This window comes from Streptomyces sp. NPDC097640 (assembly GCF_040302705.1).
Classification (GTDB): domain Bacteria; phylum Actinomycetota; class Actinomycetes; order Streptomycetales; family Streptomycetaceae; genus Streptomyces.
Window position 1 is genome coordinate 1 of the sequence record NZ_JBEOSB010000014.1, and the last position, 56,039, is coordinate 56,039.

The 56,039-nt window shown below is 71.7% G+C and carries 55 protein-coding genes and 1 other RNA gene (1 of these 56 running past the window's edge); 24 read left to right on the plus strand and 32 right to left on the minus strand.

Features of this window, described 5'->3' with window-relative positions; translation table 11 throughout:
* Positions 1–493 precede the first annotated feature (493 nt).
* Entirely contained in the window at positions 494–1,522 is a 1,029-nt protein-coding gene (locus ABTY62_RS22440) for a small ribosomal subunit Rsm22 family protein (protein ID WP_352131202.1), read from the plus strand.
* 13 nt (positions 1,523–1,535) lie between these two features.
* Here the strand turns inward: ABTY62_RS22440 and ABTY62_RS22445 are convergent, their stop codons facing one another.
* The gene (locus ABTY62_RS22445) at positions 1,536–2,651 is read right to left on the minus strand and encodes a serine hydrolase domain-containing protein (protein WP_502997500.1); all 1,116 of its coding nucleotides are present in this window, start codon (positions 2,649–2,651) and stop codon (positions 1,536–1,538) included.
* The gene (locus ABTY62_RS22450; RefSeq protein WP_352131204.1) at positions 2,618–3,928 is read right to left on the minus strand and encodes a multidrug effflux MFS transporter; all 1,311 of its coding nucleotides are present in this window, start codon (positions 3,926–3,928) and stop codon (positions 2,618–2,620) included. The genes ABTY62_RS22445 and ABTY62_RS22450 overlap by 34 nt, the downstream gene beginning before the upstream one ends.
* A gap of 99 nt (positions 3,929–4,027) precedes the next feature.
* On the opposite strand from ABTY62_RS22450, the gene ABTY62_RS22455 reads away from it, so the two are divergent.
* The 8 genes from ABTY62_RS22455 (at position 4,028) to ABTY62_RS22490 (ending at position 9,417) form a co-directional block, all read left to right on the plus strand.
* Positions 4,028–5,026, plus strand: a complete 999-nt coding sequence (locus tag ABTY62_RS22455) for a Gfo/Idh/MocA family protein (protein ID WP_352131205.1) — start codon at positions 4,028–4,030, stop codon at positions 5,024–5,026.
* Positions 5,027–5,195: 169 nt separating this feature from the next.
* Positions 5,196–5,426: a hypothetical protein gene (locus tag ABTY62_RS22460; RefSeq protein WP_352131206.1), complete on the plus strand. Its 231-nt coding sequence runs from the start codon at positions 5,196–5,198 to the stop codon at positions 5,424–5,426.
* A complete protein-coding gene (locus tag ABTY62_RS22465; protein WP_352131207.1) occupies positions 5,404–5,916 on the plus strand; it encodes a DUF6879 family protein in 513 nt (170 codons plus the stop codon). Before ABTY62_RS22460 ends, ABTY62_RS22465 begins: the two co-directional genes overlap by 23 nt.
* Before the next feature lie 27 nt (positions 5,917–5,943).
* Positions 5,944–6,789: a helix-turn-helix domain-containing protein gene (locus ABTY62_RS22470; RefSeq protein WP_352131208.1), complete on the plus strand. Its 846-nt coding sequence runs from the start codon at positions 5,944–5,946 to the stop codon at positions 6,787–6,789.
* Positions 6,790–6,912: 123 nt separating this feature from the next.
* The gene (locus ABTY62_RS22475; RefSeq protein ID WP_352131209.1) at positions 6,913–7,362 is read left to right on the plus strand and encodes a hypothetical protein; all 450 of its coding nucleotides are present in this window, start codon (positions 6,913–6,915) and stop codon (positions 7,360–7,362) included.
* Between the two features lie 119 nt (positions 7,363–7,481).
* Entirely contained in the window at positions 7,482–8,039 is a 558-nt protein-coding gene (locus tag ABTY62_RS22480; RefSeq protein ID WP_352131413.1) for a DUF6875 domain-containing protein, read from the plus strand.
* Entirely contained in the window at positions 8,039–8,965 is a 927-nt protein-coding gene (locus tag ABTY62_RS22485; RefSeq protein WP_352131210.1) for a protein kinase domain-containing protein, read from the plus strand. Before ABTY62_RS22480 ends, ABTY62_RS22485 begins: the two co-directional genes overlap by 1 nt.
* On the plus strand, positions 8,962–9,417 hold the full coding sequence (locus ABTY62_RS22490; protein ID WP_352131211.1) for a GNAT family N-acetyltransferase: 456 nt from the start codon (positions 8,962–8,964) through the stop codon (positions 9,415–9,417). Before ABTY62_RS22485 ends, ABTY62_RS22490 begins: the two co-directional genes overlap by 4 nt.
* A 94-nt stretch (positions 9,418–9,511) precedes the next feature.
* Here the strand turns inward: ABTY62_RS22490 and ABTY62_RS22495 are convergent, their stop codons facing one another.
* Positions 9,512–10,807 (minus strand): helix-turn-helix domain-containing protein, encoded by a 1,296-nt coding sequence (locus ABTY62_RS22495; protein WP_352131212.1) that lies wholly within the window; start codon positions 10,805–10,807, stop codon positions 9,512–9,514.
* Between the two features lie 486 nt (positions 10,808–11,293).
* Here ABTY62_RS22495 and ABTY62_RS22500 point away from each other — a divergent pair, with 486 nt between their 5' ends.
* The gene (locus tag ABTY62_RS22500) at positions 11,294–11,641 is read left to right on the plus strand and encodes a hypothetical protein (RefSeq protein WP_352131213.1); all 348 of its coding nucleotides are present in this window, start codon (positions 11,294–11,296) and stop codon (positions 11,639–11,641) included.
* Positions 11,642–11,661: 20 nt separating this feature from the next.
* On the opposite strand, the gene ABTY62_RS22505 is transcribed toward ABTY62_RS22500, so the two are convergent.
* Positions 11,662–11,814: a hypothetical protein gene (locus tag ABTY62_RS22505; RefSeq protein ID WP_352131214.1), complete on the minus strand. Its 153-nt coding sequence runs from the start codon at positions 11,812–11,814 to the stop codon at positions 11,662–11,664.
* A gap of 358 nt (positions 11,815–12,172) precedes the next feature.
* A complete protein-coding gene (locus ABTY62_RS22510; RefSeq protein ID WP_352131215.1) occupies positions 12,173–13,795 on the minus strand; it encodes an alkaline phosphatase D family protein in 1,623 nt (540 codons plus the stop codon).
* A 258-nt stretch (positions 13,796–14,053) separates the two neighbouring features.
* On the opposite strand from ABTY62_RS22510, the gene ABTY62_RS22515 reads away from it, so the two are divergent.
* The 3 genes from ABTY62_RS22515 to ABTY62_RS22525 all read left to right on the plus strand — a co-directional run bounded on the left by ABTY62_RS22515 (position 14,054) and on the right by ABTY62_RS22525 (position 16,631).
* Positions 14,054–14,848, plus strand: a complete 795-nt coding sequence (locus ABTY62_RS22515) for an SDR family oxidoreductase (RefSeq protein WP_352131216.1) — start codon at positions 14,054–14,056, stop codon at positions 14,846–14,848.
* Between the two features lie 210 nt (positions 14,849–15,058).
* Positions 15,059–15,751 (plus strand): hypothetical protein, encoded by a 693-nt coding sequence (locus ABTY62_RS22520; protein WP_352131217.1) that lies wholly within the window; start codon positions 15,059–15,061, stop codon positions 15,749–15,751.
* Positions 15,752–15,926: 175 nt separating this feature from the next.
* Positions 15,927–16,631, plus strand: a complete 705-nt coding sequence (locus ABTY62_RS22525; protein ID WP_352131218.1) for a LuxR C-terminal-related transcriptional regulator — start codon at positions 15,927–15,929, stop codon at positions 16,629–16,631.
* A gap of 158 nt (positions 16,632–16,789) precedes the next feature.
* Here ABTY62_RS22525 and ABTY62_RS22530 read toward each other — a convergent pair whose 3' ends face one another.
* From ABTY62_RS22530 to ABTY62_RS22580, 11 genes are read right to left on the minus strand one after another with little or no spacing between them, the layout of a single operon-like run.
* A complete protein-coding gene (locus ABTY62_RS22530) occupies positions 16,790–17,239 on the minus strand; it encodes an SRPBCC family protein (protein ID WP_352131219.1) in 450 nt (149 codons plus the stop codon).
* Between the two features lie 15 nt (positions 17,240–17,254).
* Entirely contained in the window at positions 17,255–18,601 is a 1,347-nt protein-coding gene (locus ABTY62_RS22535; RefSeq protein WP_352131220.1) for a hypothetical protein, read from the minus strand.
* Positions 18,534–20,894, minus strand: coding sequence for an MMPL family transporter (locus ABTY62_RS22540; protein WP_352131221.1), 2,361 nt, complete (start codon positions 20,892–20,894; stop codon positions 18,534–18,536). Before ABTY62_RS22540 ends, ABTY62_RS22535 begins: the two co-directional genes overlap by 68 nt.
* A 41-nt stretch (positions 20,895–20,935) precedes the next feature.
* Complete coding sequence (locus tag ABTY62_RS22545) at positions 20,936–22,114, minus strand: acyl-CoA dehydrogenase family protein (RefSeq protein WP_352131222.1); 1,179 nt, start codon at positions 22,112–22,114, stop codon at positions 20,936–20,938.
* 4 nt (positions 22,115–22,118) lie between these two features.
* Entirely contained in the window at positions 22,119–23,186 is a 1,068-nt protein-coding gene (locus tag ABTY62_RS22550; protein ID WP_352131223.1) for a methyltransferase, read from the minus strand.
* A complete protein-coding gene (locus ABTY62_RS22555; protein WP_352131224.1) occupies positions 23,183–24,913 on the minus strand; it encodes an AMP-binding protein in 1,731 nt (576 codons plus the stop codon). The genes ABTY62_RS22550 and ABTY62_RS22555 overlap by 4 nt, the downstream gene beginning before the upstream one ends.
* Positions 24,910–26,154, minus strand: coding sequence for an aminotransferase class I/II-fold pyridoxal phosphate-dependent enzyme (locus tag ABTY62_RS22560; protein ID WP_311722900.1), 1,245 nt, complete (start codon positions 26,152–26,154; stop codon positions 24,910–24,912). The genes ABTY62_RS22555 and ABTY62_RS22560 overlap by 4 nt, the downstream gene beginning before the upstream one ends.
* Positions 26,147–26,437, minus strand: a complete 291-nt coding sequence (locus tag ABTY62_RS22565) for an acyl carrier protein (protein WP_352131225.1) — start codon at positions 26,435–26,437, stop codon at positions 26,147–26,149. Before ABTY62_RS22565 ends, ABTY62_RS22560 begins: the two co-directional genes overlap by 8 nt.
* On the minus strand, positions 26,437–27,279 hold the full coding sequence (locus ABTY62_RS22570) for an acyl-ACP desaturase (protein ID WP_352131226.1): 843 nt from the start codon (positions 27,277–27,279) through the stop codon (positions 26,437–26,439). The genes ABTY62_RS22565 and ABTY62_RS22570 overlap by 1 nt, the downstream gene beginning before the upstream one ends.
* Positions 27,280–27,282: 3 nt before the next feature.
* Positions 27,283–27,555 carry an acyl carrier protein gene (locus tag ABTY62_RS22575; RefSeq protein WP_352131227.1) on the minus strand — a complete coding sequence of 91 codons (273 nt, stop codon included), beginning with the start codon at positions 27,553–27,555 and terminating at the stop codon, positions 27,283–27,285.
* Positions 27,552–29,318, minus strand: a complete 1,767-nt coding sequence (locus ABTY62_RS22580) for a fatty acyl-AMP ligase (RefSeq protein WP_352131228.1) — start codon at positions 29,316–29,318, stop codon at positions 27,552–27,554. The genes ABTY62_RS22575 and ABTY62_RS22580 overlap by 4 nt, the downstream gene beginning before the upstream one ends.
* Positions 29,319–29,602: 284 nt before the next feature.
* Between ABTY62_RS22580 and ABTY62_RS22585 the strand changes: the two genes are divergently transcribed.
* Entirely contained in the window at positions 29,603–31,270 is a 1,668-nt protein-coding gene (locus ABTY62_RS22585) for an FAD-binding oxidoreductase (RefSeq protein ID WP_352131229.1), read from the plus strand.
* Here the strand turns inward: ABTY62_RS22585 and ABTY62_RS22590 are convergent.
* Both ABTY62_RS22590 and ABTY62_RS22595 read right to left on the minus strand, forming a co-directional pair.
* Positions 31,239–31,934 (minus strand): response regulator, encoded by a 696-nt coding sequence (locus ABTY62_RS22590; RefSeq protein WP_352131230.1) that lies wholly within the window; start codon positions 31,932–31,934, stop codon positions 31,239–31,241. The genes ABTY62_RS22585 and ABTY62_RS22590 overlap by 32 nt on opposite strands.
* Complete coding sequence (locus ABTY62_RS22595; protein ID WP_352131231.1) at positions 31,931–32,794, minus strand: sensor histidine kinase; 864 nt, start codon at positions 32,792–32,794, stop codon at positions 31,931–31,933. The genes ABTY62_RS22590 and ABTY62_RS22595 overlap by 4 nt, the downstream gene beginning before the upstream one ends.
* A 137-nt stretch (positions 32,795–32,931) precedes the next feature.
* Between ABTY62_RS22595 and ABTY62_RS22600 the strand changes: the two genes are divergently transcribed.
* Complete coding sequence (locus ABTY62_RS22600; protein ID WP_352131232.1) at positions 32,932–33,639, plus strand: ABC transporter ATP-binding protein; 708 nt, start codon at positions 32,932–32,934, stop codon at positions 33,637–33,639.
* The gene (locus tag ABTY62_RS22605; RefSeq protein WP_352131233.1) at positions 33,636–35,948 is read left to right on the plus strand and encodes an ABC transporter permease; all 2,313 of its coding nucleotides are present in this window, start codon (positions 33,636–33,638) and stop codon (positions 35,946–35,948) included. Before ABTY62_RS22600 ends, ABTY62_RS22605 begins: the two co-directional genes overlap by 4 nt.
* 94 nt (positions 35,949–36,042) lie before the next feature.
* Here ABTY62_RS22605 and ABTY62_RS22610 read toward each other — a convergent pair whose 3' ends face one another.
* Positions 36,043–36,774 (minus strand): oxygenase MpaB family protein, encoded by a 732-nt coding sequence (locus ABTY62_RS22610; protein ID WP_352131234.1) that lies wholly within the window; start codon positions 36,772–36,774, stop codon positions 36,043–36,045.
* A 152-nt stretch (positions 36,775–36,926) separates the two neighbouring features.
* Here ABTY62_RS22610 and ABTY62_RS22615 point away from each other — a divergent pair, with 152 nt between their 5' ends.
* Positions 36,927–37,658, plus strand: a complete 732-nt coding sequence (locus ABTY62_RS22615; protein WP_352131235.1) for a hypothetical protein — start codon at positions 36,927–36,929, stop codon at positions 37,656–37,658.
* A 72-nt stretch (positions 37,659–37,730) separates the two neighbouring features.
* A complete protein-coding gene (locus tag ABTY62_RS22620; RefSeq protein WP_352131236.1) occupies positions 37,731–38,054 on the plus strand; it encodes a hypothetical protein in 324 nt (107 codons plus the stop codon).
* A gap of 44 nt (positions 38,055–38,098) precedes the next feature.
* Here ABTY62_RS22620 and rnpB read toward each other — a convergent pair.
* Together rnpB and ABTY62_RS22630 are read right to left on the minus strand one after the other, a co-directional pair.
* Positions 38,099–38,504, minus strand: an RNA gene (rnpB, locus tag ABTY62_RS22625) — RNase P RNA component class A.
* Positions 38,505–38,560: 56 nt separating this feature from the next.
* Entirely contained in the window at positions 38,561–39,139 is a 579-nt protein-coding gene (locus ABTY62_RS22630) for a Uma2 family endonuclease (RefSeq protein WP_352131237.1), read from the minus strand.
* Positions 39,140–39,329: 190 nt separating this feature from the next.
* On the opposite strand from ABTY62_RS22630, the gene yaaA reads away from it, so the two are divergent.
* Both yaaA and eda read left to right on the plus strand, forming a co-directional pair.
* Positions 39,330–40,127 (plus strand): peroxide stress protein YaaA, encoded by a 798-nt coding sequence (yaaA, locus tag ABTY62_RS22635; protein WP_352131238.1) that lies wholly within the window; start codon positions 39,330–39,332, stop codon positions 40,125–40,127.
* Between the two features lie 71 nt (positions 40,128–40,198).
* Positions 40,199–40,825: a bifunctional 4-hydroxy-2-oxoglutarate aldolase/2-dehydro-3-deoxy-phosphogluconate aldolase gene (gene eda / locus ABTY62_RS22640; RefSeq protein WP_352131239.1), complete on the plus strand. Its 627-nt coding sequence runs from the start codon at positions 40,199–40,201 to the stop codon at positions 40,823–40,825.
* Between the two features lie 20 nt (positions 40,826–40,845).
* On the opposite strand, the gene ABTY62_RS22645 is transcribed toward eda, so the two are convergent.
* Genes ABTY62_RS22645 through ABTY62_RS22655 form a run of 3 tightly spaced genes read right to left on the minus strand, consistent with a single transcriptional unit; the run spans position 40,846 to position 43,638 of the window.
* A complete protein-coding gene (locus ABTY62_RS22645) occupies positions 40,846–42,000 on the minus strand; it encodes a bifunctional RNase H/acid phosphatase (RefSeq protein ID WP_352131240.1) in 1,155 nt (384 codons plus the stop codon).
* 4 nt (positions 42,001–42,004) lie between these two features.
* On the minus strand, positions 42,005–42,748 hold the full coding sequence (locus ABTY62_RS22650; RefSeq protein ID WP_352131414.1) for a zinc ribbon domain-containing protein: 744 nt from the start codon (positions 42,746–42,748) through the stop codon (positions 42,005–42,007).
* Positions 42,745–43,638: a Nif3-like dinuclear metal center hexameric protein gene (locus ABTY62_RS22655; protein WP_352131241.1), complete on the minus strand. Its 894-nt coding sequence runs from the start codon at positions 43,636–43,638 to the stop codon at positions 42,745–42,747. The genes ABTY62_RS22650 and ABTY62_RS22655 overlap by 4 nt, the downstream gene beginning before the upstream one ends.
* A gap of 243 nt (positions 43,639–43,881) precedes the next feature.
* Between ABTY62_RS22655 and ABTY62_RS47530 the strand changes: the two genes are divergently transcribed.
* Positions 43,882–45,561, plus strand: coding sequence for a hypothetical protein (locus ABTY62_RS47530; protein ID WP_502997501.1), 1,680 nt, complete (start codon positions 43,882–43,884; stop codon positions 45,559–45,561).
* Positions 45,562–45,708: 147 nt separating this feature from the next.
* Positions 45,709–45,894, plus strand: a complete 186-nt coding sequence (locus ABTY62_RS22665; RefSeq protein WP_352131242.1) for a hypothetical protein — start codon at positions 45,709–45,711, stop codon at positions 45,892–45,894.
* A 19-nt stretch (positions 45,895–45,913) separates the two neighbouring features.
* Here ABTY62_RS22665 and ABTY62_RS22670 read toward each other — a convergent pair whose 3' ends face one another.
* From ABTY62_RS22670 to chsH3, 4 genes are all read right to left on the minus strand, one after another.
* Positions 45,914–47,146 carry a cytochrome P450 gene (locus ABTY62_RS22670; RefSeq protein ID WP_352131243.1) on the minus strand — a complete coding sequence of 411 codons (1,233 nt, stop codon included), beginning with the start codon at positions 47,144–47,146 and terminating at the stop codon, positions 45,914–45,916.
* 189 nt (positions 47,147–47,335) lie between these two features.
* Positions 47,336–48,274, minus strand: coding sequence for a 3-oxoacyl-ACP reductase (locus tag ABTY62_RS22675; RefSeq protein WP_352131415.1), 939 nt, complete (start codon positions 48,272–48,274; stop codon positions 47,336–47,338).
* Between the two features lie 36 nt (positions 48,275–48,310).
* A complete protein-coding gene (locus tag ABTY62_RS22680; RefSeq protein WP_352131244.1) occupies positions 48,311–49,396 on the minus strand; it encodes a Zn-dependent alcohol dehydrogenase in 1,086 nt (361 codons plus the stop codon).
* A gap of 36 nt (positions 49,397–49,432) precedes the next feature.
* Positions 49,433–50,311 carry an enoyl-CoA hydratase ChsH3 gene (gene chsH3 / locus ABTY62_RS22685; protein WP_352131245.1) on the minus strand — a complete coding sequence of 293 codons (879 nt, stop codon included), beginning with the start codon at positions 50,309–50,311 and terminating at the stop codon, positions 49,433–49,435.
* Between the two features lie 348 nt (positions 50,312–50,659).
* On the opposite strand from chsH3, the gene ABTY62_RS22690 reads away from it, so the two are divergent.
* The gene (locus tag ABTY62_RS22690; protein ID WP_352131246.1) at positions 50,660–51,886 is read left to right on the plus strand and encodes a sensor histidine kinase; all 1,227 of its coding nucleotides are present in this window, start codon (positions 50,660–50,662) and stop codon (positions 51,884–51,886) included.
* Positions 51,883–52,488, plus strand: a complete 606-nt coding sequence (locus ABTY62_RS22695) for a response regulator (protein ID WP_311722862.1) — start codon at positions 51,883–51,885, stop codon at positions 52,486–52,488. The genes ABTY62_RS22690 and ABTY62_RS22695 overlap by 4 nt, the downstream gene beginning before the upstream one ends.
* A gap of 108 nt (positions 52,489–52,596) precedes the next feature.
* Here ABTY62_RS22695 and ABTY62_RS22700 read toward each other — a convergent pair whose 3' ends face one another.
* The 4 genes from ABTY62_RS22700 to ABTY62_RS22715 form a co-directional block, all read right to left on the minus strand.
* Entirely contained in the window at positions 52,597–53,547 is a 951-nt protein-coding gene (locus ABTY62_RS22700; RefSeq protein WP_352131247.1) for a hypothetical protein, read from the minus strand.
* Positions 53,544–54,080 (minus strand): SigE family RNA polymerase sigma factor, encoded by a 537-nt coding sequence (locus ABTY62_RS22705; RefSeq protein WP_352131248.1) that lies wholly within the window; start codon positions 54,078–54,080, stop codon positions 53,544–53,546. Before ABTY62_RS22705 ends, ABTY62_RS22700 begins: the two co-directional genes overlap by 4 nt.
* Before the next feature lie 66 nt (positions 54,081–54,146).
* Positions 54,147–55,610, minus strand: coding sequence for an MFS transporter (locus ABTY62_RS22710; RefSeq protein WP_352131249.1), 1,464 nt, complete (start codon positions 55,608–55,610; stop codon positions 54,147–54,149).
* Between the two features lie 266 nt (positions 55,611–55,876).
* Positions 55,877–56,039 carry the 3' portion of an acyl-CoA dehydrogenase family protein gene (locus tag ABTY62_RS22715; protein ID WP_352131250.1) on the minus strand. It continues 2,084 nt past the right edge of the window, so only the last 163 of its 2,247 coding nucleotides appear in the window; its start codon lies beyond the right edge, outside the window; the stop codon is at positions 55,877–55,879.

Below are 56,039 nucleotides of genomic sequence, written 5' to 3' on the forward strand. Positions count from 1 at the left end.
CGGAGCTCAAGTGTCCGTCGAACCGAAGTCCGCCCCCGAACCGCCCGCCGAACGTCCCGAGTCGGACGTGGGCAGGCGTGTGCATGCGTTCCGACCGCGCGGCGGAGCCGCATATCGACAGGGGCTCGACAGGGGCTCGGCAGGAGCCGGGAAGGGGTGGGGCAGTCTCCGCCACGCGAAGGGGCACCGCCACGCGGAGAGGCACCGCCACGCGGAGAGGCACCGCCACGCGGAGAGGCACCGCCACGCGGAGAGGCACCGCCACGCGGAGAGGCACCGCCCCCGACCCCGGGGGTCTGGGGGCGGAGCCCCCAGTTTCGGGAAGGGGCGGGGTGGGGTAGGGCCCGCCGCAGGCGTCAAGATCCGCGGACAGGCCCGGGGCGCCCGGCGGCTGCGCGGCGGTGCCGCGCCCTGGGCCGGCCGTCTGCCAGCCCGGCAGGCGGGCACGCCCGGGGCAGACGTAGGCCGCCGCGCGGCCGGTAGAATTTGGTGGATGCACGCCCCCGCCCCCGAGGCCGCCCGCACGGGCGAGACGCTGCGCGCCGCGCTCGCCGGTCTGCTCGACGGGCTGCCGCCCCGGCAGGCCGCCCAGGCCACGGGGCGGCTGATCGAGAACTACCGGGGGCGCACCCCGACCGACGCGCCCGTGTTGCGCGACCGGTCCGATGTCGTCGCCTACGCCGCGTACCGGATGCCGGCGACCTTCGAGGCCGTGCGCTCCGCGCTCGCCGCCTTCCGCGCGGCCGCGCCGGAGTGGACCCCGGCCACGCATGTCGACATCGGCGGCGGCACCGGCGCGGCCACCTGGGCGACCGCCGCGGCCTGGCCGGACGGCGACCGCGACACCACCGTCCTGGACTGGGCCGAGCCCGCGCTCGCTCTCGGCCAGGAGCTGGCCCGCGGTGCGGAGGCCAAGGCGCTGCGGGAGGCGCGCTGGCAGCGCCGGGCCATCGGCGACGGCCTGGCTCTCCCCGATGCGACCGACCTGGTCACCGTCTCCTATGTGCTGGGCGAGCTCACCGAAGCCGACCGCCGTGCCGTCGTCGACGAGGCGGCCCGGGCCGCCTCGGCCGTCGTGCTGATCGAGCCCGGCACCCCGGACGGCTATCTGCGCATCCGCGAGGCGCGGGAGCGGCTGCTGGCGGCGGGGCTGCGGGTGCTGGCCCCGTGCCCGCACAGCGCGGAGTGCCCGATCGAGCCGGGCACGGACTGGTGCCACTTCGCGGCCCGGGTCAGCCGGTCGTCGCTGCACCGGCAGGTGAAGGGCGGTTCGCTGCCGTACGAGGACGAGAAGTTCGCGTACGTCGCGGCGGCCCGCTTCCCTGCCGCCCTCGCCACCCCCGCGGACGCCCGCGTCGTACGCCGCCCCCAGCTCCGCAAGGGCCAGGTGCTGCTCGACCTCTGTACCCAGGACGCGGGCCTGCGCCGCGAGACCGTCACCAAGCGCCAGGGCCCCCTCTACCGCGCGGCCCGCGACGCCGACTGGGGCGACGCCTGGCCCGAGGCGGACGACGGCGCCTGAGCGCCCCGCGCCCCTACCCCAGCGCCCGCGCCAGCGCCGTCCCCGCCGCCGCGCGCGGGGCGCTGTCGGCCGGGCGGCGGCGCGGGTGGACCGTGTTGGCCAGGAGGACCAGGAACGACGACGTGGCGCGGTCGAGCACCAGGCTGGTGCCGGTGAAGCCGGTGTGGCCCGCCGCGCCCCGGCCGGCCAACTCGCCCATGAACCAGGGCCGGTCGAGCTCGAACCCCAGCCCGGGCGGGGCCAGCATCAGGTCGACGGACTCCGGGCGCAGCACGGGCGGGCCCGTGCCGAGCAGGGCGCGGCACAGCAGGGTGAGGTCCGCGGCCGTGGAGAAGAGGCCCGCGTGGCCGGCGACGCCGCCCAGGGCGTAGGCGTTCTCGTCGTGGACGACGCCCCGCAGCATGCCGCGGTCGAGCTTGGCCCAGGGGCGCCGCTGGTCCTCGGTGGCGGCGATGCGGGGCAGCCAGGCGCGGGGCGGGCGGAAGCGGGTGGCGGTCATGTCGAGGGGGCCGGTGATGTCGTCGCGTACGAGGTGGTCGAGCGGGCGGCCGGCCACCCGCTCGACGACCCGCTGGAGCAGCAGGAAGTTGAGGTCGGAGTAGCGGCGGGCGGTGCCGGGCGGGGTGGCCGGGGGTTCGGCGCGCAGCCTGGCCAGCCGCTGTTCGTGCTCGTCGTAGTCGTACAGCGGGAGTTCGGGCAGCAGCCCGGAGGTGTGGGTGAGCAGCTGCCGCACGGTGATCCCGTGCTCGGCGGCGGCCGTGAACTCGGGGGCGTACCCGGCGACCCGGCCGTCCAGGTCGAGCTCGCCGCGCTCGACGCACCGCACGGCGACGATCGTGGTGAACAGCTTGGTGAGGGAGGCGAGGTCGAAGACGGTGTCCGGCTCCTGGCCCCGCCCGGCCCGCATCGGCACCCACCGCTCGCGCGGCAGCTCCACGCCGCGGTCCGTGGCCTCGTCGTACGTCGCGTACCGCACCGCCCAGCCGAAGGCCTTCTCGGCGAGGATCTCCGGGCCCTGCCCGGCGGCCACGACCACGCCGGCGCACCAGCGGCGCTCCCCCTCGGGAAGCGCCGCCACAGCTCGGATCAGCTCGTTCAGGTCGTCGTGCGCTGCTGCCACGGACGGCACAGTGCCACGAAGCAGACCACGGCCACCAGCGCACACACCAGCTGGACCACGGTCATCGGCACGGCCGTGTGCTCGCCCGCGATGCCCACCAGCGGGGAGGCGATCGCGCCGACGAGGAAGGAGGAGGTGCCCAGCAGCGCGGACGCGGAGCCGGCCGCGTGCTTGGTGCGCATCAGCGCCTGGGTGTTGGTGTTGGGCATGACCAGGCCCATCGCGGACATCAGCACGAACAGCCCGGCGGCGATCGGTACGAGGCCGACGTCGCCGAAGACCCCGGTGGCCATCAGGCACAGCGCGACGGCCGACAGGGTGATCGCGGCGAGGCCGACGGCCAGGGCCGCGTCCAGGCTGACCCGCCCGGCCAGCACCTTGCCGTTGAGCTGTCCGATGCCGACCAGGCCGATCGAGTTGATCCCGAAGAGCAGGCTGAAGGTCTGCGGGGAGGCGCCGTAGATCTCCTGGACGACGAAGGCGGAGCCGGACACATAGGCGAAGAGGGCGGCGAAGGCGAAGCTGCCCGCGAGCATGTAGCCGGTGAAGACGCGGTCGGCGAGCAGCCCGCGCATGGTGTGCAGCGCCTGGCCGACGCCGCCGCGGTGGCGCTGCTCGGGCGGCAGGGTCTCGTGCAGATAGCGCCAGACGACGAGGGTGAGCAGCACGCCGACGACGGTCAGCACGACGAAGACGCCGCGCCAGTCGGTGATGCGCAGGATCTGACCGCCGAGGAGGGGGCCGGCGACGGGCGCGACGCCGGAGATCAGCATGAGGGTCGAGAAGAAGCGGGCCATCTCGGCGCCGTCGTACAGGTCGCGGACGACCGCGCGGGAGATCACGATGCCCGCGGCCCCGGCGAGCCCCTGGAGCAGCCGGAAGGCGATCAGCAGCTCGACGTTGGGCGCGAAGGCGCAGATGGCGGTGGCGACGACGTAGATCACCATGCCGACGAGGAGGGGGCGGCGGCGCCCCCACTTGTCGCTCATGGGGCCCACGACCAGCTGGCCGAGCGCCATGCCCGCCAGACAGGCGGTGAGGGTGAGCTGGACGGTGGCGGCGGAGCTGCTCAGCGCGCCGGTGACCTCGGGCAGGGCCGGGAGGTACATGTCCATGGACAGCGGCGGGAGGGCGTTGAGCCCGCCGAGGACGAGGGTGACGATCAGACCGGCGCGGCGGGCGCTGCGCGGCGCGGGGCCCGGGGAAGGGGCGGCGGTGCGGGGGGTGGACTCGGGGAGGGATATGGATCTGTGGTCGGGGACGGTCGGGTGGCCTGACGGCGGCATTCAGCTCTCCGTGAGTTGTTGAGTCTTCTCTATGCTCTCAGCAATTCGTTGTGGTCATGACCGGCTTTTGTCCGGTGGGAGAGCGGAGTGGGCATGGGGATGGCCGAGAGTGTGCGGTGGGGGATTCTGGCGACGGGCGGGATCGCCGGGGCGTTCACGGCGGACCTGCTGGAGATGGCGGACGCCGAGGTGGTGGCCGTCGGCTCCCGCACCCAGGAGTCCGCCAAGCGTTTCGCCGAGCGGTTCGGGATACCGCGGGCGCACGGCAGTTGGGCGGAGCTGGCCGCCGACGAGGACGTGGACGTGGTGTACGTGGCCACCCCGCACTCGGCGCACCGCGAGGCGGCCGGGCTGTGCCTGGAGGCGGGGCGCGCGGTGCTGTGCGAGAAGCCGTTCACGCTCAATGTGCGGGAGGCCACCGAGCTGGTCGGGCTGGCGCGGGAACGTGGCCGCTTCCTGATGGAGGCGATGTGGACCTACTGCGACCCGGTCGTCCGGCGGATGGTCGAGTTGGTCCGCGACGGCGCGATCGGCGAGGTGCGGGCGGTGCAGGCGGACTTCGGGCTGGCCGGGCCGTTCGACCCCGGGCACCGGCTGCGCGACCCGGCGCAGGGCGGTGGCGCGCTGCTGGATCTGGGGGTGTACCCGGTGTCCTTCGCGCAGCTGCTGCTCGGCGAGCCCGACGACGTCCAGGCGCGGGCGCGGCTGACGCCGGAGGGCGTGGACGAGAACACCGGGATCCTGCTGGGCTGGGACAGCGGCGCGGTGGCGCTGCTGGGCTGCTCGCTCACCGCGGACACGCCGCAGACCGCCTCGGTGACCGGGTCGGCGGGCCGGATCGAGTTCCCGCGCGGCTTCTTCCACCCGGAGCGTTTTGTACTGCACCGGCCGGGGCGGGATCCGGAGGTGTTCGCGGCCCAAGGCACGGAGGGCGGCGCGCGCCGCTTCCAGCACGAGGCGGCGGAGGTGATGCGCTGTCTGCGGGCGGGCGAGACGGAGTCCCCGCTGGTGCCGCTGGACGGCAGCCTCGCGGTGATGCGAACGCTGGACGCGGCGCGCGAGCGGATCGGCGTGCGGTACGCCGCCGACGAGGGGTGAGGCGGGCAGGATGAGGCCCGCTGCGGCGTCCGGCGCCGCAGCCAGCCTCAGCGCCTGTGCATGTCAACTCCCGCGTCGCTGGCAAGTCTCGGCAAGTTCCTCGCTCCACGGAGCAGTCGCAGGCAAGCTGTGGCACAGAGAGACCGTTCCGGCATCCGAGGAGGACATCATGGCCCTGCGTAAGCTCGGTAAGGACCCAGAGAGTCCCAGCGGCGGCTCCCCCACCATCTACCTCGACGACGAGAAGGACAACTACCTCGTGCAGGGGTGGAAGGTGGAAGACGCCGAGCGACTCGGGCAGATGGACATTCCCGACCATGAGTCGGTGGTGGAAATCCCCCGGCGCATGGTGCAGTTCTTCTTGGAGGTGAAGAAGCATGACGAGGACCCCGACGTTTGAGGAACTGTTCCGCGACTGCCAGAGGACTGCGGTCCATCTGGAGATGCGCGACGCCTACATGAAGTCGGACCCGGCCTTCATCGACTGGAAGGCCAGCAAGGTCCTCGACCCCGCCCAGCGCTGGGCCGACTGGCACGCCATCGTCACGGAGGCGACCGCACGAGGCGTCGAGGTCCGGCGTGCCCGAGTCGTTTCGACGCCCGTCAGCGAGTACATCCGCTTCGAGTACGACGTGACGGACGGGCTAAATATCGCTGCCGGCGAAGACGTACGTTGGCTCTCCCGGCGCGGCGCGACCGACCTCGCACTTCCGGGCAACGACTTCTGGCTGTTCGATTCCGGCCTCGTCCTCGTCAACCACTTCGACGGTGAGGGCGAGAACATGGAGATGGAACTCACAGATGATCCGGAGGTGGCGAAGCTGTGCGAGTTTGCCTTCGAGGTTGTGTGGAAGCGGGCAACGCCTCACGCAGAGTTCGAGTTGGCCTGACAGACAGAACTGCATCTTCACACCGACATGACATCGCCATCTTCGAGTGTGCAGGAAGCCCGCAAGGCGCTCGGACAGCGCCTGGGGGAGATTCGGCAAGCGGCCAGTCTCACCAAGCGAGCCCTGGCCAACAGTCTGGGTTGGCATGAGTCGAAGGCTTCGCGCTTCGAGAGCGGCACCCGCGCGCCCTCGGAGCGCGACCTTCGCGATTGGTGTTCCGCGTGCGACGCGGAGAGTGAAACAGAAGATCTCATCTCGACAGCCCGCGGAATCGAGGGCATGTATGTCGAGTGGCGCAAGATGGAGCGCAACGGGCTCAAGTGGGCCCAAGAATCTGTTATCCCTCTCTGGGAGCGCACGCAGCGGTTCCGCATCTATTCACCATGGCTCATTCCCGGCCCAGTGCAAACGACCTCATACATCACCGCGCTTCTGGCCTCCATTCGTAATCGCCGCGGGCTCATCGATGATGTGCCGGCGGCCGTCAGGGTGCGCTTCGAGAAACAGCAGGTCGTGTACGGCAATCACACGTTCGCCATTCTCCTGGAAGAGAGCGCGCTCCGATATCGCATCGGAAGCACAGACGTGATGGCCGGACAACTCGGCTATCTTCTCAGCGCTATGGCGCTCCCCTCGGTGAGCATCGGCATCATTCCCCAGGACGCGGACCGTTCAACGCTGTGGCCCGTCGAGGGCTTCTTCCTGTACGACGATGAGGCAGTGAACGTCGAACTCGTCTCGGCCCACCTCACAGTTGTCCAGCGGCACGAACTTGCCATGTATGCCGATACGTTCAGCGCGCTGACCGAACTTGCAGTCCATGGTCCAGCTGCGCGTGAAATCATCACCACAGCCATCGAATCTCTAGAGTGAATGCCGGGCAAGTTCCGGCACACTCGTGGAGCCTCACTTCCCCCCGCTTTAGCTTTATTGGCACGGCTGCAATCGTGCTCCGGAGGGCGCAGCGCATTAGTCGTCACCAACGAAGGGAAAGCTATGCTCCACACCAAGGAACAGCCGTCCCGGCCGGACGGCGCCGAGCTCGACGAGCTCGGGAAGTTCTTCACCCTCTACGCCGAGCGGCAGGCCCGCGGCGACGACCGCGTCATGCCGATGTTCTCGGCCCGCATCGACGCCGCGTGGCACCGGCTCAACACACACCCGGCCGCCCTGGCCGCGTTCAGCGAACGGCACGCGGGCATGCCCGTCGGTCACGCACCGCTCAAGGGCTCCGGCCGCGTGAACTGGATCGAGGAGTACGCGGCCCGCTTCGGCACACTGCCCGCAGTGTGGTTCGCCGACGCATCGGGGTGGGTCGACACCGACGCCCTCGGCCGGTACGAGCGCACCGGGACTGTGGTCACCAACTGGGACTGCTCGCCGGTACCCGGAGACGGTGGCGACGTGGCGAAGCCTGCCCGGCCCGCAACCGCCCGGCGGCGGTGAGTGAGTCCGCGGCAGGGCCCCGGCCGAACTCCATCGGGGTCCTGCCCTCATTCGGGGTGCTGGATCAGGTGAGCGCCGGCGATGCGTCGGCTGTGGGGCTGGCCGCGTACGCGGAAGCCGTGGCGGGGAACTGCCCGTATCTGGCGCCGTCGATACGCGCCGGACAGACGCGGTGGGTGCGCTACCAGCCCACCTGTGGCGCCGACATGGACGCCGTCGAGGCGGGAGTGTTCGGCGCTGCGGTTGACGCTGCCGAGCACGTGCGAGCCCGGCGAGGCAGCGGTGCCCGATTAGCGTGCGTCGTTGTCGCCTTCGAGCTGAGCCCGCATGCGGGGATTCGAGTCCTCCCGTGGCCACACTGGGCCTTGAAAGCCGCGTACGCCCCGGTCGGGGTCATGGTGGGGAAGTTCTGGCAGCGGCGGTCGGACATCGATCGGAGGGGGCGGCCCGTCGCTGCTGCACCTCTTCCGCTACTCGCACTGCGGGCGGCAGTCCCAGCCATGGACGGCCGCCTCTTGCCCCGCACGCCTCACCTGGCCCACGTCATCACCGACTCGGAGGACGATCGCCGGGACGTATTCGCCCCGGCGGGCGGGCTTGGCGAGGAGGCATGCGCGGCGTGGCCGCGGGTGCGATCCTGGGCGGCTCATCGGCTTGAGACAAGGGGAACGCTGTGATGCACAGCTCAGAGCAGTGGCCGGCCCCCGTGGGGGCGCTAGCCGCGCATCTGGCGGACCGCGGCGAGCAGATCGCCGAGGTCCGGCAGGTGTCGGAACGGCGCGGCTCAAGAGCGTGGAAGGTGGCGACGACCGGCAACGCATACGCCCTGAAGGCGAACACCGAAGAGGACTACGAGGGACGGGACCAGCGCGCCGAACTCAAGCGGGAAGAAGGGGTCATTGCCGAGCTTGGCCGGCTCGGTGCTGTGCCTGTCGGCTACCTCGTCGGTGCGGGTGAATGCGAGTCCGGCCGGTGGCTTGCGGTGACCTGGGCGCCCGGCGGCCCGATGTGGCACGCCCTCTCCCTGGCCCGTACCGATGACACGCCATACACTCGTCACCTCCTGCTCGCATGTGCGCGGTCGATGGCTGCCGCCGCGGCGTCCATGCACAGGGCCGGGTGGGTACATGCCGATATCCAGCCCACGAACACGCTGGTGACACGGGACGGCTCGGCGACGCTGATCGACTATGCCTTGGCGTGTGGCCCGGTGGCGGATGGGCTGCCCGACCTCGAGACCGGTCGTACGCCTTACCGAGGCGCCTTGACCCACACCACCGCGCCGGAGATTGCCGCCGCTGTTCTGGGTACGGTCGACACAGTCCATATCGCGCCGACAGCGGCGGCTGATGTGTGGGCGTTGGGCGCGTCGCTGTTCTGGTGCTGGACCGGACACCGGCCGGTGCCGTACCAGGAACCCGAAGGACCACGGGAAGGGAAGCTGCGGGATATCGCCGAGGGGCACACGCTCGATTTCGCCACCGTCCGCCCGTGGCCATTCCCCGGATTCGAGGAGATCGTCGCCGGGTGCCTTCATCCGGACCCCGACAAGCGGCCGGCCTCCGCCGACCTCATCACCGCCATAGAGAGAGCAGGCCGGTGAACCCACGCCGCGCCACCGGCGACGATGCGCCGGAGCTCGCGCGACTGCGCCGCGTGATGTTCGCCGCTCTCGGCCCCGTACCCCACGGACCATGGTTCCAGAAGAGTGCAGCCGCCTTCGCTGACCGCCTTGAGTACGACCCGGCGTTCGCCGCCTTCGTCATCGATGACGGGGCAGGGCGGTTGCTGTCCTGTGCGATTGGTACGTACACCCCGCTCTTGCCCAGCCCCCGCACAAGGGCGGCGAACATCGGTCACGTCCTGTCCGTCGCCACCGATCCCGGGCACCGTAGCCACGGTCACGCCCGTGCGTGCATCGTCGCGGTCATGGGCTGGCTCGCTGAGCGGGACTGCGGGCACGTCCAGTTACGCGCTTCCCCCGAAGGGCAGTCTCTCTACGCCGGACTCGGGTTCACGATCACGAACGATGTCTTCATGATCTGGTGCCCATGAAACTGCGCAGGACCAGGACCACCCTGGTCGTGTTCTTTTCGGGGTGCACCGAAACCGCGCTGAACTCCGGGTTCGGAGACTTGAAGAGGCGGCCCTACGACCCGAGCGCGGTTTGTGCTCCGGCAGCGATGTGGGTCACCTGCTCGCGGAACTCCTGAGAAAGGGACTCGCGCGGGTATCGCTGCTCTAGTTCGTCGGTGAGTTCCCCGGCAACCATGAGCAAGGAGGGCAGAGACTTCCGTGAGGTCTGGAGCGCACACCCCGCGACAGAGACAGCCTCTTCCAGCTCGCCGGACCGGGCGGCGGCGACACCAAGCGTGAGCCGGGCCTCCGCCACACGCATGGGCGAGATCTCAGTACCGTCCGGCGCGGTCCCCAACCGTACGACTTCCTGAGCGTGAACGGTCGCGCGCTCGTCGTCGCCGAGCATCCGGTAGGCATCCATCTCATAGAAGTCCCACTTGTCGGGATCGATGACGAAATGGTGTTCGCGGTGCTCTGGTCGGGGCAGCCGTTCAAGTCGGGCTCGTCCGGCGTCGAGGGCGGCGCGGACCTGGTTTGCGTCGCCCATGCGGGCGTATGCCTTGGCGCCCTGCGCGTACAGCTGCACGCCAATGCTGTGCGTGGAGTCGGACTGGTGCCCCGCGCTGACACAGTCGATCACATCGGCATATCGCCCCTGGGTGAGGGCAAACCATGCGCCGAGTTCCCACGACCATGCCGTGATCTCGCCGTGTCCGGTCTCCTGACCGATACGCAGAGCTGCGGCCCGGCTCAGTTCCGCGGCCTGGCGTTGCCCCATGTCGTATTCGAGGCAACCGCCAAGCAGGAACAACCATCCTGCGGATACGAGAAGTTCGCGGTGCTGGGCCAGCGTGGCGCGGCCCTGCAACATGTCAGTGACATGACGAATGCCCGCACGAGTCTGGTGGTGAAGTTGATCAGCGGCCAGGTAGGGATAGGCGCGGCACAACTGGTCGATCGCCTCGGCGATCATGTCCAGGTCTGCCGGTCCGACATCCGTAGCGTGCGTGCGGCGTGCCAATTCTGCGACCTCCCACAGCGCGGGCTCTGGGGTCAGCATGCCTGACGTCGCGGGAGGTCTCAACGCGGGGGCGGTCACACTCGATGTGGAGGACGATTCCCATGGGCGGGGCGCCAGCCCGATCATTCCGCCGGGAATCCGCAAGGCGTCAGCGATTTCCTCGATCTTCGCCAGGGACGTGATCCGTGCATCACCTCGTGCGATGGTGCCCACGCGTTCCGGCTTGATGCCGCACGCTTCGCCGATCTGGTTGTAGCTGATGCCGCCCCACTTACGGGCGAGCCGAAAAACCGTGCCGAAATCTCGTGCCGCGAGGGCGCTTCGTACGTCGTCGCGTTCAAGCACCCTAGGCGGCAGAGCGGTTGACGGGGTTACGTGCTGCATCTCCTGAAAGCCCCCGGCGCTCGGCGGAATGCAAGGTGATCTGAGGCCGAGTCTACCCACGGTGGGTCTACCCATCAGGGGGTAACGCGCAGGCCACACGAACGGTGACGCTGGGAGATCAAGACCCCCGCGACGTTGCTGCGTCCGGGGGCGTGGCCAACGCTGCAAAGGAGCGTCAACAATGCGGAACACTACCGCCCGATTTGTGGAATGGCTGTTACAGCTGCTGCTGCCTGCTCCAGGGCGGCATCAGGCCGTTGGAATCCGGCCAGACGTCCAGCGCCCGGATACGCCGACGGTTCACCTGACGCCTGTCCCCCTGACTCACGTATGGCTGCCGCATGGCCCGGACGTCCCGGGAACGGGTCTTGTCCGGCCTTACGTGGTCGCGCACGAGCGGCAGCGGCGAGGTGGGGCCGTCGGGTACGGCTCGAAGGCGGTGGCGACATGAGCACACAGCCTCGTCTGCTGCCGTGGCCGAACTCGGCCGGCAAGCGCTGCTATCTCGTGACGGACGACGACGGCAACAGTCGTCTGTCGAGGCTCGCCGATGAGATGGAGGCAGTTCAGCTCAGGGCGGGCGCCGAACTGCTCGGCCACGCGAGTCAGATGCTCGGCGACCACAAGGCGGGCGAGAGGGAACTGCGGTTCCTCGCGAAGTGCCTGTGCGAGGCGCTGCGCGACGCGTTGCGGGTCGCCGAGAGTCGAGGCGGGCGGCTGCCTGCCCGTTCCGACGGCGAGCCGCACGAGGGCACGGACGGCGTTCCGGAGCCCGAGAGGGGAGCGTGCGAATGAGCCGAGCCCACTCAGGTGCGTCAGCGGAATGGCAGGTCGGTCCTGTCCCTGGGCGCGGTCTGCGCCGTGAGCGAGACGGACACCTCGCGCTGCCGCTTCAGGTAGTCCGCTCCGGGCAGCACCTCGCCCTCACATCGCTGGTGCTGAGCGTGGCCGAGGCGGAGCAACTGCACGCCGCCCTGTGCTACGCGCTGGGTACTGAGCCTGCGCCTACTGACGCGCCGGAGTGCCGCGAGCCGATCCACTATCCCGGCGGCCGACTGCGGTACTGAGGTCGGCCCCAGCGGACTGCATGCGCAACAACTGCAAAGGTAACGCCGGACCACCCCTGTGCCTGGACAGCTTGCGGGGTGGTCCGGCTGGGATCGATCACGAACTTCGTCGAGCTGCCTCAGCGCCGGGGTCACCGCTCGCCCAGTGGCCTTGCGGCGATCGCGCCCGAAGACGGCACCGCCTGAATTGGCGGTGCCGTCCTCCGCCTGCGGCCGACGCTGCGGCGTAGGTTTCGTCGGCCGGTTCAGGCAGTGGCCGTCAGACCTCCTGGAGGCCGGGGTTGCCCGCCTCGCTGACGAAGGACGCGGCGGTGGTGACCGGCGCGCCCGGCGTGGTGACCGCGGGGACCGTCTTGTAGTCGGCCCGGACCGCTTCGCCGTCCAGGGTGACCGTCACATAGCCGCGGCGGCCGTTGTAGAACTTCATGTGCGGGTTGGCCGCCATGTACGTGGCCCAGTTGGCGGGCTTGTCGGCGCCGTCCTTGCCGCTGGTGATGGAGGTGCCGACGAACTCCACGCCCAGGGTGCGGGACGCGGTGTCGTTGAAGTCCTTCTTGATGTCGAACGCGTAGTGGACGTGGACATCGCCGGTGAGGACGACGAAGTTCTCGATCCCGGCCGCCTCGACGCCCGCGAGGATCCGCTCGCGGGAGGCGGGGTAGCCGTCCCAGGAGTCCATGCTCAGCTTGGAGGTGGCGGCGGTGGTGTTCTTCCGCTGCGAGAAGGTGACCTGCTGCGGGAGGACGTTCCAGGTGGCCCTGGAGCGCCGGAAGCCGTCGAGCAGCCAGCGCTCCTGGGCGGCGCCGGTGAGGGTGCGCGACGGGTCCTCGGACTCGGGCCCGGGGTACTGCCAGCCGTCCCCGTAGGCCTGGTTGGAGCGGTACTGGCGGGTGTCGAGGATATCGAACTGGGCGAGCCTGCCGTAGTGGAAGCGGCGGTAGAGCCGCATGTCGGGGCCGTCGGGCCGCTGGGGCATGCGCAGCGGCATGTTCTCCCAGTACGCGCGGTAGGCGGCGGCCCGGCGGATCAGGAACTCCTCCGGCGGGGTCCCGTTCTCGTCGGTGTCGCCCGCGTAGTTGTTCTCGGTCTCGTGGTCGTCCCAGGTGACGTACCAGGGGAAGGCGGCGTGCGCGGCCTGAAGGTCCTCGTCGGACTTGTAGAGGGCGTAGCGCAGCCGGTACTGGTCGAGGGTGACGGTCTCGGTGTTGAAGACGGCGGGCAGGGTGCGGTCGGTGTAGTTGCGCGCGCCGCCGACCGCGTTGACCGCGTACTCGTACTGGTAGTCGCCGACGTGGAAGACGGCGTCCAGGTCCTCGTCGGCCAGGTGGCCGAAGGCAGTGAAGTAGCCGTCTTGGTACGACTGGCAGGAGACCAGGCCGAAGCGGCCCTCGCGGACGTGGGCGCCGGTGGCGGGGGCGGTGCGGGTGCGGCCGGCGGGGCTGGTGAAGTGGCCGGCGCGGAAGCGATACCAGTAGACGCGATCGGCGTCGAGGCCCCTGGCGTCGATGTGCACGGCGTAGTTGAACTCGGCGAAGGCACCGGTGGTGCCCCGGCGGACCACGCGTCTGAAGCGGTCGTCGTGGGCGATCTCCCAGTCGACGCGCACGAAGCCCTCGTCGGGCAGCCCGCTGCCGGGCTCGTACGGGCGCGGGGCGAGCCTGGTCCACAGCACGACGGAGTCCGGCAGCGGGTCGCCGGAGGCCACGCCGAGGGTGAAGGGGTCCTCGGTGAGGGAGTGCGGGGTCCGGTCGGTGGCCTGGGCGCTGGGCAGGTTCGTGGTGAAGGCGATGGCCGCGGCGGCCCCGGTGACGGTGAGGAAGCGGCGGCGGCCCAGGCGCGCTGCCGCGGCTCGTATGGCCTGCTGATGCGGGTGGTGTGCCATCTTGGCTCTCCCCTGGCTCGTGGCGTCCGGCTGGTGGTGTCTCTCGTGGCATCCGGCTGGTCGTGCCCGGCGGGTGGTGATGGGGGTGGCGTCTGGGGGGTGGCTTCAGAGGCATTGCACGGGCAGAGGGCGGCCCAGCGCTAGCCTGTACACGTCATTCAGATGTCGGACCGGTGAGTTCCGCATCGGGATGGGGCGTTTGGCGCGATCTGCCGCCGCCCCGTGGGGCGTTGACGCCGTGCCGTACGCTGCGGACCCATGAGCGAGAGCGGTGGCGCGGTGCGCGCGTCGGAGGCGTCGGTCACCTCGAAGGTCGCGGTGGTGACCGGCGCGGGGTCCGGCATCGGCCGGGCGGTGGCCCTCGAACTCGCCGACGCGGGCTGGTCGGTGGCCCTGGCCGGGCGCCGCCGGGAGGCCCTCGCGGAGACGGCGCGGCTGGCGGGCCGGGACGGGGCGGTGGCCGCGATACCCACCGATGTGGCCCGCCCGGAGCAGGTCGACGCGCTGTTCGCGGCGGTACGGGACCGCTTCGGCCGCCTCGATCTGCTGTTCAACAACGCGGGCGGGTTCGGTCCGCGGAATGTGCCGCTGGACGAGCTGAGCCATGAGGACTGGCAGGCGGTGGTCGACACCAATCTGACCGGCGCGTTCCTGTGCGCGCAGGCCGCGTTCCGCCTGATGCGCGGACAGGACCCCCAGGGCGGCCGGATCATCAACAACGGCTCGGTCTCGGCGCACGCGCCACGGCCGCGGAGCGTCGCCTACACGGCGACCAAGCACGCCGTGACCGGGCTGACCAAGTCCCTCTCGCTGGACGGGCGCCCCTACAACATCGCCTGCGGGCAGATCGACATCGGCAACGCGGCCACCGAGATGACGCAGCGGATGACCGCCGGTGTCCCGCAGGCGAACGGGGAGACCGCGGCCGAGCCGGTGATGGACGCCGCCGACGTGGCTCGTACGGTACGGCACATGGCGTCGCTGCCACTGGAGGCGAACGTGCAGTTCGCGACCGTGATGGCGACGGCCATGCCGTTCATCGGCCGGGGCTGACGGGCGAAAGTTCGTCACCACGCGTACTTATCCAGCCACTTGATCAGATAATGCGATCAAGTGTCGATTTCACCCCATAGGGTCATACGGAGTCAGCCGGCCATAGCCCCCTGGGGCGCCCCCTGGGCTGTTCGCAGACACGTTCGTATGGCAGGGTCGTCTCCCACCCGCGCCGCCCACCATGCCGCTCACGACCGAAGAGAGACCGCCGTGCGTTCTCTGCCGCTCACGCTCGGCGCCCGCCTGCTGCCGGTCGCCCTACTCGCCGCCGCGGGCGTGGCCATGACGACCACCCCCGACTCCGAGGCGCGCCCCAAGCCCTCCGCCCAGTCGCCGCGCCCGTCCACGAGCGCGCCCTCGGCCCCCTCCTCCGGCGCCCCGGTGGACGGGTCCTCCGGCGCGCCGGTGGACGGACAGGGCGACGACACCGCCGCGGCGCGCTACCCCAAGCCCCCGGCCAAGCCCTGCGCCACCCTCCCGGCCGGCACGGTCAAGGACCTGGTGCCGGGCGCCCCGGCGGCCGGCGCCGTGCTCACCACGAGCGATGCCACGCGCCGCTCGGGCTGCTCCTGGCACGCGCTGAGCGGCTTCGACTACCGCTGGCTGGACATCACCTACGACGTGTCGGCCGCCGCGGCCACGCGCGCCCGCTCCGAGCAGGGCGACGGCCCCAGCACCGACGTGCCCGGCCTCGGCGACCAGGCGTCGGTCAGCCTGAACCTCACCACCGACGACAAGCAGCGGATACGCGAGGCGGTCGTGGTCGCGCGCCGGGCCAACGCGGTGGTCACCGTGACCTACAACGGGGGCGACTTCGAGACACAGGAGGCCGCGGGCGCCGACGAGATACGCCAGGGCGCGCTCACCGCGGCGAAGAAGGCCCTCTCCGCGCTGGACGGCTGAACCCCGGCGCACACCGTGCGCGACGATCCCCTACCAGGGGTAACCACGCGCCCCCTCGGTATTGTTCGAACAGGCAGGAAGCTGCAACTACCCCCACCCCAGGGCCCTCAGGAGTGCCAGTCTCTGCACAGCGAGACACCCTTGCCGGTGTCGTTGTGGACGAGAGGAGCTCAAGGTGATCAAAACGGGGGAGGCCGCGGGGGCGACCAGTGTCCTGGTCGCCGATGGACACGCCCTGGCCAGACTGGGGCTGTTAACGCTGCTGAGCTCGGCACCCGGGCTGCGCGCCGTCGGCGAGGCCGCCGACAGCGACGGCGCCCGCGCCCTGGCCGCCCTGCACGGCCCCGACGTGATTCTCATGGACATCGCCCTGCCGCACCTGGGCGGCATCGCCACCACCCAGCGCATCCTGGAGGACGCGCCCGCCCGACCGCCCCGCGTCATCATCACCGCCTCGGAGGTCAACGACGAGGAAATCCAGTCCGCGCTGCGCGTGGGCGCCGCCGGAATCCTGCTCAAGGACACCTCGCCGCAGAAGATGACCGCCTCGATCAGCGCCGTCGCCACCGGGGACATGGCCTTCTCCCCCAGCGTGATGGAGCGGCTGATCGACGCCTACACCTACCGGGCGACGGCCACCGACACCGCGGGGTCCAGCCTGGCCATGCTCACCTCCCGGGAGACCGAGGTGCTGCGGCATGTGGCCAAGGGCCGCAGCAACTCCGCCATCGCGCGGGAGCTCAAGATCAGTGAGGCGACCGTGAAGACCCATCTGAACCGGGCGATGACCAAGCTGGGCATCACCAGCCGGGCCGAGGCCGTGGCGCTCGGCTATGAGTGCGGCCTGGTCGTCCCCTCTCAGCCCCAGCGGGTCGCCTGAGCACCGAGGGCACCGGCCTTCCCCACCCCCCTCCGACCCCACTCAGCCCTGTAGACGAGCCGCCCCGGCGGACCGGCCGGTGGCCGGTGCGCATGACGGCACCTCCGGCCGCCGGGCCGGCTCGACGTCCCCTGGAGAAAGCGCCGGAGAAAGAGAGGTCACTCCCGCTCCGCCACCTCCCTGATCCTGGCCAGGGTCTCCCGCATCCCCTCCACCATCAGCCGCTCCCGGCGGAACCCCACCACGCCGCTGGCGTCGACCGCCCGGATCAGCAGATTGGCGCGCCCGACGTGCTCCCGCCACTCGGTCAGCACCACACCCGCGCCGTCCGGCTCGATCCGATAGCCCCACCGCACCTTCGACTGGGCGACGTCGAAGGCGAAGACCTTCTCCTCCTCACAGCGCACCACCGTGCAGTCGGTGGCCCAGAAGATGAGCCCGCGCCGGTTGGAGCCGCGGAACCGGGCGCCGACGGCCGGACCCGACGCCGGGGCCACCCAGCGCCCGCCGGTGCACTCGGGGCTGAACCGGCCCATGCCGGTGACATCGGTGATCAGCCGCCACACCCTCCCGGGCCCGGCGGCGACGGAGATCGAGACCTCGTCCACCGCTTCCCCTCCCGGTCAGCGCCCGTGCCAGTCCCGCATATGGGACCGGTGCCCCTCGGGCACCACGGACGGGTCGTAGAACTCGTCGTAGAAGTCGACGTCCAGGTGGACGGACTGGAACCCCATCTGTGTGTGGTACGCGGGCAGATACGAGGGGAACCGGCCGGACTTCCTGTAGACGTACTCGCAGAAGGCCACCGTGGCGTCGACCGCCTTCTGGCTGATCCCGCTGATCCCCGACGCCACCTTCTCCGGCTCCCGCCAGCCGCCCCGGCCGATGCCGCCGCGGTAGATGCCGTTGTCGCCGAACTTGCGCTCGACGACCGCGTGCACCGCCGCCTCCATCGACTCGTAGTACGGCGGGCAGTACGGCTTGAGCAGCACCTCGCCGTCCCGCTCCAGGCCCAGCGGATAGGCGAAGCCCGCGTCCTGCCCGCGGAGCTTGAGGACCATCTTGGCCAGCGTGGGCACCCGGAAGTACTGGCTGATCGGCATCTCGGCCATCCGGAAGTCCAGCGCCTCGAACCATCCGCCGTCGTGCCCGGTGTAGTGCGGGAAGCCGCCCAGGCCCAGCGCCTGGCTGACCAGGCCCAGGTTCTGGAGCATCATGCCCATCTCGATGGCCGCGGTCTCCACCAGCAGGCGCTCGGCGAACTCCATCGGGAGCGCCTTCAGCTTCCGCGGGTCGTCGTCGAGGTGGCCGCCCTTGGACTTGCCGAACTTCCCGAGGCCGGCGGGCAGATAGAACCGCCGCTCGTCCAGGCAGAAGGCCGCCATCTCCTCGTTGAAGAACTCCAGCAGGATGTTGATGTAGAGGTAGGAGAGGTCCTCGATCGGCAGGAAGTAGGTGGACCCGGCGGTGTGCAGCGACCACTCGTTGCCGGTCAGGTTGTACGGGGACTCGACCGGGGGATGGCGGCGCTCGGTCCCGATCTTGATCCGGGTGGCGCGGTACGCCCCGACGAAGTCGTTCTTCGCGACCAGTTCCTTGACGTCGTTCAGCTCCGCCGTGGACAGATCGGCGGGCCGGCGGATCAGATAGGTGGCCTCGTCGTCCATGACCACCATCGCCCCGCTCTGGAGCGCGTCGGAGCTGGAGACGGTGCGGCCGACCACGCCGGCCATCACATTGCCGCCCTTGCCCTTCTCCCAGTTCCAGTCGTTCAGCGCGGGGCCGGTGATGCCGCAGGCGGCGAACGTGAGGATCGCCTGCTCCTCCTCCGTCAGCGGCACCGGCTCGTGCTTGCTGCGGTACTCCAGCGGCCCGCCGGGGATGTTCATCCCCATGCCGAATCTACGGGCGCGGCGGGACTTCAGGCCCTCGATCAGCGGAAAGCTCTGCCATGTGTCGCTCGCTGACATGCTGTTGCTTGCTCCTAATCCTTGAGGAAGCGGCCGTGGACGATGCCCGGCCCCGGCCGGGGAACCACCAGTTGGCGGAGCCCATGAGCTTCATGGCGGCCGGGACGACGAACATCCGCACCAGCGTCGCGTCCACCGCGATCGCCACCGCCATGCCGAAGCCCAGCTCGCCGATGGGCTGGATCCCGGAGAGGGTGAAGCCACCGAACACGGCCACCATCAGCACCGCCGCTCCGGTGATCAGCGGGCCCGTGGCGGAGATGCCGAGCGCCACGCTCTCGGTGTTGCCGACGCCCGCCTTGTAGTACTCGCGCACCCGGCCCAGCACGAACACCTCGTAGTCGGTGCTCAGGCTGAACAGCAGGGCCAGCAGCAGCACGGGGACGAAGTTGGTGACCCGGCCGGACGCGTCGAAGCCGAGCGCCTCCGCCACCGGGCTGCCCTCCTGGAAGGCGAGGGTCAGCATGCCGAACGCCACGGACACCGACAGCACGTTCACCGCGATCGCCTTCAGCGGCAGCAGCACCGAGCGGAACGACAGCATCAGGATCACGAAGATCGCCAGCAGCATCACCCCGACCACCGTGGGCAGCCCGTCGGCGATCACCTTGTTGGCGTCCACGCCCTCGGCGGTCTGGCCGCCGACCTCGATGCGCAGCCCGTTCCCGTCGGCCCGCGCCACCGTCCGGCGGACCTCCGCCAGCAGTTCGCGGGTCTTCGGCGCGGAGGCGTGCTCCTCGGGGATCACCTGGGCGATGAACTCGGTGCGGTCCTTGGAGACGAAGTACCCCACCGAGGCGCGGGCGGGTGCCGGCAGCCGGTCGCGTACGCCGGGTTCGAGCGCGTCGAACGGGCGCCCCGGGGCGGCCTGTTCGAGGACGTTCAGCGCGGAGTCCACCCGCCGGACGTGCGGCAGGGCCTCCAGCCGGTCATGGAGCTCGGTGATCCGCTCGCCCGCGCCGCGCAGCGGGGTGTCGGAGCGGATCAGCACCACCATCGGGGAGGCGTCGCCCTGTCCGAACTGCTCCTCCACCCGGTCGTAGGACTGGCGCACGGTGGAGGAGGTGGGGGTGATCCGGGCGTCCGGGGTGAAGGTGTCCAGGGCCAGCGCCGGGACGGCGCCCACCGCCAGCAGCGCGCTGCCGCCCACCAGGGACAGCACCGGGCGGCGCAGCACCGCGTGGGCGAAGCGGTACCAGCCGCGCTCGCGCGGGTCGGCCGACGCGCTCGCCGGGCGCAGCCTGGCGAACAGGTCCCAGCGCCCGATCCGGTCGCCGACCACGTACAGCAGCACCGGCAGCAGCAGCACGCTGGTGAGCACCGACACCGCGACCACCAGCGCGGCGCCGAGCGCGATCGACTGGATCACCGGCAGATCGACGAAGGCGAGGGTGGCCATGGACACGATGACGGTCACGCCGGAGGCGACCACGGTCTCCCCGGAGGTGGCGAGCGCGGTCCGCAGGGCCCGCTCCACCGGCTCGCCGCCTTCGAGCTCGTCCCGGAAGCGGCGGATCATGAACATCGAGTAGTCGATGCCGACGCCGAGCCCCAGCATGGTCGCGGTGTTCTGGACGAACACCGACAGGTCGTAGGAGTCGGCGAGCACGGAGAGGATCGCGAAGGTGCCCACCGCCGCCGTGCCCGCGGTGATCATGGCGACCACCGCGGAGACCACGCTGCGGAACAGCAGCAGCAGGATCAGGGTGATCAGCGGCAGCACGATGATCTCCGCCTTGACCAGGCCCTCTTCGCTCAGCACATTGATCTCGCCGAAGAACGGGGCGGTGCCCACCATGCCGACGGTCAGGCCCCGCTCCTCGTACCGGGCGTCGAACTCCCGCTGGATGCCGGGCAGGATCCGGCGGGCGGTGCCGTCGTCCACGTCGAGGCCGAACATCTCGATCGCGGTGTGCCCGTCCCGGCCGACGAAGCTGTTCTCCGGCGCGCCCCTGAGGTCCGACCAGCCGTAGTGCGAGGCGGCCTTCAGCCGTTTGTCGGCCGCGATGTCCGCCATCACCCGGTCGACCCGGCTCTCGAACCGGTCCGTTCCGGCGGCGAAGCGCTCGTCGTGGACGACCACGGTCACGCTCGTCCGCCCGCGGCCGCTGAACCCCTCCTTCTGCTGCTCCGCCACCCAGGTGGACTGCGAGCCGGGGACGTACCAGCCGCCGCCGCTCAGCTTGTCCGGCAGCGACATCGCGAGCAGCCCGCTGATCACCAGCAGTACGCCCCACACCGCCAGCAACGGCCATCGCACCCGGCCGATGAACTGTACGAACCGCTCCGTCACGTGGTCTCTCCCCCGGCTCTTCCCAGTACCGCTGTCGGCGATCAGTAGACCGTGGTGTCCAGGTCCTCGCCCAGGAAGTAACCGGCCAGCGCGGGCAGGGCCTTGGCCCGGGCCGGCGGGTGGAAGGCCAGGGCGCGGGTGGCCTGGAGGAGATAGCCGACCTCGGTGTCGCGGATGAAGGAGATGCCGCCCGCCAGCTCGCTCGCGGCCGTGGACACCTCCATCACCGACTCCTGGACCTGGAAGCGGGCCAGCAGCGAGCGGGCCAGCTGGTCGGCCGGGTCGTCGAGGGACTCGGCCATGTCCCGGGCCACGTTCTCCACGGCCCCCATGGCGCTCTCCAGCTTCACCAGCAGGGCGCCCAGCTCGGCGCGCGAGACCCGCGGGGAGGCCATCGCCTTCTCCACGAGGGTGCTCGCCACCCCCACGTACGAGGCCGCGGCCAGCAGCTCGAACCAGGTCCAGCCGCGGATCTGGAGGGTGTCCATCCGGGTGCCGGGCCGCTGGTCGGTGAAGATCATCAGCGACTCGTCCAGGACCAGGTCCTCCAGCACCACCTCGTCGCTCTCGGCGCCCGCGAGCACCTCGCTCTCCCAGAACGGGCGGCGCACCAGGCCCTCGGTGGCGGCGGGGATCAGGGCCATGGCCACATGGCCGTCGTACTTCTCGTCGCCCTCCACCAGCACGCTGGCGGTGAACCAGTCCATCGACGCCGACAGGCTGCACGGCTTCTTGCTGCCGCTGACGATGAAGTTCTTGCCGTCCCGGCGGGCGCGCATGGTCGGCTCGAGCATGCTGCCGCCGCGCTTGGCCTCGGCGGAGGCCGAGGCGACCAGCTGCCTCTCCCCCGCGATCGACTTGAGCAGGATCCACTCGAAGGCGTCGGGGGCGCAGTGCGCGGTCAGATACTCGGTGAAGGTGGCCAGCGAGAGCTGGTGCATCATCGCGGCGACCGCCAGCGACGGCGAGCGCATGGCCAGGGCGCGCTGGACGCGGACCGCGTCCAGCGGGGCGGCGCCCAGGCCGTCGTGCTCGGTGGGCACCAGCAGCCCGGCCCCGCCGGCCTCGCGGAACGCCGGGATCGCCGGGCCGCCCCGCTTCTCCAGCTCCGCCGGCGGATGGGCCGCCAGCTTCTCGTCCAGCCCGGGGAGCAGTCGCTCCATCGCCGCGCGCTCCCGCGCCCCGAGGCGGCCGGCTGTGGTTGTGGTGGTGTCGGTCATGGTGCTACTCCGGCTTCGCTACGACGGCACAGACGGGGGAGAAGCCGCGGTGGACGGCTTCGAGACGGAATCCGGCGGACCCGAGCAGGGTCCTGAGCTCGGGCTCGGTGCGCAGCTCACCGCCGCTGACGACCAGGCACTCGATGTCGCCGAGGGTGGCGAAGGAGGGGTTGCCGTTGGCCGGGATCACCATGTCGAACAGGACCAGGGTGGCGTCGTCGTCCATGGCGGCCCGGCAGTTCTCCAGCAGCTTGCGGGCCTTGTCGTCGTTGTAGTCGTTGACGACCATCGACAGCAGGTAGCAGTCGCCGCCCTCGGGCACCGAGTCGAACATGTCCCCGGGCACGAAGTCGACGCGCTCGGCGTACCCGGAGTCGGTCAGCAGCCGCTTGGCGTTGCCCACCACGCGCTCGCGGTCGAACAGCACCCCGCGCAGCCCGGCGTGGGTCTCCAGCAGGTTGGACAGCACCACGCCCTCGCCGCCGCCGACGTCCACAACCACCTTGTGCCTGCCGAACTCGTAGAGCGAGACGGCCAGCAGCTGGGCCTGGGCGGCCATGGCGGTCATGGCGCTGTCGAACAGGTCACCCGCCTCGGGGTGCTTGTCGATGTACGCGTAGTAGGGCAGGCCGTGGTGGTCGGAGAAGGTCTCGCCGCCCTTGCGCACCGCCTCGGGCGTCAGCGACCACGGGTCCCAGTGCCAGCGCGAGCCGTGCAGCATGGCGTTGTAGCGCATGGAGAACGGGTAGTCGGTGCGCAGGAAGTGCCCGGCCTCGGTCAGCGAGAAGGTCTCGTCCGCGGCGTGGTCCAGCACCCGCAGCGTGGCAGCCGCCCGCAGCACCCGGTACAGCGCCCGGGGATCCACCTCGTGCTGCTTGGCGAGGTCCTCGGCGCCGCGCGGGCCGTCCGCGAGCGAGTCGGGGATGCCCAGGGTGGCGAGGGTGGAGATCACCTGGGTGCCCCAGTGGCCCAGGATCAGCTGCATCAGACCGGCGACCGGCAGCGCGGAGTGCGCTATGACGTCGACCGGTTTGAGCTGCTGGTCGTCGGAGGATTCGGCGTGCTCGGTCATACTCGTCCTTCCTCGGGGCGCTGCGGGCGGTGGGCGACCACTTCGCCGGGCAGTTTCTGGTCCAGGTACTGGGACAACATCAGGCGGCGCCGGGGCTTGCCGCTGGAGGTGCGCTGGATGGTGCCGCGCCGGCAGCTGAAGACGGTGACGTCGACGACGCCGCCGATGTAGAGGGACAGCGCCTCGGCCAGCCGCTCGGCCCACTCCCCCGGCTCCAGTTCGGCGAGCACCACGATCCGGCGGGCGTCGACCAGGGTGGCGCAGCGGTACCGGTCCACGCCGGGGGTGTCCCCGAGCCGGGCGTCCAGGTCCTCGGCGTAGATGTTGCGGCCCCGGACGCTCAGCGCGTCGCCCAGCCGCCCCAGCACATACGTCTGGCCGTCCAGCAGGAACCCGGCGTCCCCGGAGTGCACCGCGCCGTCGATGAACCGGGACGAGCTCTCGGCGTCCGGCGGCTCGTATCCCGCGGCCGTGCTGGTGCCGGAGAGGATCATCTCGCCGAGGTAGCCGTCGGGCAGCGGCCGGCCGTCGGCGTCCACCACGGTCACCGAGACGCCCTCGATCGGGAGCCCCGAGCTGACCAGCCACTGGGCCGGGCTCTCGGCGGGCCCCGCGTCGCGCAGGGTGCCGCGCGCGAGGACCTTGACCGGCTGCTCCGGGGTGAGCGACTCCCAGTCGAGGTGGACGGCGCGCGGCACGGTGCCCGGGGCGTGCCCGGTGATGCCGAGCGTCATCTCGGCCATGCCGTAGCAGGGCGTGAACACGGCCGGGTCGAAGCCGTACGGCTCGCACAGCTCGGTGAACTCCCACAGCCCGCGCGGGTCGTGGCGCTCCGCGCCCAGGGTGGCCGAGCGCAGGGCGGAGAAGTCGGCGCCCTTCAGGTCCTCCGGCTTCAGGCGGCGGGCCGCGTACGCGAAGCCGAACGACGGCGCCGCGGTGTACGCCATCCCCTCGCGGGCGAGGCAGTCGACCCAGCGCCGGGGGTCGTAGATGAACTGCTCCGGGCGCATCAGGGTGAGGTCGCCCTGCTGGGACACGATGGTCATCAGACAGCCCACGAGCCCCAGGTCGTGGTACATCGGCACCCAGCTCACGGTGGACAGCGAGCCGTCGTAGTCGATCAGCCGGCCGTTGCCGTGGGCGTTGGCCTCCATGTTCGCCCAGGTGATGCGCACCCCGCGGGGGCTGCTGGTCGAGCCGGAGGTGAACTGGAGGGTGGCCAGCTCGGTGGCGGGGACCGCGCTGAGCCGGTCGGTGTCGGTGCCGGTGGAGAAGTCGCTGGAGAGTACGGCGACGGGGCCGCCGCCGTCCTCGCCGGCCGCCTCGGCGGCGTCGGTCAGTATCGACAGGTGCACCGGGTCGCCGACCACCGCCGAGGCCCGGGTCAGCCGCAGCACCCGGGCGACATGGCGTACGTAGTCCTCGCGGCTGCCGAAGCGGGCGGGCGGCGCGATGGCGGTGGGGACCAGGCCCGCGTTCACGGCGCCGAAGTAACCGGCCACGAAGCCGACGCTGTTGGGCGTGGCCAGCACCACCCCCGGGCGGTCCGGCAGCGCCCGCTCCCGGAACGCCGCGCTGGCCAGGGAGACCAGCCGCGCCAGGTCGGCGTAGCTGTAGCGGTCCCAGCCGCCCGAGCCCCGGGCGAAGCGCATACCGCGGTCGGTGCGCGGCCTGACCAGCCAGGACAGCAGGGGTGAGGGGGCGGCGCCGGGCGCAGCACCGGTCACGGGGTACCCGCCTTCCGCTTCATCACCTTCTGCACCTCGGCGAACACCTCGAGGGCGTGTTCCAGCTGGGCGGTGGTGTGGGTGGCCATCGGGCAGATCCGCAGCATGGCGCCGGTCGGCGGGACGCCGGGGTACAGCGCCACGCCGGTGAACACGCCGCGGTCGTACAGCTGCCGCCACCACTCCATGGCCAGGTCGTCGTCACCGAGGATGACCGGGATGATGGGGGTGGTCCGCTCGGGGAGGTCCGAGTCGGGGCCCATCGGCAGGCCCAGGCCCTTGAGTTCGGTGCGCAGATAGCGGGAGTTGCGGCGCAGCTGCTCGGCGAGCTCGGCGCCTTCGGGCGAGCGGCGGATGCGTATCGCCTCCAGCGAGCCGCCCAGGGCCGCCGGGACACCGACCGTCGTGAACACGAAGGAGCGCGCGGTGACCTGGAGATAGTCGATCAGCTCGCGGCTGCCGGCGATGAACCCGCCGACGCCCGCCAGCGCCTTGGACAGGGCGCCCATGCGGATGTCGATCTGGTCCTGGACGCCGAAGACCTCGGCCGCGCCGGTGCCGTGCTCGCCGAGGACACCGAGGGAGTGCGCCTCGTCCAGCATCACGGCCGCGTCGTTCTCCCGGCAGATGTCCAGCATCTCGTCCAGCGGCGGCAGGTCCCCCTCCATCGAGTAGAGACCGTCGAGGATGACCAGGATCCGGCCGCCGTCGCCCTTGGCCCGGCGGACGCTGTCGGCGAACAGGTCCATCCGGTTGTGCCGGAAGCCGCGCAGCTTGGCCCGGGAGAGCCCGACCCCGTCGAGCATCGAGGCGTGTGCGAAGGAGTCGGAGACCACGGTGTCGCCCACGCCCACCAGGGCACTGATGGTGCCGATGTTGGTCTGGAAGCCGGTGGTGAACAACAGGGTGGACTCGACGCCCAGCCAGTCCGCCAGCTCCTCCTCCAGCTCCCGGTGCAGGGCCGTGGTGCCGTTGAGGATCCGCGAGCCGGTGAGCGAGGTGCCGTAGCGGTCCACCGCGGCCTTGGCACCGGCCAGCACCCGGGGATGGCTGGCCAGGCCCAGGTAGTTGGGCGAGCCCAGCATCAGCCGCGGCTCGCCCTCCATGGTGACGACCGGGTCGAGCAGGGACTCCGCGTTCCGGAAGAACGGCAGGTTCCCGTTGGAGACGCCGCGGTGGTACGCCGTGACGAACTCCGACGACCGCAGGTCCTTGAGCCAACTCGCCGTGTACTCAGACACCGTGGGCCTCGCTCTCGGTCCGGGCGCCTGACACGCGCACGATGTAGTCGATGGCGTCCCCCACGGTGCGGATGTCGATCGCGTCCTCTTCGCCGATCTTCACGTGGAAGGTGTCCTCGAGCTCCTGGGTGAGGGTGAGGATGTCGAGCGAGTCGATGCCGAGGTCGGCCTTCCAGGTCGCGCCGCGCACGATGCGCTCGGCGGACACCCCCCGCACCACCAGGTGGTCCTCGATCACCTTCAGGACCTCGTCATCCGTCACCCGGGTCGACTGCTCTGCCATCACGCGTCCTCTCCATGTGCCTGACGTACCCCGTGTTCTCGGCGGTCCTGGCCTTCCCGGCGCAGCTGTCCCCGGGCCCTGACCAGATCGCGGCGGCTGACCCCGACCTTCTTGAGCGTCGGCATCAGGACGTCGCGGAAGAACACCTCGCGGTCGATCCCGATGACCTGCATGACGGCCAGCCGCTTGTCGTAGTCGGGCAGCAGGTCATAGGCCGGCATCCTGAATTCCTTGACCACGTGCGCGATGTCCTTGAGCGTGCCCTCGTAGTCCTCCTGAAGGCAGGCCTGGAGGGTGCGCCGGTAGAAATCCGCGTGCGCGGCCTCGTCACGCGCGATGTAGCGGCAGATCTCGGCCATCACCGGGTCGCCGAGGTCACGGGCCCGGTTCAGCTGCTGCCGATAGCTCATCCAGGTCGTCTTCTCCTGGATGGCGCCGTACACGAACATTCTGCGCGGCGTGGAGAACGGCATCGTCCAGCGCCGGCTCAGCACCTTGCTCTCGAATTCCCGGATCTGCTCCTCGGTGCGCTGTCCGCTGCGCAGCAGGAATTCCTTCAGGGCGAGCGCGTGCTTGGATTCCTCATATCCCCAGTTGACCTGGAACCAGGCCTGCCCGAAGGACTCCCGTACGAGGTTGAGCCCTTCGGACACATAGTCGGGGAGATACATCTCCACGCCGAGGAACGTCTCCGCGCACTGGGCCAGGTTCTCGTCCTGGTTCTGCTCGTGCCATTTGTCCCACGGGATGTCGTCGAAGACGCTCCAGCGGCGGCGGCGCTCGGCGAGCTCGAAGAACTCCATGTACTGGCGGTACAGGGTCTCCTCGGAAAGGAGGTTCACGGCTCAGCCCTCCCGGACCGCGGGCGTGCCGGACCGGATCAGCTCGACGACATCGCCGACGGTGTTGACCCCGAACAGCACGTCGTCGTCGAAGCTGAGCCCGGTCTGGTCCTCGATGGAGACGATCAGTTCGAGGGTGGCCACCGAGTCGAGGCCGATCTCCCCGATGTCGTCCGCCGTCGTGAACGTCCGCTCGGCCAGCCGGGCATCCACCTCGGCCGCGGCCTTGGCGACGATGCGCAGTGCTTCTTCTTCCGTCAGATCGGCGATCGTCACTTCGCTCCTCCAGGGCCCGCGAGGGCGTTGTGGGAATACGCGTTGTGGGAGTAGGCGTCGCGGCAGGCGGCGCGGCGCAGCTTGCCGCTGCTGGTCTTGGGCAGCGTGCCGGGGCGCACCAGCACCACGTCGTCGGGCGTCACCCCGACCGAGCCGCGGACCCGGGTGGCGATCTGCCGCGCCAGGTCAGGGGGCGAGGCCGCCGGCTTGTGCTCGGCCACCACCACCAGCTTCTCGTCCGGGGTGGAGAAGGCGATCACATGGTCGGGGCGGATCCCCTCGAGCCCCAGACAGGCCCATTCGATGTCGGTCGGGTGGTACTTGCGGCCGTGGTGGATGACCATGTCCTTGGTCCGGCCGGTGACATACACCTCGTTCTCGTACACGAAGCCGAGGTCTCCGGTGCGCAGCCAGCCGTCCCCGAAGGTCTCCTCGGTCAGCTCCGGCGCCCCCCAGTAGCCGCGCGCGACGCTGCCGCCGTGGATCTCGATCCGCCCCTCGACGGCTTCCCCGGCCAGTTCGCCCGAGGCGGCGCGGATCCGGATGTCCCAGCCGCTCAGCAGCCGTCCGCACGAGACGAGTTCACGGGTCCCGGACCCGGCCTCCACCGGGTGGACCACGCCGTCCTCGCCGAAGTCCGCGCCGGCCACCGACAGCGTGCGCAGCCCCTCGCCGATCCGGGTGAAGGCGACCCCCAGGGTGCCCTCCGCCAGTCCGTAGGACGGGGTGAGCGCGGCCGCGTCGAACCCCGCGGGGGCCAGCCGCTCGGCGAACTCCCGGATGGTCCGCGGCCGGATCGGCTCCGCGCCGATCCCCGCCACCCGCCACGCGGACAGGTCCCAGCCGGCCAGCTGCGCGTCGGTCGCCCGGCGGGTGATCAGCTCATACGCGAAGTTGGGCGCGTAGCTGAAGGTGCCCGAGACCCGGGACATCCAGTCCAGCCAGCTGGTGGGGCGGCGCGCGAAGTCGTACGGCGGGATGAACCAGGCGGGGATCTCGTACACCAGCGGCCCGAGCATGCAGCCGATGAGGCCCATGTCGTGGTACAGCGGCAGCCAGCTGACGAACCGGTCGCGCTCGGAGGTCCCCAGCGCCTCGTTCATGGCCCGCAGGTTCTCCAAGAGGTTGTCGTGCGTGACGACCACGCCCTTGGGGCCGGCGGTGGAGCCGGAGGTGTACTGGAGAAAGAGCGGTTCCCCGCCCTCCGGCTCCACCAGCTCCCCGGTCGCCTCCCCGTCGGCGATCTCCGCGTAGCCGATGGGCTTCGCCCCCACCGCCTCGACACAGATGTCGAAGAGCGCCTCGTCGGCGACGATGTGCCGCGGCTCGCAGGACGAATGGATCGAGCGCAGCCGCTCCCGGTAGGCCTCGATCCGGGTCAGCATGGCCGGTGGGAAAACCGGCACCGGAATGACCCCGGCCCGCACCATGCCGATAAAGGCGACGATGAACTCACGCTGACCGGACAGCATCAGAATGCCGCGGTCACCTCGCTGAAAACCCGCGGAAGCGAGCCTTCTGCCGAAGTCCTCACCGGCGGCCTTCAGCTCCGCGAAGCTGAGGAAATCAGTGGAATCCCCGGAGACAAAGGTGAAACCCCGGGTGGTTGACGACAACCGAGCGATGACACGAGACAAGCTCACGTGCTGGAAACCTCCACGTGCACGTACACCCCATGACAGGGGGGCACCGTTTTGCCGGACCGGATTTCCGGCCCCGGCGCCGCGCGACACGGCAAGAAAATACCGAGCGGCGCACTTCACGGAATCCGGCGCCCGGTGTAGTCATGCTGCAACCAGAGCGGAAGTCCGGCCTCAACCTTCCGCGGCACCCCGGATCAACCTCAGGGGGTGCGCGGCGGCGCTCGTGCCGCGTGGGGACTGCGAGCCCCCGGCTCCCGGGTGGAAATCCCCCGGGACGTGGTGGTGCCTGATGTACCCCGGATCCACCGTCCAGCCCACCTCTCAGGGCCGCCGTATCTCCCTACCGTCGGACGTGTGCCGCCGCACGGCGCGCACCACGTCCACCGAACGGCGAGGAAACAACGATGAGTACGAACGACAGGCACGCGCGGCGCAGCGTCCTGCGGGCCGTGTCCGCGGCGGGCGCGGGGCTGGCGCTGACCCCGCAGGCGGCGCGGGCGGCCTCCCCGGAGACCTCCCCGTCGGCCTCCCCGGCATGTGACTCGGGCTGGCTGCCCGACGGCCCGCTGCTGGTGTCCCCCGCCGACCCCCGCTACGCCCATCTGGTCGCGCGGGGCGCCAGCAACCGCTTCCGGGGCAGGCCCGAGGGCGTCTATCTGGTCGGCTCGACGGAGCATGTCGTACGGACCGTACGGGAGGCCGTGCGGTCCGGGGCCCGGCTGGCCGTCCGCAGCGGCGGGCACTGCTTCGAGGACTTCGTCGACAACCCCGACGTCATGGCGGTCATCGACATGTCGCCCATGCGGGAGGTCTCCTTCGACGAACGGCGCCGGGCGTTCGTCGTGGAGGCCGGGGCCACTCTCGGCGAGGTGTACCGCAAGCTGTACCTCGGCTGGGGCGTGACCTTACCGGCCGGATACCACGCCGAGGTGGGCGCGGGCGGACATGTGCCCGGCGGTGGATACGGGCCGCTGTGCCGGCTGTTCGGGCTGGTCAGCGACTACCTCTACGCGGTGGAGGTCGTCGTGGTGGACCGCGGGGGCGAGGTGCGCGCCGTGGTGGCCACCCGGGAGGCGGACGACCCGCACCGCGAGCTGTGGTGGGCCCACACGGGCGGCGGGGGCGGCAACTTCGGCGTGGTGACCCGCTTCTGGTTCCGCTCCCCCGAGGCCACGGACGACACGGACCCGGCCCGGATGCTGCCCGCCCCCACCAGGACCGCGCTCACCTTCACCGCCGACTGGAGCTGGGAGGGGATGGACGAGCAGCGCTTCACGCGCATGGTGCGCAACCACGGGCAGTGGGCCGAGCGGCACGCCGCCGCCGACGACCCGAACGCCGCGCTCTACGCCGAGTTCGCTCTGACCCGCCGCGCCGCCGGGTCCCATCTGCTCCTCGGCCAGGTCGCCGCGGAGCCCGGCGCGGACCGGCGGCTCCTGGACGGCTTCCTCGGCGCGGTGAGCGCGGGCACCACCCGCCCCGGCAACCTCAAGGTCCGCCGGCTGCCCTGGCTCACGGCCGCGCTGAACGGCTCGGGAGAGGCGGTGGGCGACTGGCACATCAAGATCAAGTCGGCCTTTCTGCGCCGCCGGCTGACCGACCCCCAGATCGCCGCCGTACACCGCCACCTCACCCGCGCGGACACCGATGTCGTCGCCGGGAGCGTCGTCCTCAACACCTACGGGGGCGCCGTCAACACCCTGTCCTCCGCCGATACGGCCATGCCGCACCGCGACTCCGTGCTGAAGCTCTCCTGCCTCGCGTCCTGGGCCGAGCCCGCCCAGGCGCCCGAGTACCTGGCCTGGATCCGCGCCTGCTACCGGGACATGTTCCCCGACACCGGCGGCGTCCCCGTACCCGGCGAGACCGCCGACGGCGCCTTCATCAACTACCCGGACACCGACCTCGCCGACCCGCGCTGGAACACCTCGGACACGCCCTGGCAGACCCTCTACTACAAGGCCAACCACGCCCGGCTGCGCACCGTCAAGGCGCACTGGGACCCCCGCGACGTCTTCCGCCACGCCCTCTCGATCCGCGTCACGGGTCCGTCCCGGGGTCCTGCGGCTTGACCAGCCCCGTCTCGTACGCGAGCACAACCGCCTGGGCGCGGTCGCGGAGGGCCAGCTTGGCGAAGATCCGGGCCACGTGGGACTTCACCGTGGCCTCGCTCAGCGTCAGTTCGGCGGCCAGCTCCGTGTTGGACAGGCCGCGGCCCAGCAGGGTCAGGACCTCCAGTTCGCGGGGGGTCAGAGCCGCGAGGTCGGCGTGTACGGCGGGGGTGCGGGCGGGCTCCGAGGCGAAGCGCTCCACGAGCCGCCGGGTGATGGACGGGGCCAGCAGGGCGTCGCCCGTGTCCACCAGCCGGACGGCCGCCGCCAGGTGTTCCGGGGTGACGTCCTTCAGCAGGAAGCCGCTGGCCCCGATGGACAGCGCCGTGTACACGTAGTGGTCCAAGTCGAAGGTGGTCAGCATGAGCACCCGGCAGTCCGGGTCCCGGCGCACGATGCGACGCGTGGCCTCGAGGCCGTCCATGGTCGGCATGCGGATGTCCATCAGCACCACGTCCGGCCTCAGTTCGCGGGCCGCCGCCACCGCTTCCGCGCCGTCGGCCGCCTCGCCCACCACCTCGATGCCACGGGCGGTGAGGATCAGCCGGAAGCCGGTCCTGATCAGTGTCTGGTCGTCGGCGATGAGCACGCGGGGAGCCTTTTCGCCCGCGGGCGCCGCCGTCATGGGCGGTCCAGGGGGATGCGCGCCCGGACCCGGTAGCCGCCGCCGAGGCGGCGCCTGGCGTCCAGCTCTCCTCCGTACACCGCGACCCGTTCGCGCAGGCCCAGCAGCCCGCGGCCGGTGCCCTCCCGCCGCCGCGGCGTCGGCTGTGCCGGCGCGTCGCCGGTCAGCACGCTGGGGCCGGTGTTGAGCACCTCCACGCGCAGCGCGCGGTCGGCGTAGCGCACGGTCACCTCGGCCTTCCCGGCGCCGTCGCCGTGCCTGAGCGCGTTGGTCAGCGCCTCCTGGATGATGCGGTACGCGGTCACGTCGACCCCCTGGGGCAGCGGGCGCGGCTCACCGGAGACGCGCACCTCGACGGGCAGCCCGGCGAAGGAGATCCGGTCCACGAGCGGGCCCAGCCGGTCGAGTCCCGGCTGCGGGTCCAGCTCCGCCGCGCCGCCGTCGCCGGCCGTGCCCGGCGCCTGGTCCGTGTCCTCACCGCTCGCCGACGGCGCCAACAGCCCCAGCAGATGCCGCAGATCGGTCATCGCGCCGCGCCCCGCGTCCTCGACGGCCCGAAGCGCCGCCGTGGCCTCGTCCGGCATGGTGCCCAGCACCTCGCGGGCGGCCCCGGCCTGCACCACCATGACGCTCACATTGTGGCTGACGATGTCGTGCAACTCCCGGGCGATACGGTCGCGCTCGGCCGCGACCGCGGCGCGCGCGGCGCTCTCCCGCTCCCGCTCCAGCAGCCAGCCGCGCTCTCCCACGGCCGCCTGCCACCGGCGCCGTGTGCGCACCAGCGCCACCGCCAGCCACAGCGCGGCGAGCGACACCACCCCCACCGCCGCCACCAGCGCCTTTGTCTCCCACTCCGACACGGGGCCACTGTGGCAGACCGCCCCCGGATCCGCATCAGCCTGGGGATGCAGGCCCTGCATCCCGGGGATGAGGCGCGCGCGAAGGTGCCATCCGGGGAGGGATGTCCGGGCCCGGCGCCCCGTCTAGCGTCCTGTGCATGGTGACTGAGCACAGCAACGCGGAGGCCGTCGTACAGCTCGACGGCGTACGCAAGGAATACGGGGAGACGACCGCGCTGGACGGCGTGTCGCTGGAGATCCGGGCCGGGGACGCGGTCGCGGTGATGGGGCCCTCGGGGTGCGGCAAGTCCACCCTGCTCAACATGATCGCCGGTCTGGACCGTCCGACGGACGGCACGGTCACCGTGCACGGCGAGAACGTGGGTGAGCTGAGCGAGAAGGGCCTCGCCCTCTACCGGCGCCGCCGCATCGGCATGGTCTTCCAGTTCTTCAACCTCGTCGACGACCTGTCGGCGCTCGACAACGTCGCCCTGGCCGCGCAGCTGACCGGCACCCCCGCCCGGCAGGCCCGCCGCCGCGCGCTGGAGCTCTTCGAGGAACTGGGCATCGAGGACCGCGCCCGGGCCTATCCGGCGGTACTCAGCGGCGGCGAGCGCCAGCGGGTCGCGGTGGCCCGGGCGCTGATGAACCGCCCCGCCCTGCTGCTGGCCGACGAGCCCACCGGCGCCCTGGACAGCCGCGCCGGCGAGCAGGTGATGGACCTGCTGCTGGACCTCAACCAGATCGGCCAGACGCTGATCATGGTGACGCACGACGAGCACCTGGCGCGGCGCTGCGCCAGCCGGCTGGTCCTCCTGGCCGACGGCCGGGTGACCGGCGAGCACACCCTGGAGGCGTCCGCATGAGGGCCGTGTGGCGGGCCGCGCGCGCGGCCGTACGGCGGCGCAGACTCCAGACCATCGTCATCCTGCTGGTCACCCTGGTCTCCACCGGAGCGATGGTGGTCGCGCTCGGCCTGGTCGACTCGGCCTCGGCGCCGTTCGAGAAGACCTTCGCCAGGCAGCGCGGCCCGCATATGGTCGCCGCGTTCGACCCCGCCAAGGTCTCGGACACGGAGCTGACACGGGCGGCCCGGCAGCCCGGAGTCGAGGCCGCCGCCGGGCCGTTCGCCCAGGCGAAGATCGAGATGCCGACGGGACCGGAGAACCGTGGTCTCGGCGGCCAGGTGACGGTCGTGGGCCGCTCCGGCCCGGCGGGCCCGGTGGACCGGGTGGACCTGTGGGCGGGCCGCTGGGCCACCCGGCCGGGCGAGGTCGTCCTCAACCGGCAGACGGACTGGACCGCGCGCGACCTGGGCAAGCGGATCCGGCTGCCCTCCGGGCCGACGCTCACCATCGTCGGGTTCGCCTTCGAACTCAGCCATACGGCGGACGCCTGGGTCGCGCCCGACCAGATCGCGGCCCTGCGCCCGACCGCCACCCAGATGCTGTTCCGCTTCACGGACGCGTCGTCGGAGGCCCGGCTGCGCGCCCAACTGGCCACGGTGACCCGAGGGCTGCCGAAGAACGCCCTGGCCGCTTCCGAGTCGTATCTCGCCCTCAAGCACCGGACGGGCGGCACGGCCCGGGTCTACGCCAGCTATCTGCTGGCCTTCGGCGTCCTCGGTGTCCTGGTGGCGGTGCTGATCGTCGCCAACGTGGTGAGCGGAGCCGTGATCTCCGGATTCCGGCACATCGGCATCCTCAAGTCCCTGGGCTTCACCCCGGGACAGGTCGTCGCCGTCTACCTCACCATGGTCTCCCTCCCCGCCGTCGTCGGCTGTGCGCTCGGCACCGCCCTGGGCAACCTGGTGTCGCGCCCGTTCTTCCGGTTCGTGTTCACCGGGCCCGACTCGGGGGTGTTCCATCACAACGCCGGCATTCCGCGCTGGATCAGCGTTCTCGCCCTGCTCGGCATGCCCCTCGTCTGCGCCCTCGCCGCACTCGCCCCCGCGGTGCGCGCACACCGGCTCTCCGCGGCGCGGGCCATCAGCGCGGGCAGCGCCCCGCGCGCCGGACGGGCACTCGGCGTCCAGCGCCGGCTGGCGGGCAGCGGGCTGCCGCGGTCGGTGAGCCTGGGGGTGGGCCTGCCCCTGGCCCGGCCGGGCCGCAGCGCCCTCACGCTCGCCGCCGTGGTCCTGGGAGTGACCACGGTGACGCTCTCGACCGGCCTGGCCACGACGATGACCCGGTTCGCGGCGGCGGGCCAGGACTCCTACCAGGTCACCGTGTACACGAACAATTTCCGGCACGGCAAGGTCGTCGAGCCCGAGCACGGCGACCGGGAACTCCAGTCCCTGCTGGGCTCGCTGCCCGGTGCGCGCGAAGTCACCGCGCGGGCGGACGTCGAGGTCAGCGTGGCCGGCTCGGCGAAGTCCGTCCTGCTCGAGGCCCGCCGGGGCGGTCTGCCGCGGCTGGACAGTGTGCTCACCGACGGCCGGTGGACTCACCGGACGGGTGAGATCGTGGCCGGCTCGGCCTTCCTGCGCCAGCACGGCCTGCGGATCGGCGACCACCTCACCCTGGAAAAGGGCGACCGCCGGGAGACGGTGGCCGTCGTCGGCGAGTACATGGAGGACAACAGCCGGCTGGTCGTGGGCGACTGGTCGACGATGACGGCCCTGTCGCCCCAGGGGAAGCCCATCGCGTACCACGTCCAACTCCGCGACGGAGCGGACCCGGACACCTACGCGCGCGCGGCCAGGGACGCCGACTCCGGGATCACCACGACACTGACCGGACCGGACCCCGTCGCCCAGGCCATCATCGGCTCCGCGGTGGCCCTCACCCTGATGCTGGCCGTCGTCGCCTCGCTCGGCGTCTTCAACACGGTCGTCCTCAACACCCACGACCGCCGCCGCGCCCTGGGCATGCTCAAGTCCATCGGCATGACACCGCGTCAGGTCACGGTGATGATGGTGACGTCGATGGCGTTGCTCGGCGCCCTCGGCTCCCTGCTCGGCATCCCGCTGGGCATCGCGGGCTACGACCTGGTGGTGCCGCGGATGGCGGACGCGGTGGACATCGCCCTGCCCCCGTACATGACGGACGTCTGGCGCCCCCCGACCCTGGCCGGCCTGGCCCTGGCGGGCCTGGTGATCGGGGTCCTGGGCGCCCTGATCCCGGCACGGCGCGCGGCGCGGCTGACGATCGCGGAGGTGCTGCACAACGAGTAGCGCCCGAGCGGATGTCGCCGCCGCGCCCGCGGCCGGGGCCGGGCGGATGTGGGTGAGGCATCCGGGCCGACCGGACCGTGTCGGTCGCGGCGCGTTACGCCGTCTGTCGGTTACGGCGGCGCAGCCTTCCCGCGCGGGCCCACAGAGCGACTGCCACCAGCCCGCGTACGACAGCCGGCGGGCGAGCCGCTCCGACGCCTGCGCGTAGCCGTTCGTCGAGCAAGGTATCCGCACCGAGCCGTACCAATGGCGCGACCGGAGAGGGGAAACGGGCGGCAAGCAGACACCGGGTGGCATCCATGAGGGCCTGCCCTTCACCGGTTACCGCGAAGTGCTCTTCTTCGAATTCGTCCATCCACAAGGCGAGCTCTGAATATGAGCGGGGCAGCAGGTTGATGTGCATCCGCTCCGCCAGGCCCGCGTAGAAGCCGTACGCCGCGTTTTTCTCATCAGTCGTGGTCGCCCGCCAACCGCGTCTGTCGATCCAACGCACAGGAGCGACGCAGAAGGCCGCCAAAACGTATACGAACTCCTCCTCACCCACCGGCAATCCGCTGTGCAGCCGGTTCAACGCCGCGACCGCCTCGCGCCCAGCAGACGAATCCAGGCCATGCTCGATGAGCGTGTACATCAGTTCACCAGTGGCTTTGGCCCGCGCCCTGGGGTTTCTGGTCATCTTGCCCGTCCCGACCAGCACCCTGGCGATCGTCGGGACGGCGAACGTCCGGTAGAAACCCAGGTTGAGGCCCAGCCGAAGATCCTCAGGAAAGTCCACCAGCGCCAGACGACGGTACGCAACCTGGGCTTGTTCCTCGCTGCTCTTCACTGGATCCCTGTCGATCGGATACTCCCCTTCAACCATGCTGGTTCAACGCCCGCGAGACTCGATCAGAGCCCGGGCGACCAGAGGGCTGCCCATGAACCTAGTGCCACACCAGGCAACCTCGCCCTGTCGCGGCGTTGACCGATCATGTGGGTATGACCGATGAGCCGGCGATCAATACCCTGACTTTGCAGCACAGGATTCCGGACGACTGGGCGGCGGATCCTTGGGCCGAGGTGCGGCCTCTGATTGACGGCGTAGACGTTCTGAAGGATGTCCATCCGGACGGGATCGCACTCAGTAGCCGACACTGGAGGGGGCATGCCGAGAGCTGGCCTCTGACGGTGACGGAGGAACCCCGCAGGGTCATGATCACCGAGCCCACCTGCACGGCCGGCTGCTGCGGCGCCCTTTACGTCACCGTGCGCCGTGAGGGCGATCGGGTGATCTGGGACGCCTGGGAGAACACCAGCGACATCACGGGCGTGCCGGCGGACTTCCGCTTCGACAGCGCCCAGTACGAGGCTGAACTCGCGCGGGCCGCCGCAGACCACAGTTGGGAAGAGCCGGTGGACACCGTTGCCCGGCTCCTCGAGCAGACCCTTACGGACAGTGGCTGGTTCGAGCGGTGGGGCTGCGTCCTCACGAGTGTCTCGCCACGACGTGAGGAGCCCGATCTCCCCGAGGAGCTGACAAGCACCGAGGGTGTTGATGTCGAATTCCACCAGCTCCAGGGACCGGGCGTTTACTGGCACGAGTTGTCCGTCACCCGCGACCTGTCCGTGGAAGAGCAGGTACGGCGGCTGGCGGACCGCATTCTGGAGAACGATCCGCGGAAACCGCTGAGCGGCGACGACGCTCCAGCCGCGCATCCGACGATGCGGTGACGTTGCTCGACGACTTGCAGTGGTCGCGCCCATAGAGGTGCTCGACCGCCCACCTGCCCTGATACTTGGGCGATGGACAGCTACGAGGGGACCGCGACGCTTGAGTGGTGGGCCAACCGATCGACATGCTTGGGCAGGTTCGGTGTGCGAGTCGCGGTACGCGTGACCGGCAACGACTGGACGTGCGAGGCGACCCTCGATCCTCCTCTGTCCGAGGAGGATCGGGAGAGCTTCGACTTCCTGACGAAGCTCGATCCGCTCCTCACCCTGCGCTTCGACGAGGAGACCGTGCTGCCGGTCAACGTCGTCCCAGCAGGAGACGACGGACGACTCGTCGTCAGCGCCTTCAAGGCAGAGGCGACGGAGTCAGCCGGCTCCAGGCAGGTGCAGCAGTAGCAGACCCGGCTACGGCGAGCGCTTCGTTGCGTCGCAGGTGGCGGCGGACGAGTCGGCCTGTACGCCGGGTTCTGTTCCCCAGGGCCCTTACGGCCCCCGGGGCGGCGGCCATCCATCTAGGACCGACGTTGCCGCCGGCCTCGTGCGGTCTACCCGCGGACTCGGGCGGGCAGCCCTCGATCGTCCGCGCAGAGCCGCCGGGTGGCGGCTCCTCTTGACCTTGCTCCGGGTGGGGTTTACCGAGCCGTCCGAGTCACCTCGGACGCTGGTGGTCTCTTACACCACCGTTTCACCCTTACCGAGAACCTCGCGGCTCCCGGCGGTCTGTTTTCTGTGGCACTGTCCCGCGGGTCACCCCGGGTGGGCGTTACCCACCACCCTGCCGTGTGGAGCCCGGACGTTCCTCGGCGGGATCCCGAAAGACCCCGACGCGACCGCCCGGCCGGCTCGTCCGCCGTAGTGACCATGGTACCGGGGGCGCGCGGTGCTCCGGACAGCGGCGGAGATCAGAGGAAGTCGGCGGTCTCCAGGGTGAAGGAGAAGGGCGCGGGAAGGTCGATCGACTTGCCGAAGGGGATCATGACGGATTCCCGGTAATCGGCCCTCTCCGGCTCGTTGAACAGCGTCACCGAGCTCTTCTCCCGGTCGACGAGGAGATAGATCGGGATGCCCCCGCTTGCGTAGCAGTGGCGTTTGGCCTCCCGGTCGCGGTCCGGCTTAGTCGAGGTGACCTCGACGACCATGGATACGCCCTCGCACGGCATCCAGGACTCGGCCTCTCGGAAGAGTCGGAGCTCTCGGGGCGCGAACGTCCCGTCGGGGATCACATGGTTACGCACACACAGTCCGCCGCGTGGGACCTTGAGCCCCTTGTTTCCGGAGAACTGCATGCGTGCCGCGGACCGGGCGAACACCTGCTCAACGATCAGACTGATGTAGTCCTCGTGCTCCCCGTCCGGCGGCGGTGTCACGAGGATCTCCCCCTCGATCAACTCGGCCCGGAAGCCTTCCGGCGTACCCAGGGCCAAGAAACCCTCCAGCAGGATTTCCTCCTGCGTGAGCGGTTCATGTGCCATGGCGCTCATGCCACGCCCCTTCCCTGTCTCGCCGCCACCGTAGGTACCGAGGGGGTCGGCACCGCGCGAAAGAGAGTCTTCCTCACTCGATCGTGGCACAGATGCCCGCGCGCAGGGCAGCGGCCGTCGTGGTGTCGTCAGGCCGTAGGCTGCGACGGGCCCGCCCGCCGGGGAGTCGTGGAGCGAAGGAGAGAAGACCGTGCTCGTGCTGTTGCCGCCGTCGGAGGGAAAGGCCCCGGCGGAGTCGGGGGACCCGCTGGAGCCGGGGGCGCTGTCGCTGCCGGGGCTGGGCGAGGCGCGGGCGGCGGTGCTCGACGAGTTGGTGTCGCTGTGCTCGGGCGATGTGGGGAAGGCCGCCGAGGTGCTCGGGCTGAGCGAGGGGCTGCGCGGCGAGGTGGCCAAGAACGCGGCGCTGCGGGAGGCCGGGACGCGCCCGGCCGGGGAGATCTACACCGGCGTCCTGTACGACGCGCTCGGGTTGGCCACCCTGCCCGCCGCCGCCCGGCGCCGCGCGGAGCGGTCGCTGCTGGTGTTCTCCGGACTGTGGGGCGCCGTGCGGATCGACGACCGGATCCCGTCGTACCGCTGCTCGATGGGCGTGAAGCTGCCGGGCCTCGGCGCGCTCGGGGCGTTCTGGCGGGGGCCGATGAGCGAGGTGCTGCCGGAGGCGGCCGGGGACGGGCTGGTGCTGGATCTGCGGTCGGCGGCGTACGCCACGGCGTGGAAGCCGAAGGGTGAGGTGGCGGAGCGTACGGCGACCGTGCGCGTGCTCCAGTCGAAGATCGTGAACGGGGTCGAGAAGCGGTCGGTGGTCAGCCACTTCAACAAGGCGACCAAGGGGCGGCTGGTGCGGGATCTGCTGGTGGCGGGGGTGGACCCGGGCGGGCCCGAGGCGCTGGTGGAAGCACTGCAGAAGCTCGGCTACACCGTGGAGGCGGCCGCGCCGGGCCGGCCGGGGCGGGGCTGGGCGGTGGATGTGGTGGTCACGGAGTTGTAGGCGGTCAGGGCCGGCCAGCGGCGTTGCATCCTGCGCAACGGCCGTTGCGCCATGTGCCCGGCGGCGGCAGGATGGCCGCCGTGACCTCCTCTGTACTCGACCTCGCCCCCGTCATCCCCGTCGTCGTCATCGACGACGCGGATGACGCCGTGCCGATGGCCCGCGCGCTCGTCGCGGGCGGGCTGCCCGCGATCGAGGTGACGCTGCGCACCCCGGCCGCCCCGGCCGCCATCCGGGCCATCGCCGAGGAGGTGCCCGAGGCGGTCGTCGGCGCCGGTACGGTGCTGGCGCCCGAGCATGTGGAGGCTTCCGTCGCGGCCGGCGCGCGCTTCCTGGTCAGCCCGGGGTGGACGGACCGGCTGCTGGGCGCGATGCGCGCCTCGGGTGTGCCGTTTCTGCCGGGGGTCTCCACCACGTCGGAGGTCGTGGCGCTGCTGGAGCACGGGGTGACCGAGATGAAGTTCTTCCCGGCGGAGGCGGCCGGGGGGACGGCCTATCTGCGGTCGCTCGCCTCCCCGCTCCCCCAGGCCCGCTTCTGCCCCACCGGCGGCATCGACGCCTCCCGCGCCCCGGGCTATCTGGCCCTTCCCAACGTGGGCTGCGTCGGCGGCACTTGGATGCTGCCGCCGGACGCGATCGCCGTGCGTGACTGGGCGCGGGTGACGGATCTCGCGCGCGAGGCGGCGGCGCTGCGGTAGTGCGCGCTAGCGGCTGACGGCTACCGCAGGTGCGTCGTGTCGTTCAGCAGCCGCAGCGACGCGTTGCCGTCCGCGTAGTACGCCAGCGCCGACAGCGACGCCGCGGAGATCTCCATCCGGAACAGCGCCTCCGGCGGCGCGCCCAACGCCAGCCGGACCAGGGTCTTGATCGGCGTCACATGCGTGACCAGCAGCACCGTAAGGCCCGCGTAGCGCGCGACGAGCTGGTCGCGGGTGACCGCGACCCGGCGGGCGACCGCCGCGAAGCTCTCGCCGCCGCCCGTGGGGGCGGCCTTCGAGGAGGCCAGCCAGGCCTGGAGGTCGTCCGGGTGGCGCTCCCGCACCTCGGCGAACGTCAGACCCTCCCAGGCCCCGAAGTCGGTCTCCCGCAGCCCCTCTTCGATGTGGACGTCGAGGCCGAGCCGCGCCGCCACCGCCTCTGCCGTGCCGACACAGCGCCTGAGCGGCGAGCTGACCACGGCCTGGATGGTGCCGCGCGCGGCCAGCGCCGCCGCCACGAGTTCGGCCTGGCGGCGGCCCACGGGCGAGAGCTCGGGGTCGGAGCCGCCGGTGCCGGAGAAGCGCTTCTCCGGGGTCAGCGCGGTCTCGCCGTGCCGGAGCAGCACGAAGGTGGCCGGGGCGCCCAGGTCGGCGGGGGCGGCCCAGCCGGGGGGCGCCACGGCCGGGGCGGCGGCCTCGGCGGATGCCTCAACGGCGCCGTCGGCGGACGGCGCGACTCCAGCGGTCGGCCGCCACTGCTCCCCCCGCTTGCCCGCGTCCATCGCCTCGTTGGCGAGCCGGTCCGCGTGCTTGTTCCGCTCGCGCGGAATCCACTCGTACGACACCTGAGCGGGCGGGAAGATCCCCCTGGCCTCGGCCGCGAGCGGGCGCATGCCGGGGTGCTTGACCTTCCAGCGGCCCGACATCTGCTCGACCACGAGCTTGGAGTCCATCCGGACCTCGACCTCGGCCTCCGGGTCGAGGGCGCGCACCGCCCGCAACCCGGCGATCAGGCCCTTGTACTCGGCGACGTTGTTGGTCGCCGGACCGATGTACTCCGCCGCCTCGGCGAGGGTCTCGCCCGTCTCCGGGTCGAGGACGACCGCGCCGTAGCCGGCCGGCCCCGGGTTGCCCCGGGAGCCGCCGTCCGCCTCGACGACGAAGCGACGCGCCATCGGCCTACAGCCCCGATTCGGGCGTACGGACCAGGATGCGGCGGCAGTTCTCGCACCGCACCACCGCGTCCGGAGCCGCCGCCCGCACCTCGTTGAGCTCGGTGATCGCCAGCTCCTGGCGGCAGCCGTCGCAGCGCCGCTGGTAGAGCCGGGCCGCGCCGACGCCGCCCTGCTGCTCGCGCAGCTTGTCGTAGAGCTTGAGCAGGTCGGCGGGGATCGTCCCGGCGATGACCCCGCGCTCCTTGGTGACGGTGGCCACCTCGGCGTCGATCTCCCCGGCCGCCGTGTCCCGCCGGGCGGCGGCGTCGCCGATCTTGGTCTGGAGCGACTCGACGCGGCCGGTCAGCTCGGTCACCCGCTCCTGCGCGGACTCGCGGCGCTCCATGACCTCCAGGACGACGTCCTCCAGGTCGCTCTGGCGCTTGGCGAGGGAGACGATCTCGTGCTGGAGGTTCTCCAGGTCCTTCGGGGAGGTGACGGCGCCGGAGTCGAGGCGCTTCTGGTCGCGGGCGGCGCGCTGGCGCACCTGGTCCACGTCCTGCTCCGCCTTCGTCTGCTCACGGGCGGTGTCGCTCTCCTCGGTCTGCGCCGCCACGAGGAGGTCGCGCAGCTGGGTGAGGTCGGCGTTCAGGGTGTCGAGCTCCGCGTGCTCGGGCAGCGTCCGGCGCTTGTGGGCGAGTTGGGAGAGCCGGACGTCGAGGGCCTGGACCTCGAGGAGGCGGATCTGGTCGGCGGGCGCGGCGTTCAGCGTGGGGCTCCAGGGGTGGTGGTGGAAGGGACGTGAGCGGTGGTGGGCGCGTGAGCGGTCCAAGGGTCGGTGACCGTACGGGAGATATGGGTGCGCAGACCCCAGCCGTGCCGGTCGGAGATCTCGTCGAGCTGCGCGGCGGCCTGCTCGACCCACGGCCACTCGGTGGCCCAGTGGGCCGCGTCGAGCAGCGCGAGACCGTCCCCGCCGGCGGACGCGGACATCGCCGCGACCTGCTGGGCCTCGGAGGCGGGGTGGTGGCGCAGATCGGCGGTGAGGTAGGCGTCGACCCCGGCCGCGCGCACCTCGTCGAAGAGGCTGTCGCCTGAGCCGCCGCAGACGGCGACCGTACGGATCAGCCGGTCGGGGTCGCCCGCGACGCGGATGCCCTGCACGGTGGCGGGCAGCCGGGCGGCGGCGCGCTCGGCGAAGTCCCGCAGCGCGACGGGGTGGTCCAGCTCGCAGACCCGGCCGAGGCCGCGGCGGCCCGCGGGGTCGGTGGGGTCGGGCACCAGCGGGCCGGTGATCCGCAGGTCGAGGGCGCCGGCGAGGGCGTCGGAGACGCCGGGGTCGGCGCGGTCGGCGTTGGTGTGCGCGACGTGCAGCGCGATGTCGTTCTTGATCAGGGTGTGCACGACCCGGCCCTTGAAGGTGGAGGCCGCGACCGTGGTCGTGCCGCGCAGATAGAGCGGGTGGTGGGTGACCAGCAGGTCGGCGCCCAGCTTCACCGCCTCGTCGGCGACTTCCTGCACGGGGTCGACGGCGAACAGGACGCGGCCGACCTCGGCGCCGGGGTCCCCGCAGACCGTACCGACGGCGTCCCACTGCTCCGCCCGCTCGGGGGGCCAGAGTGCGTCGAGTGCGGCGAGGACGTCAGAGAGTGCGGGCACGGGGCAAGGCTACCTCCCGGATCACCCCCAAGCCTTGCCCCTGTCTTCACTCACCGCGACGCACCGCGAGGACGGTTCGTGGCGGGGGGCCGGGGCCGGGGGTCGGGTCCGGCACGCAGCACAGCCCGGCTCGACTTCTCAGGCGAATCGGGCAACAGACACACTTACGTGTGAAGCTCCCCGATTTCGGCGTTCGGCAGCGAGTGCGATAACTACGTTCAGTGGCCGGAGGTGGACTGAACCATGACAGCCTGTGCCTTCGATGCCGCGCTCGCCGCAGGCGCCACCGGTGCCCAGGGCGCCGCTCACCGGCGCCGAGCGGCGTTCACGATCGCCGCGGACGGTTCGTACGGAGCCCGGCTCGCGCTCAGCGGCGAGGCGGGCTGCTGGTTCCCCGAGCGCTGGACGCTCGACGGACCCGAGCCCTATACCGTGCCGCTGCCCGCGGCCCAGCCCGAGGAGCCGGACAGCGAGGTGCTGCCCCTGGCCGATGGGCAGGTGCTCATCCGCCGCCGGGTGGCCGGCCGCCACACCCTCTCCCTGCTCTACCCGGCCGGCCCCGGCACCGGCGAGCGGCCGCTGGGCGCCATCGAATGCGCCGAGCTGTCGCTGCTGCCGCCCGCCCCCGGCGGCTCGTTCGCCTTCGCGCTCGGCCACGGCGAGCGGTCGACCTCGGTGTGGCTGGTGCACGGCGGCGGCTTCGGGCCGCAGCACCTGGCCGAGCTGCCCGGCCGCTGCACGGGCGGCATCTGGCTGGACCGTACGGGGCGGCTGCTCGCCCTCGACCGGCGGCTCGACGGCCGCACCAAGACCGTGGTCGTCGATCTGCGGCGGGCCGGCGAGACCAGCCCGCTGCTCCAGATCACCGACGACAGCGACGACCGGCTGCTGCTGGCCGACCCGGACAGCGGCCTGCTGCTCGTACGGTCCGACGCGCCCGGGGACGAGCGGCTGGGGTGGGGCGTGCTGGGCAGCGCCCGCCCGGTCAGATTCCCGGACTGCCTGCGGCCCGCGCAGGCCGAGGCCACGCCCTTCGCGGTGCAGCCGGGCCAGGTGCTGACGCCGGAGGCGTGCGCGGTGGCCTTCCGCCTCGACGGCCCGGCCGGGCGGCCGTGGGTGGGCCTGTGGCGGCCCTCCGAGCGGCGGTTGCGGCAGCTCCCGGCGCCGGAGGGGTGGCTGGCGGGCGCGGGCCTGTGGACCCGGGACGGCGAGCTGCGGCTGCCGTACGCGACGGGGCAGGTGCCGTGCGGGGTGGCGCGGCTGCGGATGCCCGAGCCGGCGGAGCCGCAGGAGTCACAGGAGCCGCAGGAGTCACCGCGGGCGGCGCGCATCGCGCGGGTGGCCCGGGTGGACCGCGTGGTGGGGCCGCTGGATCTGCCGCGGCCGGTGCGGCCGGCGGGGCCGGGGCGGCCCGCGCCGGCGCCGTCCCCGGCGATCTCTCTGGCGACGGGCGCGGCGGTGGCGTCCTGGACCCGGGTCCGGCCGGGGGCGACCCCCGCGGGCGAGACCGGGGTCGAGCCCTGGGCCGGGACGGGGTCCTGGGCCGGGGTCGAGCAGGAGACCGGCCCGGAGGCGGAGCCGGGCCCCGGGGCTCCGACGGCCAGGACCGCGCCGACCATCGCGCCGACCATCGGGCCGATCGCCGCGCCGATCGCACCGCCCGCCGCACCGCCGCCCGGCTCGGAGCGGGGGCAGAAGCGGGAGGGCGTACGGGAGCGGGAGGCCGGGCGCCTGCCCGCCCGCCGGCTCAGACCCGAGCTCGCCCCCGGGCAGGAGTCCGGCACCGCCGCGCGCCCCGTACCGCTACAGCAGGCGCCGCTCGCCCGCCCCGAGCAACTCCGCCCCGCTCACCCGACCCACCCGTCCCATCAGTCCCGTCCGCCCCGTCCACCCCGGTGGGTCCGAGATCGACGCTCTGGTTAAAATCGTTCGGGGGCTGTGACAGCTGTGCGTTCCGTAGACCCGCGGGACGCTTGATGCGTCACGCATGGACAGCGTCATGGCGTCTTCTGTCCTCACGACCGGCCCCCCGCGCACCGTACGCAGCAATCTGACGGGGTGACTTCCCAGATGTCCCAAGCCCGCACCAACATGACCGAGGCGCGTCCGCAGGAGGCGGCAGCGGCGGCCGGGGCCGACGCCACGGCCCACGGCAAGCACCGGGGCCAGGCCGCGCAGGCCGCGCCCGAGGACGCCCAGACCGCGCCCCACGGCCGCCACCGCCGCCCCGGCGAGGAGGCGGCGGCAGCGTCCTGACGCCCGGGGTCGGAGAGCCTTAAACCCGCTGGCCGAACCGCACCCGCAGCGAGCCGGGGCCCCGGGTGAACACGCCTGTCTCGGCGGGGGCCTCGCCATCGCCATCGCCATCGGCGAAGGCCATCGCCGGGAAGGCGTCCAGCAGGTGGTTGACGCCCACCTCGACCTCGGTCTTCGCCAGCAGCGCCCCCACGCAGAAGTGCCGGCCGAGCGCGAACGCCAGATGGTCCGCGGCGGCCGAGAAGGCGCTGCTGGTCGTCAGGTCCTCACGGAAGATGTTGAACGTGTCGGGATCGGCGTAACGGCTCTCGTCACGGTTGGCCGCTCCGATCAGACAGGTGACGGTGGCACCCGCCGGAATCGTGCCGCCGCTCATCTCCACGTCCTCACTCGGCTGACGCATGATCATGTGCACCGGAGGCGTGAAGCGCAGCGTCTCGGCGAAGGCCGCCGGAATGAGCGTACGGTCCTCGCGCACGGCCGCCAGTTGCTCCGGATGGGCCAGCAGATTGCGGAAGAGGCCGGCGATGGCCTTGTCCGTCGTCTCGCCGCCGGCCGCGAGCAGCAGGCTGACGAAGGCCTTGATGTCCTCGTCGCTCATCCGCGTGCCGTCGATCTCGGCGGCGCACAGGACGGAGAGCAGATCGTCACCCGGACGTGCGCGCCGGTCCTGGATGATCGGGATCATGTAGGCGGCGAGTTCGTCCCGGGTGCGCACCCCCGCCGCCGCGACCTCGGGGTCCTGGCTCAGATTGCCCAGGAAGTCGATGATCGAGGTGTACCAGACGTGGAACCGGCCGTGGTCCGCCCGGTCAAGACCGAGCATGTCGACGATCACGTTGATCGGGAAGCGGGTCGCGTACTGTCCCACCAGATCGGCTTCCGGAGCGTCCCGGAAGGCGTCGATGAGTTCCCGGGAGTTGCGCTCGATGACGGGCAGGAACTTCTCCTGTAGATCCTTTCCCCTGAAGGCGGGCGCCACCAGCGCGCGGCGCACGGAGTGCTCGCGCCCGTCCATCTGGAGAATGGTCCGGCCGTGCACCGGCTCCAGCTGCCAGTCGTAGTTGCGGCTGGTGAACACCGGGTCCTTGAACGCCCGGGCGACGTCCTCGTAGCGGGAGACGATGTAGGCGTCGGTCGCTTGGTGGCGGATCAGCGGAAAGTCCTCGCGCATGGTCCGGTAGGCGGGGTACGGGTCCGCCGCGAACTCCGGGGAGAGGATGTCGGGCGCCGTGGAGGGGGTCGTGGTCATGGTGGAGCACTCCCTGGGCGAGCGGCAGCGGTCACCGGCCGTACGCACCCACGGCGCACGGCACACGGCACACAGCACGGGGAATCCTGCCGGAGCACGATGACGGCCCCCGCTCATGCCACGTGATCGGATGTCAGGCCGTGGCCAAGGCTAGATGCAATGGGACCGGCGGTCCAGATCCACTCCGGGTCACCCCCGCTTGAGCCCCAGCACCTCCACCGCCGCGAAGGTCTCCCCCCGCGGCCGGCCGGCGAAGTACGGCGTCAGGGCCCCGTCCAGTTCCTCGAAGGTGAACGCCTCCTTCGCCGTGTCCAGCTTCGTCGCCACCCTCGGCCGCTCCAGGACGGCCACCATCCCGCCGTGGACGACGAAGACCTGCCCGCTGATCCCCGCCGCCTCCGGCGCCGCCAGGTAGCCGACGAGCGGGGCGACATGCTCGGGCGCGAGCGCGTCGAGGCCGCCGTCCTCGGGGAGTTCGAGGGCCGCGAAGACGTCCTCGGTCATCCGGGTGCGGGCGCGTGGGCAGATGACGTTGGCCGTCACCCCGTACTTGGCGAGCGCCCCCGCCGTGGAGGTCGTCAGCCCGACGATGCCGCCCTTGGCCGCCGCGTAGTTCGGCTGGCCCGGGGAGCCGGCGAGGAACGCCTCGGAGGAGGTGTTCACGATCCGGCCGCCGACCGGGCCGCCCTCCGCCGCCTTGGACCGCTCCCGCCAGTGGGCGGCGGCGAAGCGGGTCATGTTGAAGTGGCCCTTGAGATGGACGCGGATGACCGAGTCCCACTCGTCCTCGGACATCGAGAAGACCATCCGGTCCCGCAGGATGCCCGCGTTGTTGACCAGGATGTCGAGCGCGCCGTACGTGTCGACGGCCAGCCGCACCAGCTCGCCCGCCTGCTCGAAGTCGGCCACGTCCCCGACGTGGGCCGTGGCCTGTCCGCCGGCCGCCCGGATCTCCCGGGCGACCTCCTCGGCCGGGGCGGCCGAGGCCTCGCCGGAGCCGTCGCGTCCGGGCCGGCCGAAGTCGTTGACGACGACGCTCGCGCCCAGGCGCGCCAGCTCCAGCGCCTCGGCGCGGCCGAGGCCACGCCCGGCGCCCGTGACGATCGCGGTCTTCCCCGCCAGCGGCATGCGCGGCATGAACGTCCTCCGTGTCGTCTGTGTCGTTCAGATCTGGATGCAGGTGCGCAGCGATTCCCCCGTCCGCATCTGGTCCAGCGCGTCGTTGATCTCGCCGAGCCGTACGCGGTGGGTGATGAGCCCTTCGAGGTCGATCCGGCCCGCCCGCCACAGTGCGACGGCCCGCCGGTACGAGCGGAGCACATCGCCGCCGCCGTACAGCGAGGGCAGGATGCGCTTCTCGTCGAAGAACAGCTCGAACATGCTGAGCTTCAGGTAGTCGTCCAGCGCCCCCGCCCCGACCACGCACAGCGTGCCGCCGCGCCGCGTCGCCTCGTAGGCCGTGCGGGCGGTGGCGGACCTGCCGACGACCTCGAAGACGTAGTCGAAGCCCTCGCCCGAGGTGACGCGGTTCTTGGCGTCGTCCAGGCCCTCGGGCGCCACCGCTTCCGTGGCGCCGAAGCGCAGCGCCGCCTGGCGCCGCGACTCGACCGGGTCGACGGCGACGATCTGCGCGGCGCCCACCGCCCGGGCGCCCTGGAGGGCGCTGATGCCCACGCCGCCGCAGCCGATGACCGCGACCGAGGAGCCCGCCTCGACCCCGGCCGTGTTGAGGACCGCGCCGAGCCCCGTGGTCACCCCGCAGCCGATGAGGGCCGCGATGTCGTACGGCACATCGTCGGGGATCGGTACGGCGCACTGCGCGGGCAGCACGACCTCCTCGGCGAAGGTGCCGGTCCCGGCGAAGCCGAAGACGTCCTCGGGGGCGCCGCCGGGGCGCCTGAAGTTGGGGGTGCCGGCGTTCATGAACCCGGTCAGGCACAGATGGGACTGGCCGCGCTCGCAGGACGGACACGCGCCGCAGGCGGGCAGCCAGCAGACCAGCGCCCGGTCGCCCGGGCTCAGGCCGGTCACCCCCTCGCCCACCTCGACGATCTCGCCCGCACCCTCGTGCCCGGGGACGAAGGGCCCCGGCTGGGGCAGTACGCCGCTCATGGCCGACAGGTCGGAGTGGCACAGCCCGGTGGCCTTGACGCGCAGCCTGACCTTGCCCGGGCCGAAGCCCACCGCCTCCATGTCGTCGAGGACTTCGAGCTTGTCCTGCCCTATCTCGTGCAGTACGGCTGCGCGCACAGCGGCTCCTCTCGTCCGTGCGGGGTCTCTGTTTCTTCAGTCGTGCTTGACGACCGTGTCGGTGAGGACCGGCGCGTCGTCCCGTTCCACGGCCGTGGCCAGCAACTGCACGGAGGCGGAGGCTGAGGCTGAGTCTGGGTCTGAATCTCGCCACATCCGGATGCGCAGCGTCTCGCCGGGGAAGACGACCCCGGCGAACCGCGTGGTGTACGAGCGGACGCGGGCGACGTCGCCGCCCAGGGCGCTGTCCACGACGGCCTTGAGGGCGATCCCGTACGAGCACAGGCCGTGCAGGATCGGCCGGTCGAACCCCGCGACCTTGGCGAACTCGGGGTCGGCGTGGAGCGGGTTCCAGTCGCCGGACAGGCGGTAGAGAAGCGCCTGGTCCTCGCGGATCGCTCGCTCGACGGTCAGGTCGGGCTCGCGGGCGGGGAGTTCGAGCCGGTCGGCGGGCCCGCGTTCGCCGCCGAAGCCGCCCTCTCCGCGTACGAAGATCCCGGTGTCGCAGGTCCACAGCGGCCCGTCCGCGTCGGCGACCTCGCTGCGCAGCACGATGACCGCGGCCTTGCCCTTGTCGTGGACTGCGGCGACCTTCGACGTCTGGGTGGCGGCCCCGGCGAGCGGGATGGGCCGGTGCAGCGCGATGGTCTGGCCGCCGTGCAGGACGGCGGCGAGGTCGACGTCGATGCCCGGGGCGCTGAGGCCGCCGGCCACCGCCATGCCGCCGCCCGCGACCGTGGCGAAGCTGGGGAGGACGTGCAGCCTGCTCTCGAGGGTGTAGCGCAGTTCGTCGGGGTCGGTGGCCGGGACGCCCGCGCCCACGCCGAGGTGGTAGAGCTGGATGTCCTTGTGGCCCCAGGTGAGAGCGGTCGTCCGGGGTTCGGCCGAGACGGCCTTGGCTGCGTCGATGGGCATTGCTGGGAGCACTCCTCGCCACGGTGTGGAAGACCCCGGCCCGCCCGTCCGCACCGTCGGCCGCGCCGGGGTCGTAACTGGTCGGCCGCCGCGGGTTCCGCGTACGGACGCGTACGGACGCGTACGGACGCGTACGGCAGCCCGCGCGGCGGAGCCGCATATCGACACAGGAACGTGTTCTAGCCGATGGCCCCTTGTATAGCCCAATCCCCATGCACTGGGAAGACTGCTGACGGGTTGTCAGATGGGTTGACCGGCCCCGTCCCGCCCGCCCGGGACAAATGTCATGGGTCTGTCCCTGACAACCGCATCTGCCCAGCTCACCCACGGCTTCCGTAACCTCTGACCATGCCTGCCAGAACCACGGCCACCTCGGATGCCCCGGACCTCGAGCGGCGCAAGCCGCCCGGCCCGCGCGCCTTCCTGCCCTGGCTCTTCATGCTCACAGGGGACGTCCAGGACCTGATCCAGGGCAGGACCCCGCTGCCGTGGCTCGGCGCCGCCGGGGTGACCGCCTTCTGCGCGCTGTACGTCACGGTGGTCTACACCGGCCTCGACAAGCGCCGCCGCCGCACCCCGCTGTGCCTCGGCTCGCTCGCCGGGCTGGCCGCCACCACGTACGCCCTGTCCATCGGCTACGCGGGCAACTGGCTGCTCTGCTTCCCGCTGCTGTCGCTGGCCACCGGCATCGTGGTCCGGGGCCGGCGGCTGGGACCGCTGGTGCTGGGGTACGCGGGCTCCGCGGGGATCGTCTCCGGCTGGCGCGGCGGCTCGGACGACGCGCTGACCGTCGCCTACGGAACGGTGCTGTCCGGCCTGATGGCGGCGGCGATCCTGTCGCTCTTCGACACCGTCGCCGAGCTGCGCGCGACCCGCCAGGAGCTGGCCCACGCCGCCGTCGAGCAGGAGCGGCTGCGTTTCTCCCGCGATCTGCACGACCTGCTGGGCCACACCATGTCGGTCGTGGTGGTCAAGGCCGAGGCCGTACGCCGGCTCGCCCCGCGCGACCTGGACGCCGCGCTGGGCCAGGCCGCCGACATAGAGGCCGTCGGCCGCCAGGCCCTCACCGAGATCCGGGAGGCCGTCACCGGCTACCGCGAGGGCAGCCTGGCCACCGAGCTGGACCACGCCCGCTCGCTGCTCGACGCCTCGGGCATCGACGCCGTGGTCCGCCGGTCCGGGCCGTCGCTGCCCCCGCAGGCCGAGGCGCTGCTGGGCTGGGTGGTCCGCGAGGGGGTGACCAATGTGGTGCGGCACAGCGGAGCGCGCCGGTGCGAGATCGAGGTGGATCAGGGGGCCGATCAGGTGCATCTGGAGATCGTCGACGACGGGAACGGCGTAGGCTCCCGTTCCGCCGGTGCGCCCGACAAGTCCGCGGCGGGCGCGGCGGGCAGGGTCGGCGGGACGGGGCTGAAGGGCCTGGCCGAGCGGCTCGCCGCGGCGGGCGGCTCGCTGGAGTCCGGCCCGGCCGGGCGCCGTGGCTTCCGGCTCGCGGCCGCGCTGCCGGTGGACCGAATCGACGCGGACGGCGAGGAAGAGGGACCGATGGACGTCAAGGGGGTCCACACCTCGTGATCAGGCTACTGCTCGCCGAGGACCAGGGGATGATGCGGGGCGCACTGGCCCTGCTGCTCGGCCTGGAGCCGGACTTCGAGATCGTCGCGCAGGTCGGCGACGGCGACGAGATCGTGCCCCGCGCGCTGGAGGCGCGGCCGGACGTGGCCCTCCTCGACATCGAACTCCCGGGCCGCAGCGGCCTGGACGCCGCCGCGGCGCTGCGCGAGGAGCTCCCGGGCTGCCATGTGCTGATCCTGACCACCTTCGGCCGCCCCGGCTATCTGCGCCGCGCGATGGAGGCGGGCGCCTCCGGGTTCCTGGTCAAGGACGGCCCGGTGGAGGAGCTGGCCGTCGCGGTGCGCCGGGTGCTCGCGGGCGAGCGGGTCATCGACCCGGGACTGGCCGCGGCGGCCCTGAGCGCGGGCCCCAACCCGCTGACGCCGCGCGAGCGGGACGTGCTGGCGGCGGCGGTGGACGGGGCGACCGTCGCGGACATCGCCGCCAGGGTCCATCTGTCCCCCGCGACCGTCCGGAACTATCTGTCCTCGGCCATCGGGAAGACCCAGACCCGCAATCGCATGGAGGCGGTGCGGGCGGCGCGGCAGAACGGGTGGCTGTGACGCGGAGGGGCGGCCCCGCGGCCCGCGCCCCCGTCGCGCCGCCCCGGGGCCGCCCGGCCCGTCACCCTCAGGTCACCTCGGTCGCCGTGGCCACCTCGGTCACCGCGGTCACCTCAGCTCGGTGATCTTCACCGGCGTCTCCCGGCCGGTCTTCGTCAGGGCCTTCAGCTGCTCCTTCTTCACGGCCGTCCGCCGCGTCTGCTTCTTCACGTGCTCCAGCGGTACGGCGGGCCCGCGCCGCGTCCGCTTCCCCTTGTCGTCGTAGAGGTCGATGAAATGGTCCGGCACCCCGGCGGCCGGACGCTCGCTCACGATCCAGCGAACGTCGGTGCCCTTCACCGAGACCAGCTTCGGCTCGTCGGTCGAACCGTCCTTCCAGTGGACCACCACGCGCTCCACCGTCGGCGCCAGCCATGCCAGGCCCATCGCGTCGGCCCGGGCGCCGTAGTGCTGATACGTACCGCCCAGCAGCGTCTCCCCCTTGCCGGGCTTGGGCAACACCCAGTCCGCCATCGTCCGCGGCTTCTTCGTGCCCTCGGTCACCCGGGTGGAGAACCAGGTCACGCCGATGCGCAGGTTCTTCGGGTACTTCCCCTCCCACCTGTCGTCCAGGATCGGATAGGCGTCCCCACGGCGCTTCGCCAGGTCGTACTGGCGGTGCGCCTCCTCCTTCGTCCGCGCGGGCCCGTAGACGGTGACCGAGACCTCCCAGCGCTTCCCGTCGGTCTTCCCCTTGCTCACCACGGTGGTGACCGGGTGCAGCGCGGCCGGCGCGGTCACCGGGGCGGCGGCCGCCGTCGCCGTCCCGCCCTGGCCGGAGCCGCCGAAGTCCCCGAGGCTCACCCCTCCGGCCACCAGCACGGCCGTGACCGCCAGGGCGGTGGCCCCCGCGCGACGGCGGGTCCTGCGCCGGCGGCCGTCGCGGACCACGTCCGGGTAGGGCGCGGGTCCGATGGTCACCTCGTCCGCGATCGCCGCCAGGCGGCCCGCCACCGCGCCCGTTTCCCGGTCCGGGTCGCTCCCGTGCTCGGACTCCACGTACCACGACTCCCTGTTCATCGCGCCTCCCCGTGACCCGCGGTCACGCCTTCGAGCGCCAGCGCGGCCCGGAGCTTCGCCAGCCCCTTCGCCGCCTGGCTCTTGACCGTTCCGACCGAGCAGCCCATGGTGCTCGCCACCTGCGACTCGCTGAGGTCCTCCCAATAGCGCAGCACGACGGCCTGGCGCTGCCGGGGCGGCAGTTGCGCCAGGGCGTGGCGCAGCACGGCCCGGTCGTCGGCCAGGGCCATCCGGTCCCGGTCGGTCACCTGGTGGGCCAGGTCGCCCGGGCCGAAGGTCAGGAACTCCTTCAGCCTTCTGCGGTGTCGCCGCGCGTGCTCGTTGACGAGGATGCGGCGCACATAGGCGTCCGGCTCGTCGGCGGCGCTGACCCGCCGCCATGCCACGTAGGCCCGCACCAGGGCCGACTGGACCAGGTCCTCGGCGGTGTGCTGGTCGCCGCTGAGCAGATACGCCGTGCGCAGCAGCCTCGGCCATCGCGTGGTGACGAACTCCCGGAACTCCTCGTCCCGGTTCGCCGTCTTGTCCCCCATGGGCACCTCCTTCGCTCTACGGAGTCCATGGGGGCGGCGAACCGTTGCCCGGCCCCGGAGGAATTCTCAGGCGCGTCGGCGCGGGAGGGCCACGGCCATCAGGACCACGGCGGCCGCGATGATGCCCGAGGCGACGGTGAACGCGTGGGCGTATCCGGCGGCCAGCGCCACCGGCCCCGGCCCGTCAGCGCCACCGCCGGTGCCGCCACCGCCGCCCTCGGTCGCGGCGATGCGCTCGGCGGCGACCGTGGTCAGCACGGTGAGGCCGAGCGCGCCGCCGATCTGCCGGCTGGTGTTGACCAGGCCCGCCACCAGCCCGGCCTCGGACGGCGCGGCGCCCGAGGTGGCGGCCGTGGCCAGCGGGGTCATCATCAGCCCGGAGCCGAGCGACATGACGATCGCGGGGCCCAGGACCGTACCGGCGAAGGTGCCGTCGGCGTCCATCCGGCTCTGCCAGGCGTAGCCGACGACGGCCAGGATCCCGCCGGTCATCGCCAGCGCCTTGCCGCTGAACACCGCCATCAGCCGGGGCGCGAGCTTGGAGCCGAGGACGATGGACAGGGTGTGCGGGAGGAAGGCGAGACCGGCCTCGACGGGGCTGAAGTGCAGCACGTTCTGGAGATACAGCGACATGAAGTACCACATCGCGAACATGCCGCCGCCGCACACCAGCATCACCGAGTTCGCCGCCCACACCGCCCTGATGCGGAACAGCCCCAGCGGCATCAGCGGGGCCCGGGTGCGCGCCTCGACGGCGAGGAAGACGCCGAGCAGGGCCAGCCCGCCGAGCAGCGGTACCAGCGAGGCGGTGGCGGCCCAGCCGTGCCGCTCGGTCTGCACGATGCCGTACGCGAGCGAGGAGACCCCCGCCGTGACGAGGACCGCGCCCGGTACGTCGAGCCGGCGTTCGGCCGGCGCCCGGCTCTCGGCCAGCCACACCGCCCCGGCGACCAGCACCAGCGCGCCCACGGGCACATTGACCAGCAGCACCCAGCGCCAGGAGAGGTAGTCGGTGAGCACCCCGCCGACCAGCCCGCCCGCGGCGCCGCCGCCCGCGCCGACCGCCGTCCAGGTGCTGATGGCCCGGGTGCGGGCCGCGCCGCCCGGGAAGGAGGTGGTGAGGATGGTGAGGGTGGCCGGGGAGAGCACGGCCGCGCCCAGGCCCTGGGCGGCGCGGGCGGCGACCAGCTGCCAGGGCTCCTGGGCGAGTCCGCCCGCCAGGCTGGCCACGGTGAACAGGCCCAGGCCGACGAGGAAGGCCCGTTTGCGCCCGAAGAGGTCGGCGGCCCGGCCGCCGAGCAGCAGAAACCCGGCGAAGGTGAGCGCGTAGGCGTTGACCACCCACTGGAGCGCGGTCTCGCCGAGCCCGAGGTCCGTACGCATCGACGGCAGCGCGACATTGACCACGGACACATCGAGGACGACCAGGAACTGCCCCGCACACGCGGCCAGCAGCACCGCCCAGGCCGGTGGGGTGACACGTGCTGCGGCGGACGAGTGACCTGTGGCGGAGGGGGTGTGGGCGGGCATGGGCGTGATGCTGGCACCGAGCCATGCACGGTGCATCGTATTTTTGTCGTACCTACCTGGGTCGTTGGGCGTAGGGCTCACACGGAAGGCGCATGTGCACGGGCCCAAGCGGGGGTGCGCGCCCGCCCCGGGCGTGGACCGCGCGCCCCGGGCCCCGGGGCGTGTGCCGTGCGAGCCCCGGCTCGTACGCGTACGAGGCCGGTTCGTACGCGTACGAGGCCGGTTCGCGCGCGTACGGGCCCGGCTACGCGACGCGCGGTCGCGCGCTACGCGGGCGCCGGGTCGCGCGGGAGGCCCAGCATCCGCTCCGCGACGACGTTCAGCTGCACCTGCGTCGTACCCCCGGCGATGGTCAGACAGCGGGACATCAGAAAGCCGTGCAGCGCCCGCTCCCCCGCGCCCTCGCGCACCGCGCCCGCCGGGCCGAGC

What these genes read in the sequence shown, in the direction of transcription:
- ABTY62_RS22440 (WP_352131202.1), top strand. Translation starts at nt 494, where the DNA reads ATGCACGCCCCCGCCCCCGAGGCCGCCCGCACGGGCGAGACGCTGCGC.
- ABTY62_RS22450 (WP_352131204.1), bottom strand. Translation starts at nt 3,928, where the DNA reads ATGCCGCCGTCAGGCCACCCGACCGTCCCCGACCACAGATCCATATCC.
- ABTY62_RS22455 (WP_352131205.1), top strand. Translation starts at nt 4,028, where the DNA reads ATGGCCGAGAGTGTGCGGTGGGGGATTCTGGCGACGGGCGGGATCGCC.
- ABTY62_RS22460 (WP_352131206.1), top strand. Translation starts at nt 5,196, where the DNA reads ATGGCCCTGCGTAAGCTCGGTAAGGACCCAGAGAGTCCCAGCGGCGGC.
- ABTY62_RS22465 (WP_352131207.1), top strand. Translation starts at nt 5,404, where the DNA reads ATGACGAGGACCCCGACGTTTGAGGAACTGTTCCGCGACTGCCAGAGG.
- ABTY62_RS22470 (WP_352131208.1), top strand. Translation starts at nt 5,944, where the DNA reads ATGACATCGCCATCTTCGAGTGTGCAGGAAGCCCGCAAGGCGCTCGGA.
- ABTY62_RS22475 (WP_352131209.1), top strand. Translation starts at nt 6,913, where the DNA reads ATGCTCCACACCAAGGAACAGCCGTCCCGGCCGGACGGCGCCGAGCTC.
- ABTY62_RS22485 (WP_352131210.1), top strand. Translation starts at nt 8,039, where the DNA reads ATGCACAGCTCAGAGCAGTGGCCGGCCCCCGTGGGGGCGCTAGCCGCG.
- ABTY62_RS22500 (WP_352131213.1), top strand. Translation starts at nt 11,294, where the DNA reads ATGAGCACACAGCCTCGTCTGCTGCCGTGGCCGAACTCGGCCGGCAAG.
- ABTY62_RS22510 (WP_352131215.1), bottom strand. Translation starts at nt 13,795, where the DNA reads ATGGCACACCACCCGCATCAGCAGGCCATACGAGCCGCGGCAGCGCGC.
- ABTY62_RS22515 (WP_352131216.1), top strand. Translation starts at nt 14,054, where the DNA reads ATGAGCGAGAGCGGTGGCGCGGTGCGCGCGTCGGAGGCGTCGGTCACC.
- ABTY62_RS22535 (WP_352131220.1), bottom strand. Translation starts at nt 18,601, where the DNA reads ATGTCAGCGAGCGACACATGGCAGAGCTTTCCGCTGATCGAGGGCCTG.
- ABTY62_RS22545 (WP_352131222.1), bottom strand. Translation starts at nt 22,114, where the DNA reads ATGACCGACACCACCACAACCACAGCCGGCCGCCTCGGGGCGCGGGAG.
- ABTY62_RS22550 (WP_352131223.1), bottom strand. Translation starts at nt 23,186, where the DNA reads ATGACCGAGCACGCCGAATCCTCCGACGACCAGCAGCTCAAACCGGTC.
- ABTY62_RS22565 (WP_352131225.1), bottom strand. Translation starts at nt 26,437, where the DNA reads ATGGCAGAGCAGTCGACCCGGGTGACGGATGACGAGGTCCTGAAGGTG.
- ABTY62_RS22585 (WP_352131229.1), top strand. Translation starts at nt 29,603, where the DNA reads ATGAGTACGAACGACAGGCACGCGCGGCGCAGCGTCCTGCGGGCCGTG.
- ABTY62_RS22590 (WP_352131230.1), bottom strand. Translation starts at nt 31,934, where the DNA reads ATGACGGCGGCGCCCGCGGGCGAAAAGGCTCCCCGCGTGCTCATCGCC.
- ABTY62_RS22600 (WP_352131232.1), top strand. Translation starts at nt 32,932, where the DNA reads ATGGTGACTGAGCACAGCAACGCGGAGGCCGTCGTACAGCTCGACGGC.
- ABTY62_RS22605 (WP_352131233.1), top strand. Translation starts at nt 33,636, where the DNA reads ATGAGGGCCGTGTGGCGGGCCGCGCGCGCGGCCGTACGGCGGCGCAGA.
- ABTY62_RS22615 (WP_352131235.1), top strand. Translation starts at nt 36,927, where the DNA reads ATGACCGATGAGCCGGCGATCAATACCCTGACTTTGCAGCACAGGATT.
- ABTY62_RS22620 (WP_352131236.1), top strand. Translation starts at nt 37,731, where the DNA reads ATGGACAGCTACGAGGGGACCGCGACGCTTGAGTGGTGGGCCAACCGA.
- ABTY62_RS22630 (WP_352131237.1), bottom strand. Translation starts at nt 39,139, where the DNA reads ATGAGCGCCATGGCACATGAACCGCTCACGCAGGAGGAAATCCTGCTG.
- eda (WP_352131239.1), top strand. Translation starts at nt 40,199, where the DNA reads ATGGCCGCCGTGACCTCCTCTGTACTCGACCTCGCCCCCGTCATCCCC.
- ABTY62_RS22645 (WP_352131240.1), bottom strand. Translation starts at nt 42,000, where the DNA reads ATGGCGCGTCGCTTCGTCGTCGAGGCGGACGGCGGCTCCCGGGGCAAC.
- ABTY62_RS47530 (WP_502997501.1), top strand. Translation starts at nt 43,882, where the DNA reads ATGACAGCCTGTGCCTTCGATGCCGCGCTCGCCGCAGGCGCCACCGGT.
- ABTY62_RS22665 (WP_352131242.1), top strand. Translation starts at nt 45,709, where the DNA reads ATGTCCCAAGCCCGCACCAACATGACCGAGGCGCGTCCGCAGGAGGCG.
- ABTY62_RS22670 (WP_352131243.1), bottom strand. Translation starts at nt 47,146, where the DNA reads ATGACCACGACCCCCTCCACGGCGCCCGACATCCTCTCCCCGGAGTTC.
- ABTY62_RS22675 (WP_352131415.1), bottom strand. Translation starts at nt 48,274, where the DNA reads ATGCCGCTGGCGGGGAAGACCGCGATCGTCACGGGCGCCGGGCGTGGC.
- chsH3 (WP_352131245.1), bottom strand. Translation starts at nt 50,311, where the DNA reads ATGCCCATCGACGCAGCCAAGGCCGTCTCGGCCGAACCCCGGACGACC.
- ABTY62_RS22690 (WP_352131246.1), top strand. Translation starts at nt 50,660, where the DNA reads ATGCCTGCCAGAACCACGGCCACCTCGGATGCCCCGGACCTCGAGCGG.
- ABTY62_RS22700 (WP_352131247.1), bottom strand. Translation starts at nt 53,547, where the DNA reads ATGAACAGGGAGTCGTGGTACGTGGAGTCCGAGCACGGGAGCGACCCG.
- ABTY62_RS22705 (WP_352131248.1), bottom strand. Translation starts at nt 54,080, where the DNA reads ATGGGGGACAAGACGGCGAACCGGGACGAGGAGTTCCGGGAGTTCGTC.
- ABTY62_RS22710 (WP_352131249.1), bottom strand. Translation starts at nt 55,610, where the DNA reads ATGCCCGCCCACACCCCCTCCGCCACAGGTCACTCGTCCGCCGCAGCA.